The following is a 56,334-nucleotide window of genomic DNA, read 5'->3' as shown; positions in this document are numbered from 1 at the left end:
AAAGAGTGGCATGTCCGCCACCAAAGATCGCGTCTACGTCCTTCAAAACCCCGCCCATGTCGTTAGCCATTTGGCGACGCTGATCCCCAAGAAGGGGACTCACGTAGGCTATCTTCGCTTTGCCTTGAAGCACTTTCCGCCCTCATCGCTGATCAAAGATCATGCTTATCCAGCCATTGGTCTTGGAGATATCGAGGATTTCAAGATCCCCGTTCCTGATAGTTCTGACGACCAAATTCGCATTGCCCATTTGCTCGGCAAGGTGGAAGGACTGATCGCCAAACGCAAACAACACCTGCAACAACTCGACGATCTGCTCAAGAGCGTGTTTCTGGAGATATTTGGTGACCCAGTGCGGAATGAGAAGGGGTGGCCAATAAGTCCATTGGTCACCTATATGAGTGAGCAGCCGAATAACGGCCTGTACAAGCCTCAATCGTCCTATGGGTCTGGGACGAAAATCATCCGGATTGACTCCTTCTATGATGGAATTGTTCAGAATATAGAAGGGCTAAAACGAGTTGAAATTACAGATTCAGAATTTTTGAAATTCGAGATTCGGCCATTCGACGTCCTAGTAAATCGAGTCAATAGCATCGAATATCTGGGAAAGATTGGCGTGGTTCCAGCTATTTCGGAGCCCGTGGTTTATGAGTCGAACATGATGCGCTTTCGTCTAAATCATGAAGTAATGCTTCCTGTTTTTTTGATGTATTTTTGGCGGACTCCATATTTAAAATCTCAGATCAACAGCAAAGCGAAGAAGGCGGTGAATCAGGCTAGCGTCAATCAACAGGATGTTGCTGGTTTACTCGTATCGCAGCCACCCATCGATCTCCAAAACCAATTCGCCGTCGTCGTCGAAAAAGTCGAAGCCCTAAAAACTCGCTACCAGCAAAGCCTCTCTGACCTTGAGGCCCTCTATAGCGCACTGAGTCAGAAGGCTTTCCAAGGCGAGCTGGATCTATCGCGGGTGCCGATGCCAAAATCGCCCACTCAAGATGTCAGCGCTGTTTCCCAAGGAGATCAAGCTACCGTGCCTGAACCCGTTATGCAAACCGCGCCTGCCATTCATTTGCCTGATACCGGCAAGCTACTGGAAGCGTTGGAAAATGCCGAGGCCCGCACGGCATTGATCGCAGAATGGCTGGACGCCTATCGCGAACAACTTGCTGGCACAGCATTCTCGGCACAGCACTTCATGGTAGTGGCACAAACCCGGCTGGCGGAACTGCACCTGGACAACGACTTCGTGCTAGGTGCTAGCGACTACGAACACATCAGGGCATGGGTGTTCGAGGCGCTGGCCGCCGGCACGTTGACTCAGGTGTTTGATGATGCGGGCAATTGCATTGAACTCAAGGCCGCTATTGAGCAAAGTCAGGCATGAAACTACTGCGCCTGAAGATCACCGACCCGGAGGGCTTTCGCAGCCTGCCCTGTGGGTTTGAGCACTACTTTCGCACTGAATGGAGCTTGCAGGATGAACTGGCGCAAGCAGACCACTTTGCCCCCTTCGTCTGTGCCGGGCCTAATGGCAGCGGCAAGTCCAACTTGCTCGAAGCTCTGGCGGCGATCTTCTATCAGCTGGAAGTGCTGCGCGTACGCCGCAGCTTTCTACCTGAAGCTTTGCAAGACGAGGCGCTGGATTTTTCACCTGTTGCCTTTGAGCTGGATTACCTGATCCGCGTGCCCGCCGAGTACCGCGGCCCCGAAAGCCCGCCGTGGGCGAAAGTGGGTGTGTGGAAGAAGGCCGGCGAATCGGTGCGATTTCTTTGGGACAACCAGGGCGACTTCAGCACCGATGTGTATGAGGCGTTCAAGGGCGGACACGCCGACATCCTGCTGCCGCAGTACGTGCTGAGTTATTCCTCGGGCGAGAACGAGATCCTCAGTCTGCCCTTCTTCAAGATGCGTTTCGTGCAGTTCGACGAGTACTGGAATGCACTGACCTGCCAACTGAGCTACCCCGGCCACCCCGAGACGCGGCTGGCCTATCTGGACAGCGGATTCAGCCAGGCCATCCTGCTGTGCAACCTGTTGTTTCAGGACGAGAGCACACTCCAGCCCTTCCGCGAGGATGTGGGCATCGAGGCCTTGCGGGAATTCCGCATCATCCTGCGCCGCCGAATTCCTATCGACGCAATACAACTGGAAGCCTTCGACCTTGCTGATGAAGATCAGAAGCGCGAACGACGAAATCGAATACAGGCGGAAGCTCGAACACGCGGACTTTCAGAGTCTGAGATTAGCCAATCAGTTGATGATTGGGTTCGCAGCGAGATCATCAAAGGCAATCCCGCGCTCTCGGAAACTGATGAGCTGGGAAGTACGCGCTATCGCCTGAACTTGCTGCAGTTGCTGGAGGGTGACGAGAAGTCCTCGCTGGTGGTGAGCGCCCTCAAGCGTTGTGCCACGCTCAATTACGTCGACGACGTCACCGATACGCTGGTGCTCGACTACTGGGTCAATGAGGCGACCCGGCAGGCATTCCGCGAGAACTTCGATGGTTCGGCGCTGGCGCTATTCCAGGCGTTTCAGGTGCTGTTGACGCTCAACCTGTATGCCGTCAGCGATGTTCTGAAGGCCGATCTCTATACCTCGACCAGCCACTACGTCAGCGAGACGGTGCCAACCCTGGCATCTGACCAGCGCATCATGCGCTTCAAGTTCATGCGCTTCACCAAGCAGGGTGTGGCCGAGCCGATGATGCTCAAAGAATTGTCGGACGGCGAGCATCAGTTGCTGCACAGCCTCGGCCTGTGCCTGCTGTTTCGAGAGACCAACAGCCTGTTCCTGCTCGACGAGCCCGAGACGCACTTCAACCCTGACTGGCGCGCCAACTTCATCAGCCGCTTGCGCCAATGCCTGCCGGGTCATGGTGAATGCGCGCAGGAGATGCTGATCACCACCCACGCCCCTTTCCTGATTTCCGACAGCAAGCCGGACAAGGTGCTGGTGTTTGCTAAGGACAAAGCCAGCGGCAAGGTCAGCGTCAGCCACCCACCGTACAACACGCTGGGCGCTTCGATCAACAAAATCACACATGAAACGTTCGGTAAGCGCGAAACTATTGGAGGCGGGGCTCAACAAGTGCTGGAGCAATTACTGGCTGACCCTATATCGAAAGCCGACCCCCATGGCCTTGCTCGCAAGATCATGGATACCATGGGCGACTCTGTGGAACGCACGTTAGCCGTGCATGCCTTGCTACAGACGCCAGGAGCCGACAAGGAGCCGGGCTGATGTTATTTCCCTATAAACGGCCTCGTCACCCGATGCGGGCCATGCACGGTTTTGTCGCTTATATCTTTGCCAAGGTCTGGTGCCGTGCGCCAAATGAGGAATACAGCCTCGAACTGTTCAAGGGGTTGCCACCGCTATATGCCATCATGGATGAATTACATCGGGCGGATTTGGCTGGCTCAGAGAAGGGAGCAGGAGCGTTCTTTTATCGCTACGTCAACCAAATATTCCAAGATTTCAAACAGCTTGGTCCCGAGGACATCCAGTCTTATCGAAAAATGTTCAGGGACAACAATGATATCCAGGCGCTTTGCGAGGGAAAAAAGGAACCCGGCCGCTACATCGCAGGCACTCAGAATGCACTGATGAAAACGATAGAAGCCTTTTTCAGCAAGCTCTACAGCTGCGGCTTCTTTGAGCTGGCAATAGTCAAGGAACACATTGGTGCCGGCTTGAAAGAGCACTACAAGGAATTTTCCTCTCTGAACGACATGCCTTGTTGCCCGTTTTGTGGCCTTTTGCCGATGGATTCCGAATATGATCCGACTCGGGAGGCTTATGATCATTATTTGCCTGCTAGTAAATATCCATTCAATTCTGTGAATTTAAGAAATTTGGCGCCTGCGTGCTATAAATGCAACTCGCAAAACAAAGGTGCAAAAGATCCCCTGCAAGATGAAGCTGGGATCAAGAGAAAAGCCTTTTATCCATATGCCGCTGACAGCTATAAAATCCAAGTGTTCGTGCATTTTCAATCAGCTGCCCAGATCCCTGAAAAAGAGCAGGATATTCGCATTTCTCTAAGCTGTGCAGGGTATGATGAGGAAATCGAAACCTGGGATCAGCTTTACAAAATACGCGAGCGTTATACGGCCAAATGCCTTTCTTCTTCCGGCGCGAAATACTGGTTGCAGCGTGTGCTGGATGAAGATAAAAATTACCAGCAGTTATCTCATGATGCTTTAAATAAAGAGCTGGAGCAATGTGAGCGCTTTCCTTGGCATGAGAGCAATTTTCTTAAACGTGCCTTTTTCGACACCTGCCGACAGGTCGGTATGATTTGATGGCTTATTCGCACGCTGACACGCTGATGGCTGGATTTCAGAGCCGCGAGTTTGGATACAGTGGCAGGTTCGGCAAAGTAAACCTCAGCTTCCCAGATATATCGCTGTCACCTTGACTCGCTCGTGCCCAAGTTCACGACTGATTTGCTGCCGAACATGTTGGTCGGTAAGGCGTTGCGATAGGTCGAGTTGAGCCGTGCCAGGGCCGCCTGCTGCCGGTGACTTCCACCCCGTTAGTGTTTCATATCGCATCTGTGCATACCGATGTCGCAGGCCATGCATATTGCTCAGGCTTGCAGCCTTGCACTGTCCATCGTAGACGTGCCGCTGCTGGATGTAGGTTTTGTTTGCCGGGATCAATGACCCTATGCCTGCCAGGTGGTGTGCTGCCTGGAGCACGTCGCGTTGCTCTGTCGTGGTGATGGGCACCGTGCGCTCCCGGCCGCCCTTCGTCCATGATCCTTTGAGGGCAATGTGGTCACCTCGATCCGCATAACTGGGCTGGAATTTGATCGCTTCCTCCCGACGCAATCCGAAGGCGGCCTGTAGCTGAAGGCTCATGCGTACATGCGCGTCGGTGACCTGTTCAAGACCTGTGCCTAGTTCCTGGGCCTTGCTGATGTTGGTCACATAGCGGCGCTCGGCCACGCCGAGTTGCGTGTTGTCCGCCGGCAGGATGCCGGCCTTGCCGATCTTCTCGGCCCACCAGCGCAGGTGAGAGAGCCGATTCTTGATGGTGCCGGACGACAAGCCTTCTCCCAGCCAGCGATCCAGCAGCGCCTGGACATGCTTGCCCTTGAGCGACGATGCCTTCATCTGCCGGAAACCCGCCTCGCGCAGTTGCCGTGCAGCCAGCGCGAGGGAACTCATCCGGTCCGCCTGTGTGTTGTAGCTGCCGTCACGGTTGCGCTGGCAGAGCTGCCGCAGGGTATAGGTCAAGTCGTCCATCTTCCGGCCTCCAAGCAAAGCGCCGTACTGCGTTGTCCTGAAATTCATTGGTTAGTGTTGGTGCCAACTCGCCAAGGCGAGATCCCGTGAGGGCAAGGGCATGGTGTTCAGGAGACACCAGAGCCTCGAATGAGGCGTCCGTCTTGCCCCCTGCTGGAAGCCCGGACGGAGGTACTACAAGACGAAAGTGATGTGAACGTGGACGAGTCCTCCTATGAAGTGAGTGGGATAAGAAATGCAGCGGGAACCCTGTGCGTTGCGCACAGGCCATTGCCGCAAAGGACAGTGCGCCAGGCGGAGCGGTAGGGATGATTTAAAACAGACGAAGAAGGCTCCGCCCTAGGTAGGGCCGGTATGCGGTCGGAGCCTGGGCATACCTGGGGTGGCTCCACCCTGTCGGGCCAGCGCTTGCAGGAACCTGCGCTGTTGGGGTTGCCGATGTACGAAGCCCATCGGTCTTGGCAACTGCCCGGTCAGTTTAGGGCGGCCATCATCATGTCTGCCGCACGCAATAGGAACTGGCTTTCGCCCGCATTGTTTGCGGTGTTGCGTGGGGCGTCACTGCGGCGTGCAGTGACGCCCCGTTTCGCGGCAGCATCTACTGCTACGCAGGATGCGGCTGCCATCCCCTGGCCTGCATTGCCTGCGCTGCGATGTCCCCGGCGTTCGTCGAGGTGTTCATGATCTTGCGGATGTTGGCGATGTGCGCCAGGGCGGTTTCACGTGATGCCGGTTGCGCAGGCGATTCTGGGCGGTTTTCGGTACGCGGTGGAACTGCAGGCCGATTCTCGGCAGGCCGTGGGGTGGTAGACGCCTCCTTGCGACCTGCCCACAAGCGGAATTCGCCCGCAAAAACGCGCTTCACCAAGGCGAAGAAGTAGGCCACGACATTGCGCACGGTGCCGCTCTGGCTGCGCGCCTGCAGCTCGTCGAGTACTTCTTGGCGATGCTGCGGCGGCAGCCGCCGCAAGGCGGCCTGCACGTCCTTTTGCTGATCTGCCTGGGCATTGCTCAGGCAAGGCGGCAAGCTCACCGACTGCGATGCCGGATTGCCGTCGCCTTCGCGCGCGCGGTACGTACGTTCTTTTTTATACATATACGTCTTATACGTACTACCCTGCTCAGCCGTCATGTGGCGAGCGTGTTCGGTCTGTTGTGGAACAAGCGTGCTGCCAGCGGAATCGCCAGACAATGGCAGTGGGTCGGCTGTCTCGCTCGCCTGCGTCGGCGGAGTAGGGGGCAAATCATCGTCATCGCGGAACTGATCGTGGGTCGCAATGGAAGCGGCTTCCGGCGCTTGCGCCAGCGTTGCCTGAATGTGAATGGCCACCCGATCCACCTGGTTGTTTTCGTGGCCGATGGAAGATTGCAGAAGCGCGGGCAGGCTGGCATCGAGCGTGCAAGCCTCTTGGAAGTCGAGGGCGCTTTCGTGAACCTGATACAGCTCGCTGAGCACGTGCCCCGTCAGCGGATCGCGGTGCTGGCCTACCAGGCTGATCCAGCCCGTCAGCCGGAGTACGACGAGAACGCGCCGGGCCGTCTCGTACCCGGCCCGCTGCCCCAGCGGTGTAGTGGTGAGATAGCGGCGCAACTGCCCCATATTCGCCAGCGGGCTGATGCCTTCCGCAGAGCGCAGCATGCGCAGAACCTGCCAGCCATTGCGCTCCAGCGGCGTGAGGCGAGCATCGAGCATGAGCGAGGCGGGCGTGGTGAACAGGGCATCTTGCCCCAGCGGGTTGTGGCGGGTGTGATGGTCTGCCATGAGCGTTCTCCAAGGTCTGGGCCACAGTGGCCCGTTCCCCTGCATCTCATCGCGTACCGCTCCATGCGTCAGCCAACAATGCGGTCTGCGCCATAACCGTTTTATCCGGCTGGGCGTGGCGCTGGCATCGGCATCCAGACTGATCTATCATTCCGATACCCCCTTGGGGGTACAACTGGGGGTACTTCCAGCGATTCCCGCAAAGCCCGTGGCCCGATTTCCCCGCGAAACCTAGCATTCACGGCCCTTTGCCGACCGATCAACGTTTAAACGTCTGACCACCGGGGCCGGTCCCGCAGCCTCTGCGGGACAGACCGGAACGGCGCCGCAGGCCATGGCGGCGGCCGGGGTGCGCACCGGCGGCGAGCGCCGCGGGGTCTGGCGCTCTGGGCAGGGCGCGGAGCCTGCCGGCAATCGCATCGAACCGCAGAGAGGAGTCCAGGCATGGGTGCTGCAAAGCCGTCGCCGCACGCCGTGACGGAGGTGCGGCGCTTTCAGGCAGGGGACTTTGCCGCCTACCGGCGCTGGTACGCGGACCCGCTGCTGGACCGGCATCTGGGCCCCATGGATGACGAGTGGCTGGCGGATGTGCTGGCCGACACCAATGGCGAGGAATGGGCGGTACTGGCCGATGGCGTGCTGCTGGCCGTCGTCGGGCTCACGCCCGACCCGGAGGTGGGTTGCTGGGTGATCACCGATTTCGCCGTCGATCCCCGGCGTCGTGGCCAGGGCTGGGGGCGGCGCGCCTGGCAGGCGCTGTGCGCGCTGCCCGCCCTGAAAGCACGACCGCACTGGCGCGCCTACGTGGCCGACGACAACCCGCAGGCGCAGGCCTTTTTCGAGGCGCAGGGCTGGCGGCGGCTGGAGGCGCTGGGCATCGAGGATGGCCTCTGGACCTACTGCTGGCAACGCGCCGGGGCCTTGGCCGGGTGCGGTACGGCTCCGGCATAGGGCGCGCGAAAGCAGGAGCCGGCCTGGCGCAAGTGGGGTGCCGGCGACGGTACCCGCCGGGAGGCGCCTGGCGGCCGCACCACCAGCCTGCGGCTTGAGAATTCAAGCCAAAAGCGGCTCTGGCGCACTGTGTATAAGCGCTGGCAGCTATCAAATTTGAAGTGATTTCGCACGGCGTCATGGTGGACGCCGTGTGCCTATGGGCGCAGAAAGGGCAGCGGCACCTCGGCCGGGATCGGGCAGGTGTAGGGCTGGCCCTGCCGGCGCTCCAGCAGCTCCGCCTTGGCCTGGGCAATCAGTCCGGGTTGCTGTACCAGCTCGATGGCCGTCGCCGTGAGCACCCTGGCGGCGCGCACCATGCCGGCGTGCGCCAGGGAGGACTTGCCCTGCGACACCATCTGCCATGAGTGCAGCGGCGTTCCGAAGGCATAGCAGGCCACCCAGGCCTGCACGGTGGGGGTGATCCAGCTCACGTCGGCCACGTCGGTCGAGCCGAACATGGTCTCGTTGGCTGCAGGGTCGTAGGGCGCCACACCTTCGAACACGGCGGGCACCTGGCCGCGCAGCACGCTGGCCAGCGGGCGGCTGACGGCGTCGATGTCGCCCGGGCTGAGCGTGGCCTGGAAGTCCGCCGCCCGGCCCCGTTCGCGGGCATCCACGGCCAGCGCGCCCTCGGCCTGCAGCCTGGCGTAGAGCACCTGGTTCAGCGTGGTGTTTTGCAGCAGGTTGGAGCAGGCCTTGTCGAACACGATCTCCACGCGGCAGTCGGTCATCAGTGCCGCGCCGCGCGCCACGTTCTGCACGCGCTCGTAGAGCTCGGCGGCCTCGTGGTTGCGCGCCGCGCGGATCAGGTACAGCACCTCGGCGCGGGCCTGCACCACGTTGGGCGACAGGCCGCCCGAGTCCGTCACGGCGTAGTGCACACGGGCGTCCGAAGGCATGTGCTCGCGCAGGTAGTTCACGCCCACGTTCATGAGTTCCACCGCGTCGAGCGCACTGCGGCCCAGGTGGGGCGAGTGCGCGGCATGCGAGGCCTTGCCGTGGAAGATGAACCTGGCCTGGATGTTGGCCAGCGTGCTCTGGCTGAAGACGCCCGTGAAGCTGGCCGGGTGCCAGGTAAGCGCGGCGTCCACGTCGTCGAACGCGCCTTCGCGCGCCATGAAGGTCTTGCCCGAGCCGCCTTCCTCGGCCGGACAGCCGTAGAAGCGCACGCGCGCCTTCGCGCCCGTGGCCTGCAGGTGCGCCTGCAGCGCAATCGCGGCGAAGTGGGCCGAGGTGCCCAGCAGGTGGTGCCCGCAGCCGTGCCCGGCCAGGCCGGGGCTGTCCACGGACGGCGTGCACACCAGGGCGCCGCTTTGCTGGTTCATGCCCGAGAGGGCGTCGTACTCGCCCAGGAAGGCGATCACCGGCCCCTCGTCGCCCCACTCGGCCATGAAGGCGGTGGGGATGCCGGCCACGTTGCGCGTGACGCGAAAGCCCACACCGGCCAGGGCATCGATGTGCAGCTGGGCGGACGCCGTCTCGGCATAGCGCAGCTCGGCCAGCGACCAGATCTGGTCCGCCAGCGCATGCATGCGCGGTGTTTCGCGTGTGAAGAAGTCCTGCAGTGAGCGCATGGGAATCGGCCTGCTTACTCGGGCTTCACGCCGGCCTTGTCCAGCAGCACCTTGTGGCGTTGCGTCTGCGCGGTGATCTGGGCTGCGAACTGGCTCTGGTCCATGTCGGTGGGGGTGGTGCCCAGGGTCTTGAGGCGCTTTTGCACGTCGGGCAGGTGCGCCGCCTTGACAGCCGCCTCCTGCAGCCGCTTGACGATGGCGGCGGGCGTGTTCTTGGGCGCGACGATGCCGAACCAGCTGATGCCCAGCTGGTTCAGGTCGTTGTAGCCTAGTTCCTTGAAGGTGGGCACGTTCGGCAGTTCGGGCGAGCGGCTTTCGGAGGCCAGCGCCACCGCAATCAGCTTGCCGCTCTTGATGTGGGGCAGGGACGAGGGCAGCTGGTCGGGCATCACCTGCACCATGCCGGCCAGCGCATCGTTGAGCGCAGGGCCGTTGCCGCGGTAGGGCACGACCAGGATGTCGGTCTTCAGTGTCTCGTTGAACGACGCCAGCATCAGGTGGCCCAGCGTGCCCGGCCCCGGTACGGCGCCGCTGATCTGCTTGGGCTGTGCCTTGGCCTTGGCCACGAAGGCCTCGAAACTGTTTACGCCCAGGCTGGGGTGCACCATGTAGACGGAGGGCATGGTGACCAGGTTGGCCACGGGGGTGAGCTTGGCGCCCAGGTTGGCCGCGCGGGTGTACAGCAGCGGGTTGATGGTCATGGTGCTCACCGTGGCCATGCCGATGGTGTAGCCGTCGGCTGCCGCGTTGGCCAGGGCCTCCGTGCCGAGCAGGCCGCCCGCGCCGGCCTTGTTGTCCACCACGATGGACTGGCCCAGCGTCTGGCGCATGCCTTCGGCCAGCACGCGGGCCACGATGTCGGTCGAACCGCCGGCCGCGAACGGCACGATCAGCTTGACGGGCTTGCTGGGATAGGCGTCGGCGGCCCGTGCGGCAGGGGACAGTGCGAGGGCGGCGCCCGCGGCGAGGGTGGAGAGGGTGAGTGACTTGAGGCTCAGGCGTCGGGCGGGCACAGGGGTGTTGCGCATGGGAGGTGTCCTTCAGGTTCAAGCGTCGAAAAACCAGACGCCGGGGTATGCGTGAATCGTTGCTGCTCATGCACGCATTGCATGTGCCGCGAATATAGAAAAAACCGGTTGCCCGCGGGCACCGTTTTGACAGGAAGGTATAAGCAGGACCGATGGCTGCATACTGGAGCATCCGAGTCTCTAAGGACAACCTGGAGAACCTATGCGCGAATCCGATAGCTTCCCCGAAGGCCGCGTGCTGTTCTCACGCCTGGCCAAGCATGTACGCCTGCGCCAGTTGCAACTGCTGCTGGCCCTGCAGCAGTGCTGCTCAATCGCGAAGGCGGCCGCCCATCTGGACATGAGCCAGTCCGCCGCCACCCAGGCGCTGGCGGAGCTGGAACGGGTGCTGGATCTGCGGCTGTTCGAGCGGCACTCGCGCGGCATCCGCCCCACCCAGGCTGGGCAGGCGCTGATCGACGCCGTGCGCAGCGTGATGAACCAACTGGAGGACGTGTCGGAAACACTGGCCGCGATCCGCATGGGCGCGTCGGCCGCGCTGCGGCTGGGCTCCATCCCCGCAGCCGCGCACGCCATCCTCGCGCAGTTGCTGGCGCAGTTCTATGCGCTGCGGCCCCAGGTGCATGTGGATGTGCAGGAGAGCGAGGGGCCGCGCCTGCTGTCGCTTTTGATCAGTGGCGGGCTGGACGCCGTGTTCTGCCGACGTCCTGCGCTGTTGCCCGAGAGCTTTGTGTTCGAGCCGCTGCTGCGCGACGAGGCAGTGGTTGTCGCAGCCGGCACCCATCCGCTGGCGGTGCGTCAGGCCGTGCCGCTGGCGGCGCTCGGGGACGCGCGCTGGGTGCTGCCGACTTCCAACATCGCTGTGCGCGACATCTTCGAGCACACGGTGCTGGCGCAGCTGCCGCAGGCGCAGTGGTTTCCGGTGTCCACCGTGTCGCTGCCGGTGCTGGAAGGGCTGCTCGGCCACCCGCGCGCCGTGGCCCTGGTGCCGCGCAGCATCGTGCCCGGCCTGGCGCATGACCGCCCGGCGGGCGGAATCCGCATTCTGGACATGGCGGTGGACCGCGCGGCCTTGGCGCTGGCCGACCTGGGGGTGATGCATGCGCGGGAGCCGGCTCCCCCGTTGCTGCAGGACCTGCTGAAGCTGTGGCGTGCCGCGCATCCCCTGGGGTGAGGCGCTCAGCCGGGCGCGGGGGTCAGGCGTGCAGCCAGCGTACCCAGTCGCCCGGCACCAGGTACAGCAGGCCGGCCGTCATGCTGGCATAGCGGAAGAACTTGCCAATCGCCATGTAGAGCAGGCAGGGCCAGAACGGCATGCGCAGCCAGCCTGCCACGGCGCACAGCGGGTCGCCCACCACGGGCAGCCAGCTCAGCAGGCAGGTCTTGGGCCCCCAGCGGCGCAGCCACACGCGGGCGCGCCGTTCGGTGCGGCTCAGTTCGCGGGCGGGCTTGGCGGGGGGCTGCGCATGGCCCGCATGGCGGTGCCGGCGCGCGGCGTCCCAGGCGCGGTGCGCGCCCAGGCCCATCCACCAGCTGACCGCGCCGCCCAGCGTGTTGCCGGCCGTGGCCACCAGGATCGCGGGCCAGAGCAGTTCGGGGTTCAGCTTGACCAGGCCGAACACCGCCGGCTCCGAGCCCACGGGCAGCAGCGTGGCGGAGATGAAGGCCACGATGAACACCGTGCTCAGGCCGAATTGGGGCAGAGCCAGCAGGTCCAGCAGTTGGTGCATCCAGATTTCCATAGCAGGGCTGCGAGTGTAGGGGCAGCGGTGCGCTGGCTGTGTCGCCACCCGCGGGCGCAACATGCGCAATCGCAGTGCTGGCTTTTCGGTTGCTGAAATTTTGGGCAGGTAGAATCCGCCCCTTCGCCCCCACACCCCCAGCCCGCCCGTACCGTCCATGCAGATCGGCCCCATTCCCTTGGCCAACCGCCTGTTCGTCGCCCCCATGGCGGGCGTGACGGACCGGCCGTTTCGCCAGCTGTGCAAGCGGTTGGGCGCGGGCTATGCGGTGAGTGAGATGGTGACCTCGCGCAAGGATCTGTGGAACAGCCTCAAGACCAGCCGCCGCGCCAACCACGAGGGCGAGCCCGGCCCGATCGCGGTGCAGATCGCCGGCACCGACGCGGCCATGATGGCCGAGGCCGCGCTCTACAACATCGACCGCGGCGCACAGATCATCGACATCAACATGGGCTGCCCCGCCAAGAAGGTCTGCAACAAGTGGGCGGGCTCCGCCCTGATGCAGAACGAAGCCCTGGCCGTGGAGATCGCCGAGGCCGTGGTGGCCGCCTGCGCACCGCGCGGCGTGCCGGTCACGCTGAAGATGCGCACCGGCTGGTGCCAGCAGCACAAGAACGCCGTGGTGCTGGCGCGCCGCTTCGAGGACGTGGGCATCCAGATGCTGACCGTGCACGGCCGCACGCGCGAGCAGGGGTACAAGGGCCAGGCGGAGTACGACACCATCGCTGCCGTGAAGGCCGCGGTGCGCGTGCCCGTGGTGGCCAATGGCGACATCACGTCGCCCGAGAAAGCCCGGGCGGTGCTGGCCGCCACAGGCGCCGACGCGGTCATGATCGGGCGCGCGGCCCAGGGCCGGCCGTGGATCTTCCGCGAGATCGGCCACTACCTCGCCACTGGCGAGCACCTCGCGCCGCCGCTGGTGGCCGAGGTGCGCCGCCTGCTGCTGGAGCACCTGCAGGACCACTACGGCCTGTACGGCGAGGCCAGCGGCGTGCGCAGCGCGCGCAAGCACATCGCCTGGTATGTGCGCGCGCTGCCGGGCGGCGAGGCACTGCGACACCACATCAACACCATCGAGGACTGCGCGGCGCAGTGGCAGGCGGTGGCCGATTTCTTCAGCGCGCTGGGCGCGCAGATGGACCGGCTGCCGTCCGCACACGACGGCGCCGACGCGGTCCCGCCCGTGAGGGAAACAGAGCATGAGCCGGAACAACATTGAACAATGCGTGCGCGAGAGCCTGCAGGGCTACTTTCGCGACCTGGGCGGCGAGACGCCCGACGGCGTGTACGACATGGTCGTGCGCCTGGTGGAAAAGCCGCTGCTGGAGGTGGTGATGAGCCACGCCGACAACAACCAGTCCCGCGCCGCCGAATGGCTGGGGCTGAACCGCAACACGCTGCGCAAGAAGCTGGTGGAGCACAAGCTGCTCTGATGTTGCTTCTAAAAGAATAGCTGGTGGCGCTTGCCCATCAAGCGCTACAGCCCGATTTCATCAAAACCATCACGAGTCCCCCATGAACGCACTCCTCTCCGTCTCCGACAAGACCGGCATCGTCGAATTTGCCCAGGCACTGCATGCGCTGGGCATCCGCCTGCTGTCCACCGGCGGCACCGCCAAGCTGCTGGCCGAGAGCGGCCTGCCCGTCACCGAGGTGGCCGAGGTCACGCAGTTCCCCGAGATGCTGGACGGCCGCGTGAAGACGCTGCACCCCAAGGTGCATGGCGGCCTGCTGGCGCGCCGCGAGCTGCCTGCGCACATGGCGGCGCTGAAGGAGCACGGCATCGACACCATCGACCTGCTGGTGGTCAACCTCTACCCGTTCGAGGCCACGGTGGCCAAGGCCGGCTGCACGCTGGCCGACGCCATCGAGAACATCGACATCGGCGGCCCCGCCATGGTGCGCAGCGCTGCCAAGAACTGGAAGGACGTGGGCGTGGTCACCTCGGCCGACCAGTACGACGCGGTGCTGGGCGAGTTGAAGGCCGCGGGCAAGCTGTCCGACAAGCTGCGCTTCGCGCTGTCGGTGGCGGCGTTCAACCGCATCGCGCAGTACGACGGCGCCATCAGCGACTACCTGTCGTCCATCCAGTTCGACGAGGCCAAGCTGTCCGAGAGCTACGTGCCCGAACGCGCGCTGTTCCCCGGCCAGAGCAACGGCATCTTCACAAAGATCCAGGACCTGCGCTACGGCGAGAACAGCCACCAGCAGGCCGCGCTGTACCGCGACCTGCACCCCGCGCCCGGCTCCATCGTCACCGGCGTGCAGCTGCAGGGCAAGGAACTCTCATACAACAACATCGCCGACGCCGACGCCGCCTGGGAATGCGTCAAGAGCTTCAAGCTGCCGGCCTGCGTGATCGTCAAGCACGCCAACCCCTGCGGCGTGGCCGTGGGCACGAGCGCGCTGGAGGCCTACAGCAAGGCCTTCCAGACCGACCCCACCAGCGCCTTCGGCGGCATCATCGCGCTGAACCGCCCCGTGGACGGCGCGGCCGCGCAGCAGATCGCCAAGCAGTTCGTCGAAGTGCTGATGGCGCCCGACTTCACGCCCGAGGCGCTGGAGGTGTTCAAGGCCAAGGCCAACGTGCGCCTGATGAAGATCGCGTTGCCTGCCTCCGGCGGTGCCACGGCGTGGGAGCAGGGGCGCAACCTGATGGACGCCAAGCGTGTGGGTTCGGGCCTGCTGCTGCAGACGGCCGACAACCATGAGCTGCAACTGCCCGATGTGAAGGTGGTGACCCTCAAGCAGCCCACGCAGGAAGAGATGCAGGACCTGATGTTCGCCTGGAAGGTGGCCAAGTACGTCAAGAGCAACGCCATCGTGTTCGTGAAGGGCGGCATGACCATGGGCGTGGGTGCGGGCCAGATGAGCCGGCTGGATTCGGCGCGTATCGCCAGCATCAAGGCGCAGGCCGCGGGCCTGTCCCTGCAGAACACCGTGGTGGCCAGCGACGCCTTCTTCCCGTTCCGCGATGGGCTGGACGTGGTGGTCGACGCGGGCGCGACCTGCGTGGCTCAGCCCGGCGGTTCCATGCGCGACCAGGAGGTCATCGACGCGGCCAACGAGCGCGGCGTGGCCATGGTCTTCACGGGCGTGCGCCACTTCCGTCACTGAGACGCGCTGACCACGCCGCATGCCGGTGGACCCAGACCCGCTGCACGACGACACACCGCCGCCACGGCCCCGCTGGCTGGGTTGGGCGCTGGTGGTGTTCATGGTGCTGGTGGTGCTGGGCGTGCTCAACGTGGGCTGGCGCATCCTGCAGCCGGGGCCCGCAGCCCAGGCGCTGGACGCCGCCCAGCAGGCGCACCCGGAACGGGCCGCGGGCCGCGCGCTGGTCGAGGCATCGGATTGCCTGCGTTGCCATGGCCTGGAGCGGCACGCCGTAGGCCCGGGCTTTCGCCAGATCGCCGCGCGCTACGCCGGCCGCAGTGATGCGGCCACGTACCTGGCCGGCAGGATCCGCGAGGGCAGCGTAGGCGTATGGGGCCGCACGCTGATGCCGCGCCATCCCCAGATCACCGAGGCGCAGGCCCTGCAGATGGCGCAGTGGCTGTTGGCGCTGCCGCCCGCCGAGGGTGGTGTGCTATTGAATCAATAGCTGTTAGCGCTTATTGGACGGGTGTTAGAGTCAGAAAACGCTGTAAACCACTCGCGTGGACGGCGGCACCGCTTGCGCCGTCCCGCTCACACCTTCAGCAGGCGGCCCGGCGTGCCGGCCTGTACGGCCAGCGTGGTCTCGGCGCTGGTGGTGAACTGGCGGCTGGTAATGGTGTTCACGTACACCCACTGCGCGCGGCATTCGGTGGCCGTGGCGGTCACCACCATGTAGCCGCGGCGCGCGGTGTCGCAGTACTTGAGTGGCTCCACCAGCTGCAGCAGCGCCGCCGACAGCGTGGCCGGGTTTTCATTGGGCAGGTATTCCTCGAAGCCGGGCGAGCTCACCGACGAGGTGGCGAACTCCACGCCCACGGGGTTGCCGTTCATGTCGTTCAGCTCGCTGGCCCAGGCATTGTGCGTGTCGCCCGCCAGCACCACCAGGTTCTTGTTCATGGCGCGGGCCATGCCCAGCACCGTCTCGCGGGCGGCCTGGTAGCCGTCCCACGCGTCCAGGTTGTAGGGGATGGAGGGCTGCGCCAGGATGGCTTGCTCCTCCGGCGTGAGCGTGGCGGGCGCCGTGCGCGCCTTGGCGACGATGGCCGCGTAGCGCGACACCGTCACGCCGCTGCCTGGCTGCAGCGTTTCCATGAGGATGGGCGCGGGGATGTTCATGCGGCCCATCAGCACCTGCTGGCCCAGCATCTGCCAGGTGGCGCTGGAGGCGGCCATCTGCTGCTGCAGCCATTGCGTCTGCGCGGTGCCCAGCAACTGGCGCGCGGGATTGCCCACGGCCGCGGTGAAGCCCGCTGCGTCGAAGCCGCCGGGCTTGAAGAAGGCGGCGTAGTCGACCTGCGCATCCCGTCCCACCACGCGCGTGTCCAGCATGTGCAGCGCCAGCAGGTTGCCGAAGGCGAAGCTGCGGTAAATGACGTCCGGCTGCGCGTTGCGTGTGGGCATCCACTCGTGGTACGCCTGTAGCGCCACGGCCTTGCGCGCGGCGAAGCTGCCTTCCGCGGCTTGGTGGTTTTCCGCGCCGTTCATCCAGGTGTCGTTGGCGATCTCGTGGTCGTCCCACACGGCGATCATGGGCGCGGCGGCGTGCAGCGCCTGCAGGTCGGCATCGGTGCGGTACTGGGCATGGCGCGTGCGGTAGTCGGCCAGGCTCAGGATCTCGTTGGCCGGCTGGGACAGGCGGCTCAGCGCCGCCGCGTTGCCCGAGGCGTAGCCGCCCTGGCCGTATTCGTAGAGGTAGTCGCCCAGGTGCACGGTGGCGTCCAGGTCGCCGCGCCGGGCGGCATCGGCGTACACGTTGAAGTAGCCGGCCGGGTAGTTGGCGCACGAGAACACGGCCAGCTTCACCTGGGCCACGCTGCCCGTGGGCAGGGTGCGGGTGCGTCCCGTGGGCGAGGTGGCCTCGAAAGCCTTGAAGCGGTAGTGGTAGACGGTGGCGGGCTTCAGGCCCGTGGCGTCCACCTTGACCGTGTAGTCGCGCGCGGCGCTGGTGCGCACCTCGCCGCGCGCCACGATGCTGGCGAAGGCGGCGTCGCTGGCCACCTCCCACTGCACGGGGATCTCGGCGCTGAAGTCGGCGGGCGGCGTGACGCGCGTCCAGAGCATGACGCGGTCGGCCAGCGGGTCGCCGCTGGCCACGCCGTGCGCGAACTGTACGGCGGGTGCGTCATCGTCGCCGCCGCCACAGGCCGCCAGGGGCAGGGTGCCCAGCGCGGCGGCGCCCAGCGTGATCTGCCGCACGAAACGACGGCGCCCGCCGTCTGCGGCGGGCGGGGTGCTGGCGTGCGCAGCCTGCAGGAGGTTGGTGAGGGGTTTGGAATCGTCGTGTCGCTGCATGGCGGGCGGGAGAAAGGTGATGAACCCGCCAAGGCTCGCAGCAAGGGATGACGGTTTCATGAACCACCGTCGCGCACGCGTCAGTGCGCCCATCCGCCGGTCACCCGCAGGGATGGATGCGGGCGAGTAAGCACGTTTTATGCCTCCAGCGCTCTCCCATCAAACGCTGGAAGCTATGAAAACTATAGCTTTTGGAACACGTCGCGCGCCACGGCCACGGTGTCGGCGATGTCCTGCTCGGTGTGGGCGGCACTCACAAAGCCGGCTTCGTAGAGCGCTGGGGCAATGTAGACGCCGCCGTCCAGCAGGCCGTGGAACAGCGTGTTGAAGCGCATGCCGTCGGTGTTGAGCACCTCGGGGTAGTTCTGCGGCAGTTGCGGCAGCAGGAAGAAGCCGAACATGCCGCCCTGGGTGTCGCCGCAGAACGGCACACCCGCAGCGCTGGCCGCGCCCGCGAGGCCGTCGATCAGGGCGCGGGTTCGGGCGCCCAGGGCGTCGTAGAAACCGGGCTTGGCGATCTCGCGCAGCGTGGCCAGTCCGCAGGCCGTGGCCACCGGGTTGCCCGACAGCGTGCCCGCCTGGTAGACCGGACCCAGCGGCGCAAGCTGCTCCATCACGGCGCGCGAGCCGCCGAAGGCCGCCAGCGGCATGCCGCCACCGATGACCTTGCCGAGCACGGTGATGTCCGGCTTGAAGCCCGGGATGGCCTGGGCGTACAGGCTTTGCGCCCCGCCCAGCGCCACGCGAAAGCCGGTCATCACCTCGTCGATGACCAGCAACGCGCCGTGCTGCGTGCACAGCTCGCGCGCGCGGCGCATGAAGGGCACGCTGGCGCGCACGAAGTTCATGTTGCCGGCGATGGGCTCCATGATCACGCAGGCGACGTCGGGGCCGTGCAGCGTGAAGGCCTCCTCCAGTTGGGCCACGTCGTTGTATTCCAGCACCAGGGTGTGCTGCACCACCTCTTGCGGCACGCCGGCGCTGGTGGCGTGGCCGAAGGTGGCCAGGCCCGAGCCGGCCTTGACCAGCAGCGAGTCGGCATGGCCGTGGTAGCAGCCGTTGAACTTGATGATCTTGTTGCGCCGGGTGGCGCCGCGCGCGAGGCGGATGGCGCTCATGCCGGCCTCGGTGCCCGAGCTGACCAGGCGGACCATCTCCATGGAGGGCACGTGGCGGATGATCTCCTCGGCCAGCTCCACTTCACGCTCGGTCGGCGCGCCGAAGCTGAAGCCCTCCAGGGCCGCTTTCTGCACGGCCTCCAGCACGGCCGGGTGGCCATGGCCCAGGATCATGGGTCCCCAGGAGCCGATGTAGTCGATGAAGCGCTGGCCGTTGGCGTCCCACATGTAGGCGCCCTGGGCACGCGTGATGAAGCGGGGCGTGCCGCCCACGGCGCGGAAGGCGCGCACCGGCGAATTCACGCCGCCGGGGATGAGCGCCTTGGCGCGTTCGAAAAGGGGGAGATTGAGGTCAGTGCTGTGTGTCATGGGGTGGCAAATCGAAGCCCTCCACGACCGCGGAGGGAGATACGTCGTCGTCGGTGTCCTCGTCGTCGGGCTGGGCCCAGAACATGCGGTCGGGCAGCACATGGCCCATGCCGGGGCGGAATCCGTGCTGCAGGCAGCCGTCCAGGTAAGTGAGCGCTTCGCTCGTGGCCTCGCCCAGGTCGCTGCCGGTGGCAATGAGCGCCGCCAGGGTGGCCGACAGGGTGTCGCCCGCTCCGATGAAAGTCACTTCAAAGCGTTCGAAGCGCCCGCTGCCCAGCACCGTCTGCGGTGAGGCGAGCACATTGTCGATATGCCGCTCCGCCGCGGGAATGCCGGTCACCAATAGATAGGGCACGCCTATCTCCGCGACTGCCATGGCCAGGTCGCGTGCCGAGGGTGGGCGCTCACTGCCCCAGTCCGGCAGCAGCCAGCGCCACAGGGTGCTGTGGTTTCCAACCAACACCGATGTCTGCGGCAGCAACAGCTCGCGGAAGGCGTCGTGGTACTGGTCGATGAGGTCGTCCTGCCACCACGACAGGTCCGGCATGAAGGCGATGACGGGCACGTCCGCATAGTCGGCGGCGATCTCGGAGATGGCGCTCAGGTTCTCGGGGCTCCCCACGAAGCCGACCTTGATCGCGTGCAGCGGCATGTCTTCCAGCACGGCACGGGCCTGCTCGGCGACCGTCTCGTCTTCGAAGGCGTAATGGTCGAATATCTCGGCGCTGTCACGCACATAGGTCCCGGTCACCACCGGCGCGACATGCCCCCCGACCGAGGACACCGCCGAAATATCGGCCGCCAATCCTCCCGCGCCGCTGGGGTCGTTTGCATTGAAAACCATCACGCAGATGGTGGGGGCGGTGGATTCGCTGTCATCCGCCGTCAAGCTTTGGCTGTCGGGTGCTGAAGGGGTATTCGATTGCATGGGTGGGTGCCAGCGTAACCGGTGGCACGAAAGCTGCATCCGGCAGTGATGACTAGATACAATCGTTGCATTCTATGTGAAGGCCCCTTAAGCTGTGACGGACCCAAAAACTTGGATGTGTTTGATTTGCGGTTGGATATATGACGAAGCTGCGGGCTGCCCCGAGCACGGCATTGCCCCCAACACCCGCTGGGCAGACGTTCCCATGAACTGGACCTGTCCCGAATGCGGCGCCCGCAAGGAAGACTTCGAGATGGTCGAGATTTGAGGCGCGGCTCCTGCCAGCGTTGTTTTTTCGTTCCTCAGGAGCAGTGAGAAATTGGCTACGACGACGACCGGTCCCACCTTCCGTGTCCTGGTGGTGGACGACAGCAATACCATACGGCGCAGCGCCGAAATTTTCCTCAAGCAGGGAGGGCACGAGGTTTTATTGGCCGACGATGGTTTCGATGCCTTGGCCAAAGTCAATGATTACCAGCCTCAGCTGATTTTCTGCGACATCCTCATGCCTAAGCTGGATGGTTATCAGACCTGCGCCATCATCAAACGCAACGCGCGTTTTGCTGATACGCCCGTGGTAATGCTTTCATCCAAGGACGGGGTTTTCGATAAGGCGCGCGGCCGTATGGTCGGTTGCCAGGAATATCTGACCAAACCATTTACCAAAGACCAGTTGCTGCAGGCTGTGCAGCAATTTGGAAATGCCCAATAAGGAGTTTTGTAATGCCGATTCAGAAAGTTTTGGTCGTGGACGACTCGAAGACCGAGTTGATGTTTCTGACCGACTTGCTGCAGAAAAAGGGCATGCAAGTGCGTACCGCCGAGAATGCCGAAGAGGCATTTCGCCGTCTGGCCGAGGAAAAGCCGGACCTGATCCTGATGGACGTGGTCATGCCCGGCCAAAACGGTTTCCAGCTGACCCGTGCCATTACCCGCGATCCGCAGTATGCGGATGTGCCGATCATCATGTGCACGAGCAAGAACCAGGAAACCGATCGCGTGTGGGGCATGCGCCAGGGCGCGCGCGGCTACATCACCAAGCCAGTCGATCCTGCAGAACTGCAGGCCAAGATCGACGCGCTGAACTGAGGCCGGCTGCATACCCATGGCTAACCGCGAAGCCCTGAAAGAGCTACAGACACGACTTGCCGCCCGGCTGCAGGCTGCCAGAGGCGAGGGTGTGTCCGTGTCGTCCTGGTTGGCCGTGGAGTCTGCCGGACGCTATTTCCTTCTTCCCCTTGGACAATCGGGGGAGATCTTCCCCTGGGGCGGGGTGCAGCCCGTTCCGTATACCCAACCGTGGTTCCTGGGCGTGGCCAACCTGCGTGGCGCGCTCACCGGCGTGGTGGATCTGGCGGGCCTCCTTGGCGCCGCGCAGATGCGCACGGAGCAGGCCTTGGCAGAATCCAGCCTGCTGGCCTTCAATGGTGCGCTGGACGTGAATGCCGCCTTGCTCGTGGACCGGCTGTCCGGCCTGCGGGGAATGGAGGCCTTCGTCGCCTCCGAGCCGCCGGAGGCCGATGCGCCCCCCTATTTCGGCACCACCTATCTTGATGCACAGGGCACGCGTTGGCAGGAATTGAACCTGCACGCTCTTTCCCAGCATCCCGCTTTTCTCAGCATCAGCGCTTGATTATTTCTGTAAGGCAGCACCATGTCCGTCGTCAATCCATTTGGAAAATTGTTTAACCGCAAGCCCGCCGACCCGGATGCTGAGCTGAACCCCGCTGACTTGGCGCAGGACCCGGCGGGCGGCCTGCTTGCCGATGCGTACCAGACCGATGGCATGGCCAGCGTGCAGGGCGATCCCGGCGATGCGGCGCAGTACCCCGAAGGGGAGTTTGCGGATGAAGACTTGGTCTCGCTGCCTCTGCTGGGCCGCGCAACCACCGCCGTCCACCAGCGCCGCCTGCTGATGCTGCTGGGTGTTGGCTTGGTGGTGCTCGCCTTGATTGCCGGCTGGGTTCTGCAGCAAGCCAACCGCTCGGCGCAGCAGCTGACGGCGACCGGCCAGTCGCTGATGCAGTCGCAGCGGCTTGCAAAGTCCGTGTCGCAGGCCTTGGTGGGCAGCCCCCAGGCCTTCCCCGACGTGGTGGAGAGCTCGGGCGTGCTGGCGCGCAACGTGCGCGCACTCAACGGGGGCGACAACGAACTGGATGTGCAGGCACTGGGTGAGCCTTTCCGCCCCGAACTGGATGCCATCACGCCGTTGGTGGAGCGTGCCGAGCGCAACGCCGGCGTGGTGATGGGTCAGCAAAAGATCCTGACGCAGGTGGGCGACGCTCTGCGTACCATCAACCGCCAGTCCTCGGACCTGCTGGAGATCGCGGAGACGGTCTCGTCCCTGAAGCTTCAGCAAAATGCGCCGGCCTCCGAGATTTCTGCCGCAGGCCAGCTGGTGATGTTGACTCAGCGTATCGGCAAGTCGGCTAACGAGTTCCAAACGACGGAGGGCGTGAGCCCCGAGGCGGTGTTCCTGCTGGGCAAGGACTTGAACTCCTTCAAGGAAATCGCACAGGGCATGCTGGACGGTAGCGCCGACCTTCGCCTGGCTGCCACCCGCGACGCCCAAACCCGCGAGCAACTGGAGTCGCTCATCAAGCTGTATGAGCAGACGCGTACGCAAGCCGGCGCCATCCTGGGCAACCTCCAGGGTCTGGTGTCCGCACGTGAGGCGCAGTCGGCCATCCTGGCAGACAGCGAACCGCTGCGCCGTCAACTGGAAGGCCTGCAAAGCAAGCTGTCGGCACAATCGGGCATGGGTGCGGGCCAGTTCGCCGCGCTCGCCGTGGCCGGTATCTTCGTGCTGCTGTGCGGCGTGGGTATTTCGCGCGTGCAGCTGCTGGACAGCCGCAGCCGCCAAGCCACGGCCGAAGCACAGCAGCGTGATGCCAAGCGCCAGGAACAGGAAGCCAAGCGCATCAACGACGCCAACCAGGCGGCCATTCTGCGACTGATGAACGAACTGCAATCGGTCGCTGAGGGGGACCTGACGCAGGAAGCCACCGTGACGGAGGACATCACGGGCGCCATCGCCGACTCGGTGAACTACACGGTGGAAGAGCTCCGCCAGCTGGTGGGCAACGTGCAGAACACCGCGGCCCGGATGGCCCAGACCACCGCGCAGGTGGACAGCACCTCTACGGAACTGCTGGCGGCTTCGACCGAGCAGCTGCGTGAAATCCGTGAAACGGGCCGTTCGGTGCTCGAGATGGCAACGCGTATTAACGACGTGTCTTCGCAAGCGCAGGAATCCGCCTCGGTGGCCCGCCAGTCGCTGCAGGCCGCCGACCAGGGTCTGCAGGCCGTGCAAAACGCCATCGGTGGTATGAACGCCATCCGCGACCAGATCCAGGATACGTCCAAGCGCATCAAGCGCCTGGGCGAGTCATCCCAGGAGATTGGCGAAATCACCGAGCTGATCTCGGACATTACCGAGCAGACCAACGTGCTGGCTCTGAACGCGGCCATCCAGGCTGCCTCCGCCGGTGAAGCCGGTCGCGGCTTCTCGGTGGTGGCGGAAGAAGTGCAGCGTCTCGCGGAGCGCTCCGCAGACGCCACGCGCCAGATCTCGGCGCTCGTGAAGGCCATTCAGACCGACACCCAGGACGCGGTGGCCGCTATGGAGCGTTCCACCCAGGGCGTGGTGGAAGGAGCGCGTCTGTCGGACAGCGCAGGAACCGCGCTTTCGGAGATCGACCGCGTGTCGCGGCGGCTGGCCGAGCTGATTGAGCAGATCTCATCGTCAGCCTCCCGTGAAGCGGACCTCGCCAACGGCGTGGCAGACAACATCCAGCATATTTTTGCGGTGACGGAGCAGACCGGAGAAGGTACCCGTACGACTGCGCAGCAGGTGCGTGAACTGTCTCACGTGGCCGAGGAACTGCGCCAGTCGGTGGCGCGATTCAAGATTGCCTGACGTCTTCCATTAACGAACTTGCTCCGGATCAGCCGGGGACGAATCCATGTCATCTGTTGACGCCGCAAACGCACAGGGCGCCGATTGGGCCCAGGGCGAGCAGGATCTTGGGCCGCTCGCATGGGTGCTCGATGAACTGCGCAAATCCTTGGATGGTGCCGTCAAGGCCATGCGCCGTTTCGTGCGCGATGCCGAGATAGCGCGGGAGTCCGATCTCGCCTCACTGGACGCGGGGCCCTTGCGCATCGCACGCCAGCAACTCCACCAGGCCAGCGGCGCGCTGGAGATGGTGGGGATGGCGCCTCCGGCCCTGTTGTTGCGCGCCATGGAAACGGCGGTCCAGCGGTTCGTTCAGCGGCCTGAGACCTGCAGCGATGATGCAGCGGCCGTCATCGAGCGCGCCAGCTTTGCCTTGATCGAATACCTGGAGCATGTGCTCGCAGGCAAGTCCGTGTCGCCGGTGGCGCTGTTTCCTCAGTACCGCGAGGCGCAGACGCTGGCGGGGGGGGAGCGGGTGCATCCAGCGGACTTGTGGCCCGTGGAGCGGCGCTTCCATGATCCTGACGTGCCGGTTGCCGCTGCGCCGCTGCCCTATGGATCGGAAGCGCGTGCGCGGCTGGACAGCGCGGTGCTGCGGCTGGTGAAGAATGCGGACCCGGGCGCCGCTGCAGACATGCAGACAACCTGCCTGGGCTTCGCTGCGGCGCAGACCGACCGCCAGGCCCGCGCTTTCTGGAAGATCTGTGCAGGCTTTTTCGAGGCGCTGGCGCAGCAGGCACTCAATCCGGATCTGTATGCCAAACGCGTCGCTTCGCGCGTGCTGATGCAATACGCCACCCTGGCCAAGGGGGACACGGCGATCAGCGACCGTCTGGTGCAGGATCTTCTGTTCTTCTGCGCCCAGGCCGTGGTGCCTGCGACGGCGGAAGCAGCTTCCCGCATGCCGGTACTGACGGCCGTACGGCGCGCGTTTGATTTGAATCGCTACCAGCCGGTGGACTATGACCAGCCGCGCTTCGGTCTTTTCGACCCTGCCATTCTTGCGCAGGCGCGCAAGCGCATTGCCGCGGCCACGGAAACCTGGTCCGCACTTGCGGGTGGAGACCGCAACAAGCTCAAACCGGCAGCGGACCAGTTCAGCCTGGTGTGCGATTCATTGCGCAAACTGCACCCGGACAGCGAAAGCCTGGCACTGGCCCTGACGCGTGCCCTGGAGGCCACCACACGGTCGGGCGAGCCTCCTTCGGCAGCGCTGGCCATGGAAGTGGCCACCTCTGTACTGTATCTGCAGGCGTCCTTCGAGGAATTGGATGCCGCCCAGCAGTACATGGCGGAGCGAGCTGCGCGGCTGTCCGAGCGACTGGACAGCGTGGTTGCCGGCGGGGAATCGCAGCCTCTTGAACCCTGGATGGAAGAGCTGTATCGCCGCGTCAGTGACCACCAGACCATGGGTAGCGTGGTCGGTGAACTGCGTGCGACTCTGGCAGAGGCAGAGAAGTCCATGGACCAGTTCTTCCGCAGCCCGGAAGACATGACCCTGCTTGCCTCCGTGCCTGGCAGCCTGCAGCAGATGCGCGGCGTGCTGTCCGTGCTGGGACTGGATCAGGCCTCCTTGGCCGTGGTGCGCATGCGCGACACGGTCGAGCGCATGCTGACCAACGACCTGCCCGAGGAAGAGCGCCCGCAGGTTTTCGAGAAACTGGGCAACAGCCTGGGAGCGCTGGGCTTTCTCATCGACATGCTGAGCTACCAGCGTGCGATGGCGCGCAAGCTCTTCGTTTACGACGAAGAGCTGGGCGAGTTGCGTGTCCTCATGGGGCGGGCGCGTGCGCAACTGCCTCATCCGGGCGCGCATGATCAGGAAGCGCCTGCCGTACCCGCGTTGGAGCTCCCATTCCCCGACGCACCCGAACCCGCGGCTGCGGCTGTGGTCGAGAGCGCCACGCCGTCTGCACTGGCGGACATTGATTTTTCGCTGCTTGACGTGGACGCGACGACGTCGGAAGACGCCGTTTCTGCGGTGGCCGCTCCGGAAGAGCCCGCGCTTCCAGTGGTTCCGTCGAGCAACGTCGCTGCCGCAGCCCTGCCGGAGGACGATAGCGAGGATGAACTGCTCGACATCTTCCTGGAAGAGGCACGCGAAGTCGTCGCCACCGGCTTGTCGGCGATTGACGCGCTGCGTGCTGCGCCGGGTGACCTGAGCGAGCAGACCACGCTACGGCGTGCCTTCCATACCCTCAAGGGTAGCTCGCGCATGGTGGGGCTGAACGAATTTGGTGAAGCCGCGTGGTCCATGGAGCAGACGCTCAATGCCTGGCTGGCCGAGCAAAAACCCATCAAGGAAGCGCTGCTGCAACTCTCCTCCGAGGCGTTGGGCGCCTTCGGTCGATGGGCCGATGACATCGCAGCAGGAGCTGCGGACCCGTGGAAGGCCGAAGCCTTCCGGGTTGCGGCGGATGCGATGCGCACGGATGGCACGCTGCTGCCACTGGGCGTGCCCTCCTCCGATTCCGCGGACACCACTGCGGCCGTGGCGCCGCAAGTGCCCGCAGAACCGCTGCTGTCTGACGAGCCCGTGTTGTCGGTGCCAGACCTTCCGGAGCCCGCGGCCGAACCACAAGCATTTGCCATTGAACCGCCTGCACCGCTCGAAGCGGTTGACGCCCACGCCAACGCTGCCGCGCTGGAGTTTGATCTGGTGCTGCCGGATGTCGACGTGCCGTCTCAGGACGCGACGGCGGGCCATGAGGAAGTGGGCGGCGACTTTGTCGACACCTTCATCGATGTGGATGAGGCCGACCAGGCCGTGTTGCCGGTGGAGGAGGTGCCCGCAGCTCCCGAGACGGTGACGGAGGAGGTGGATTTCTCGCTGTTCGAGGCTGCGCTGCAAGCTACCGATGCGCCAGCACAGGAGGTCGGCGAACCCGCTTCAACAGTAGCGGCTGACACGGTGGCGGAGCCGGCGGATAACGCATCCGCGGTGCGGCAGGACGAGACATTCTTTATCGGCACGGATGGCGTCCAACCCGAGTTCATCCTGGACGAGGAGCCAGCGGCGGACGTACCGTCTGCGCAAGCCGCCGAAACCGTGGCTGGGACGGACGGTCCGGTGGAGGAAGCGGTCGACGAAGCGGTCAAGGTCATCGAGCACCTGCGCATCGGCATACCGTTATACAACGTGTACCTCAACGAGGCCGATGAATGGTCGCGCCGCCTCGTGACTGCGTTGCAGGAATGGTCGCTGGAATTGCACCAGCCGCTGCCGGACAGCGCGGTGGCGTTGGCGCACTCGCTGGCAGGCAGCTCTGCCACTGTCGGGTTCTCGGCACTGTCCAATCTTGCGCGTACCCTGGAACATACGCTGCAGCATGTTCAACTGCTGCAGCAGGGTCTCCCCGAGCATGCGCAGGCATTCAACGCCGCTGCCGAGGACATCCGGAGGCTGCTGCACCAATTCGCCGCAGGCTTCCTGAAGGAGCCCAGCGCCTCGGTGCTGGAACAGCTCAACGAGATCCTGCAGACCGAAGTGATCAGCGGCATGGTGTCGCTGGAAGACCGTGCTTTCGCCGAGGCAGAGGCACAAGCATTTGAGACGCAGGAGCCGGCTCCGGCAACGCCTCAGGGCACCGTGCATGCGACGGCCGTCGACGAGCCGGCTGCCCCATCGCCCGTGGTGGCGCCTACGCTCCCCGTAAGCCGCGACCGCGTGATTGGCGATACTGTCGCGCCTGCCGTGCCGACCACCGTCGATATCGATGACGACATCGATGCGCTGGACAACATCGACCCCGATCTGTTTCCCATTTTCGAGGAAGAAGCGGTTGAACTGCTGCCCACGCTGGGTGGGGCGTTGCGCCAGTGGTCGTCGCGGCCGGAGAACCTGGGCGCACGCAGCGAACTGCTGCGCGCCCTGCACACCCTCAAGGGCAGTGCGCGCCTGGCAGGCGCGATGCGGCTTGGCGAAATGGCGCACCGCATGGAAACGGCCGTGGAGCAGATCGACACGGAAACCGTGGCGGCCGCAGACATTGAGCCCTTGCTGGTCAGCTTCGACGCATTGCAGGCGAGTTTCGACGCGCTGCGCGCAACTGGAGCGGAGCCGGCGGTACCGGCCGCTGAGCATGGACAGGACGCACAGGTGGTCCAATCCGCTCCCGCGCCAGGGCTTTCCCAGCCGCTCGCTCCGCCCGTTGCGTTGCGTGCGCCGTTGGGTGCAGCCCCTGCGCCGGCCCCCCTGCGTGCGGCAGGTGGGCATTCCGTGCGCGTGCGTTCGCAGTTGCTCGACCGGCTGGTGAACCAGGCGGGCGAAGTGATGATCGCGCGTTCGCGGCTGGACGTGCGCATGTCGCAACTGCGCAGTTCGCTGACCGATTTGTCGGGCAACCTGGAGCGCCTGCGCCAGCAGTTGCGTGACATCGAGGTACAGGCGGAATCGCAGATGCAGTCCCGCTTGGCCCTGTCCAAGGACATGGCGGCGGGCTTCGATCCGCTGGAATTCGACCGCTTCACCCGCGTTCAGGAACTGACGCGCATGATGGCGGAGTCGGTCAACGACGTGGCCACCGTGCAGCGCAACATGCAGCGTGCGATGGAAGACGCCGAAGACGATCTGATCGCCCAGGGCCGCCAGGCACGTGAGTTGCAGCGCGACCTGCTGCGCACGCGCATGGTGGAGTTCGAGGGCATCTCGGAACGCCTCTATGCGGTGGTGCGCCAGGCATCCAAGGAAACCGGCAAGCAGATCAAGCTGGACATTTCGGGTGGTTCCATCGAGATGGACCGCGGCGTGCTGGACCGCATGACCCCTGCGTTCGAACACCTGCTGCGCAACTGCGTGGGGCACGGCATCGAGGAACCCGAGACGCGCGCTGCTGCCGGCAAGGCTCCTGTGGGCTCGATCTCCATCGACTTGCGGCACGAGGGCAACGACGTGTCGGTGGCGTTCCGCGACGACGGGGCAGGCCTGAACATCGCCCGCATCCGGGACAAGGCCGTGGCGCAAGGGTTGATTGCCCCCGATGCGCAGCTGAGCGATGGCGAGGCGGCCAACCTGATCTTCATGCCGGGCTTCTCCACAGCGTCGGAGATCACGGGCCTTTCTGGCCGTGGTATCGGCATGGACGTGGTGCGCTCGGAGGTGAATGCCCTGGGTGGCCGCATCGAGACCTCCACCGAGGCGGGCAAGGGAACGTCCTTCCGCATGGTGCTGCCGCTCACGACAGCGGTGACCCAGGTGGTGATGCTGCGCGCGGGCAACCTGACCATCGGCGTGCCAGCCAACCTGGTGGAGATCGTGCGCCGTAGTTCCGGCACCGAGCTCGACGCTGCCTACGCCAGCCATACCTTCTCGGATGGCCTGGAGGATCTGCCCTTCTACTGGGCGGGTGCATTGCTCCAGTCGTCCTCGCGCAGCACGGAGGTCACGGGCAAGAGCCGCCCCGTGGTGATCCTGCGCAGCGCGTCGCAGCGCATCGCGATGCACGTGGACGAAGTGCTGGGCAACCAGGAAGTCGTGGTGAAGAACTTGGGGCCGCAGCTGTCGCGTCTGCCAGGCCTCGCGGGCATGTCCGTGCTGGCTTCGGGCACCGTGGTGCTGATCTACAACCCGGTGGCGCTGGCCACGGTGTACGGCGACCAGGTGCGCGCGGCCACGCACGCACCGGCGGTGGACCAAGCCGGCGCGGTGGTGGCTGCCGAGGGCGGCACGCCCGCCGCTTCGCTGCTGGTGCCGGTGCAGCAGGTGCCGTTGATCCTGGTGGTGGACGACTCGATCACCGTGCGCCGCGTCACGCAGCGCCTGCTGCAGCGCGAAGGTTACCGTGTGGCCCTGGCGGCCGACGGCCTGCAGGCGCTGGAGCGCCTGCAGGAAGAGCGCCCCGCGGTCGTGTTGTCCGACATCGAGATGCCGCGCATGGACGGTTTTGATCTCGCGCGCAACATCCGCTCCGACGCTGCGCTGCAGGACCTGCCGATCATCATGATCACTTCGCGCATTGCGCAGAAGCACCGCGACCATGCGATGGAACTCGGCGTGAACCACTACCTGGGCAAGCCCTACTCCGACGAGGAGCTGATGAGCCTGGTGCGCCACTACGCCAGCCTGAACACGGAGGCAGTGACCGCCTGACGGCGACGCAGTCCAGCGTCACCCAGGCCCGGCAGGCTGCACGCCTGCCGGGCCTTGTCTTTTGTGCACCGGGGCGATGCCCTCGGATAACGGGCCGATGCGGTGGTTGGCCGTAAAATTGCCGCATGCCTGCCGATACCGCGCCCATGAATCTGACGCACCACTTCCTGATCGCCATGCCGGGCGTGGAAGATGCCTCTTTTTCGCGCAGTGTGGTGTATTTGTGCGAGCACAGCGAGCGCGGCGCGCTGGGGTTGATCATCAACAAACCCACGCCTATCAGCCTGGAAGGGCTGTTCGAGAAGGTGGACCTGTCCCTCGGGCGAGAGGATCTCACGCTGCAGCCGGTATTCCAGGGCGGCCCGGTACAGACCGAGCGCGGCTTCGTGCTGCACGAGGCCATGCGCGGCCCGCAGGAGAGCGAGGACGAGTCGCCCTACGCCTCCACGATGACCATCCCCGGCGGGCTGGAAATGACCACTTCCAAGGATGTGCTGGAGGCGTTGGCCCATGGTGCGGGCCCACGGCGCGTCCTCGTGACGCTGGGCTACTCGGCCTGGGGCGAAGGCCAACTGGAGTCCGAATTGGCCGAAAACAGCTGGCTCACCGTGGGTGCGGACGTGTCGGTCATCTTTGAAACGCCTGTGCAAGAGCGCTATGACCGTGCTCTGGGGTTGCTGGGCCTGCAGTCGTGGATGCTGTCGCCCGAAGCGGGGCATGCATGAGCGGCCAGCCTGCTCCAGCCGTCGTCCCCGCGCATTTCCAATCCTTTCTGGCTTTCGATTACGGGCTCAAGCGCACCGGCGTCGCCGTGGGTACGCGCATGCTGCGCAGCGCCACGCCCCAGGGCACGATCCGCGCGGAGGGCGATGCCCGCTTCGCCCAGGTGGCCGACCGCATCCGCGAGTGGCAGCCCGATGCCCTGGTGGTGGGCGTGCCGCTGCATCCCGACGGGGCTGCCCATGAGAACACCGCCCGTGCGCTCAAGTTCGCGCGCCAGCTGCGCGGGCGCTTCGGCCTGCCGGTCTTCGAGGTGGACGAGCGCTACAGCACCACCGAGGCCCTTTCTGCGGGCGCGGCTGATGCCGACGCCGCGTCGGCCTGCATCATCCTGGAACAGTTTTTGAGGAACCTGCCATGAGTTCTGCTACGACCCCGCCGGGTGCCACGCGCCCGGGCCATCTCACGCTGGATGCCGAGGCGCTGTACGCCGAGCTGCTGCGCGGCGTGCGCATGCTGCGCGAATCTGACACTTACTTGGCGGGCATCGCCTCGGGCGGTGCTTGGCTGGCCGAGCGTCTGCAAAAGGACCTGGGCTTGCCGGGCCAGGCCGGGGTGCTGTCGTCCGCCATGCACCGCGACGATTTCTCCCAGCGGGGCCTGGCTTCCAGCGCGCAGACCACGCTGCCGTTCGACGTGAATGGTGCGGACATCCTGGTGCTGGACGATGTGCTCTACACCGGCCGCACCATCCGCGCCGTACTCAATGAGCTGTTCGACTACGGCCGCCCGGCGCGCGTGCGCCTGGCGGTGCTGGTGGACCGCGGCGGCCGCGAGCTGCCGGTGGCCGCCGAGTTCGCTGCGGCGCGCGTGGCGCTGCCGCCCACGCAATCGCTGGCACTGGCCCGCAGCGAGGCCGGCGCTTTCCATTTCGACGTCAAAGAGGTCTGACGGTGCTGTACAAGCGCAACCCCCAACTCAACAAGAACGGCGAGCTGATCCACCTGCTGTCGATCGAGGGCCTGCCCAAGGACATCGTCACGCACATCCTGGACACGGCCACCAACTTCGTCAGCGTCCAGGAGCGCGAGGTCAAGAAGGTGCCGCTGCTGCGCGGCAAGAGCGTGTTCAACCTGTTCTTCGAGAACAGCACGCGCACGCGCACCACGTTCGAGATCGCGGCCAAGCGCCTGTCGGCCGACGTGTTCAATCTGGATATCGCGCGCAGCTCCACCGCCAAGGGCGAGACGCTGCTGGACACCATCGACAACCTGAGCGCCATGGCGGCGGACATCTTCGTCGTGCGCCACAGCGAATCGGGCGCGCCCTACCTGATCGCACAGCATGTGGCACCGCACGTGCACGTGGTGAACGCCGGGGACGGCCGGCACTCGCACCCCACGCAGGGGCTGCTGGACATGTACACCATCCGCCATTACAAGAAGGACTTCTCCAACCTCACGGTGGCCATCGTGGGCGACGTGCTGCATTCGCGCGTGGCGCGATCGGACATCCATGCCCTGACCACCCTGGGCGCAGCCGAGGTGCGCGTGGTGGGCCCACGCACGCTGGTGCCTTCCGACATGGCGCAGATGGGCGTGCGGGTGTTCCACAACCTGGAGGAAGGCATCAAAGGCTGCGACGTGGTCATCACACTGCGCCTGCAGAACGAGCGCATGAGCGGTGCGCTGCTGCCTTCCAGCCAAGAGTACTTCAAGAGCTTCGGACTCACGCCCGAGAAGCTGCGGCTGGCCAAACCCGATGCCATCGTCATGCACCCGGGCCCCATCAACCGCGGCGTGGAGATCGACTCCGCCGTGGTGGACGGTCCGCAGGCCGTGATCCTGCCGCAGGTCACCTTCGGCATCGCGGTGCGCATGGCGGTCATGTCCATCGTGGCAGGGAATGAAGCATGACCTCGCTGAGCCGCTTCGCGCCTTCCCCCCAGGGGGATGCCGCGCGCACGGCGGGGCGGCCCTTGCACGGCGGCCCCGACCTGGGTTGCCCCAGTTTCATGGGGTGTGGGTGGCGCACGGCGCCATGGATCACCCGGATGACTCATTTGCTATTGTTTTGATAGCTGCTAGCGCTTGTGGGACGGGCGCTAACGGCCAATTTGGCTTAGAACCATGAAAATCCTCATCCAGAACGGCCGCGTCATCGACCCCGCCAGCGGCCTCGACAAGGTGTGCAACGTGGCGCTGGCGGCGGGCCGCATCATCGCGGTGGACCGCGAGCCCCAGGGTTTCACGCCCACCCGCGTGATCGATGCCAGCGGCTGCCTGGTGCTGCCGGGTCTGGTGGACCTGGCGGCGCGCCTGCGCGAGCCGGGGCATGAGCATGAGGGCATGCTGGAGTCCGAGATGGCGGCGGCCGTCGCGGGTGGCGTGACCAGCCTGGTCTGCCCGCCCGACACCGACCCGGTGCTCGACGAGCCTGGCCTGGTGCAGATGCTCAAGTTCCGCGCCGAGAAGCTGCACCAGGCGCGGCTGTTCCCGTTGGGCGCAGTCACGCGTGGGCTGGCCGGCGAGGTGCTGACCGAGATGGCCGAGCTGACGGAGTCCGGCTGCGTGGGCTTCAGCCAGGCCGAGGTGCCGCTGACCAGCACCCAGGTGCTGCAGCGCGCGCTGCAGTACGCCGCGACCTACGGCTACACCGTCTGGCTGCGCCCGCAGGAACTGCACCTGGGCAAGGGCGTGGCCGCCAGCGGCCCCCTGGCCACACGGTTGGGCCTGTCGGGCGTGCCCGTGGCAGCGGAGACGATCGCACTGCACACCATCTTCGAGTTGCTCAAAACCACGGGCGCGCGCGTGCACCTGTGCCGCCTGTCCAGCAGCGCGGGGGTGGATCTGGTGCGGCAGGCCAAGGCGGCCGGCCTGCCGGTGAGCTGCGACGTGAGCATCAACTCGCTCATGCTCACCGATGCGGACATCGGCTACTTCGACAGCCGCGCACGCCTCACGCCGCCGCTGCGCCAGCAGCGCGACCGCGATGCGCTGGCCGCGGCGCTGCTGGATGGCACCATCGACGCGTTGGTGTCCGACCACACGCCGGTGGACGAGGATGCCAAAGCTCTGCCATTTGCCGAGGCCGAGCCCGGCGCGACGGGGCTGGAGTTGCTTCTGTCCGTGGCGCTCAAGTGGTCGCAGGAAGGCGGCGCGCCGCTGCAGCGTGCGCTGGCCGTGATCACGGCAGAGCCCGCGCGGGTGCTGGGCACGTCGCTGGGCACGCTGCAGGCCAGCGTGGGCCGCATTATCGAAGGCGGGGTGGGCGACCTGTGCGTGCTGGACCCTGCGGCGCATTGGACCGTGCAGGCCGACGCACTGGCCAGCCAGGGCAAGCACACGCCGTTCTCGACCTATGAACTGCCGGGCCGGGTGCGCTGCACGCTGGTGGGCGGCCAGGTCGCGTTCGAGCGCGGCTGAGCGACGCCGGCACACGCACATGCTGCGGGGATTACGGGCCTGCTGGCGGGTGTTGCGGCTGGTGCTGCACGCTGCACAGGGGTTGCTCGTGGTGGCGTTGCGCTTTCCCCGCCTATCGGTGGAGCAGCAGCAGGCGCGGGTGCAGGCGTGGGCGCTGGGCCTGCTGGCCTGCGCGGGGGTCACGCTGGAGGTGCGCGGCACCCCGCCGAGCCAGGGGCCGGTGCTGCTGGTGGCCAACCATCTGTCCTGGCTCGACATCCCGGTGATGCATGCGGCGCGCTACTGCCGCTTCATCTCCAAGTCCGACGTGCAGGCTTGGCCCATCGTCGGCACGCTCGCCACGGCAGCGGGCACGCTGTACATCGAGCGCGCGTCGCGGCGCGATGCCCTGCGCATGGTGGGCAGCATGCGGGATGCCCTGTTGCGGGGCGAAATACTCGCGGTGTTTCCCGAAGGCACGACCGGCGACGGTCGCACGCTGCTGCCCTTTCACCCCAACCTGTTGCAGGCTGCGCTGCAGGCGGACGTGCCTGTGCAGCCCATCGGCCTGCGCTTCGTGGACCGCGCAAGCGGCCAGACCACCCACGCCCCGAGCTACATCGGCGACGAAACGCTGGTGGGCTCCATCTGGCGCACGCTCACCGCGCCGCCCATCACGGCGGTGGCGCATTTCGGCATTCCCGAGCGTGCGCAGGGGCGCGACCGCCGGGTGTGGGGCCAGGCATTGCATGCCGCAGTGGACGATCTGCGCCAACGCTGAATAGCCTCCTGCTGTCGCCAAAAGTGCACATGTGTGTGCAACGGGGCTGTAACGGTCTGTTTACATCCATCGCATCGACATGCGCCTGCAGTATGGTGCGCCTCTTTGCCAATAACCGAGGGAGGGATGTATGCAACTGATGGAGCGCGTGAAGGGGATTTTGCTCAAGCCCCGCGAGACCTGGGCCGCCATTGATGGGGAGCCTGCCGATACGGCACGCCTGTTCACGGGTTACCTGATGATCCTCGCGGCCATTCCGGCCGTCTGCGGATTCATCGGCATGTCGCTGATCGGCATGGGAGGCTTTGGCTTCAGCATGCGCGTGCCGGTGCTCGCCGGGCTGGCCAACATGGCCGTGTCCTATGTGTTGAGCCTGGTCGGCGTGTATGTGCTGGCCCTGGTCATCAATGCGTTGGCACCCACGTTCGGCGGCACCCAGAACCAGGGACAGGCGCTCAAGGTCGCGGTCTACGCCAGCACGGCCGCCATGCTGGGCGGCGTGTTCAGCCTGTTGCCGGCGCTGGCCATCCTGGGCCTGGTGGCGGCGCTGTATTCGCTGTACCTGCTGTACCTGGGCCTGCCGCTGCTGATGCGCAGCCCGGCTGCGCGCGCCGTGCCCTACACGGCGGTGGTCGTGGTGGTGGCCATCGTGCTGGGCATCGTCATTGCGGCCATCGGTTCGCTGTTCATGCCGCATGGCCCCGCCATGTGGGGCAGTGCGGGCGGCCCGGCCGTGGTCATCGACACGCCGCGTGGGCAGGTCACGCTGGATACCGCCAAGCTGGAAGAGGCCGGCAAGAAGATGGAAGAGGCTGCCCGCCGTATGGAGCAGGCGCACAAGAGCGGCGATACCCAACAGGTGACCGAAGCCGCAGGCCAGGCGATGGCGGCGGCCATGGGAGGTGCCAAGCACCAGACGGTGGGGGTTGATGCGCTCAAGGCCGCGCTGCCCGCCAAGCTGGGTTCGCTGGAACGCACCAGCTATGAGGTTCACGACGGCGCTGCCACAGGCCTGCCGACCAGCCAGGCGGAGGCCGAGTACGGCAACGGTGACAAGGTTGTGCGCATTTCGGTCGTGGATGCGGGTGCATTCGGCCAGTTGGCCCAACTGGCAGGCATGGTGCAGGGCGAGCGCGAGAGCGACGGCATCGTGGAAAAGACCTGGCAGGAGAATGGCCGCACGTTGCACCACAGCTACGCCAAGGACGGCAGCCAGGCGGAACTGCGCGCGGTGCTCAAGAACGGCGTGGTGGTCACGGTGGAGGCCGAGAACCTGCCGTTGAAGGACGTGCAGGGCTTCATGGGCCAGATCGACCTGGCCGCGCTGGAGAACCTGCCGCGCAAGGACAAGTCCTGAGCCTGGCGCCCCCCCGACGGCAGGGGCGCTTGAGGGAGCCGCGGTCAGCGTGCGGCGCTCTCCCGTGCGAACGCCACCACGTGGTCGACCTGCGTGCGAATGCCGATCCATTCGCCCATGGCATGGTCATGGTGGCTGGGCACGTGGGCCATCACGGTGAGGCCGTTGGCCAGTTCCAGCGTGTACAGAAATTCCGAACCGCGAAAGGCCTTGCGCACGATGCGCGCCCGCACGGGTGAGCTGTCGTCATGCACCACGTCGTCGGCACGCAGCAGCACGTCGCATTCGCCGCCGGGGTAGCTTGCCGGCAGCAGGCAGCCGTCGATGTCGGTCAGGTCGCCCAGCGGGGTGCGCGCCACCACATGGCTGCCCTGCTGCACCAGCGTGGCGGGGGCGAACACGCCATGGCCGATGAAGTCGGCCACGAAGCGCGTGGCGGGGCGGTGGTAGAGGGAGTAGGCATCGTCCCACTGGTGCAGGTGGCCGCCCTCCAGCACGCCGATGCGGTCGCCGATGGCGAAGGCCTCCAACTGGTCGTGCGTGACGAACAGTGCCGTAGCGCCGGCGGTCTTGAGGATGCTGCGCACCTCGTGGGCCAGCCGCTCGCGCAAGTCCACATCCAGGTTGGAAAACGGCTCGTCCAGCAGCATCAGCCGCGGGCGCGGTGCCAGCGCGCGCGCCAATGCCACGCGCTGCTGCTGGCCGCCCGAGAGCTCGTGCGGAAAGCGCGCCTCGCTGCCCTCCAGACCCACCAGGGCCAGGGACTCGCGCACGCGTTCGGCCTGCTCCGCGCGGGGGAGTGCGTGGATGCCGAAAGCCACGTTGCGCCCGACGCTGAGGTGCGGAAACAGCGCATAGTCCTGGAACACCATGCCCATGCGCCGCTGCTCGGGGGGCATGCTGCGCCCCGGTGCGCCCACCACCTCGCCCCCCAGGCGGATGGCTCCTTCGGCGACGGGTTCCAGCCCCGCTACCGCGCGCAGCAGGGTGGTCTTGCCGCAGCCCGAGGGGCCGATGAGCACACCGATCTCGCCGGCGGCCAAGCCCAGGGTCACGCCGCGCACGGCGGCTTGCGGGCGGTTGGCGTACCGCACGTCCAATTGAGACACTTCCAGAAACATGGCGTGAGTTTAGGGCGTGTCCTGCCCTGAATGACCCCACGCCACAGCGCCGTACTGCGCAGGCGTAGCCCCGCGCTGCGCCGCCGCCCCGGGGCCCGCATGCCGGCGGGGGCGCGGCCGACCAGCGGCCCGCGGTTGCGTAGAATTGTTCCCATTTGCATCACAGCCGCCAGGGGTTCACCGGCAGGCGGTGGATGCGCTCTCTTCGCCTTGCACTTCGCTACCGGCCGTCCCTTGCTGCCACGAATCCGCCGCGCCCTGCGCTCCACTTCACTGATCCTGTTGGCCTTGCTGCTCACGCTGCCCCTGCTGGCCGTGCTGGGGGCGTGGCTGCCCTGGGGCGAGGGCGGCGCGCAGTCCGGTGCCATCCTGCGCGCCATGGCCACCACGGTGCTGCCGGGCTACCTGTGGACCACGCTGTGGCTGGGTCTCGCCGTGGCCGTGGGCGCGGCCGTGGTGGGCACGGCCTGCGCCGCGGCGGTCACGCTGTTCGACTTCCGTGGCCGGCGCTCGCTGGAGTGGCTGCTGCTGCTGCCCCTGGCCATGCCGGCCTATGTGACGGCCTACGCCTATACCGACTTCCTGCAGTTCAGCGGCCCGCTGCAGGTCGGGCTGCGCGCCACGTTCGGCCTGGAGGGCCGCCTGCTGCCCGAGGTGCGCAGCCTGGGCGGTGCGGTGTGGGTGTTCATCTTTTCGCTTTACCCCTACGTGTACCTGCTGGCGCGCACGGCGCTGGGCGAGCGTGCGGCGCACCTCATGGAGGCGGCGCGCCTGCTGGGCGCATCGCCCGCGCGGCGCATCCGCAGCGTGGCGCTGCCGCTGGCACGCCCGGCGGTGGCCGCGGGCGTGGCGCTGGTGCTCATGGAGACGCTGGCCGACTTCGGCGTCGCGGCGTACTTCGGCATCCAGACCTTCACCACGGGCATCTACAAGGCCTGGCTGTCCATGGACGACCGGCTTGCCGCGGCGCAGTTGGCCACCGTGCTGCTGGTGCTGGTGGTGCTGCTGCTGCAGCTGGAGCTGCGCGCGCAGCGGCGCATGCGCTTTGCCACGGGCGGCGTGGGCCACGCCGGCTCGACCGAGGCGCAGCCCACGCGGCTGCACGGTGCAAGCGCCGTGGCGGCGTGGCTGGTGTGCGCCCTGCCAGTACTGATGGGCTTCGTGGCGCCGGTGCTGTTCATGTTGCGGCCGCTGGCGGCCGACTGGTCGGTGCTGCCCTGGTCGCGTTTCATCGAATGGGCGGGCAACAGTGTGCGGCTGGGGGGCATTACGGCCGTGCTAGCCGTGGGCATTGCCCTGGTGCTGGCGTTTGCCGTGCGCCGCCGGCGCGATGCGCTCACGCGTGGCGTGGTGCAGCTGGTCAGCCTGGGCTACGCCGTGCCCGGTGCGGTGATCGTCGTGGGTCTGCTGCTGCCCGTGGGCTGGATGCAGGCCGCGGCGCCCGGCTGGGGGCTGCCCGCGATCATCACCGCCACGGCCGTGGGCATCGTCTGGGCCTACCTGGTGCGTTTTTGCGCGGTAGCGCTGCAGTCGGTGCAAAGCGGCTACGCGCGCGTCTCGCCCAGCCTGGACGACTCGGCGCGCATGCTGGGCGTGGGCAGCCTGGGCGTGCTGACGCGCGTGCACTGGCCGCTGCTCAAGCGCTCCACCGCGGCGGCGGCGCTGCTGGTGTTTGTGGACGTGATGAAGGAGCTGCCGGCCACCATGGTGCTGCGCCCCTTCAACAGCGACACCCTGGCCGTGGTGGCCTACCAGCTGGCCCGCGACGAGCGCCTGGGCGAGGCCGCGCTGCCCTCGCTGGCGCTGGTGGCCGTGGGGCTGGTGCCGGTGATCCTGCTGAGCCGCACGCTGCGCGCTTCGTCGCGCTGACCCGGCGCTGCCTCATTGGGCACCGAGGTGGCCCCGGTACGGCCTAGTGTGGCGGCCTACACTGCGCGCATGACCCCTGCCGACATCACCATCTACCACAACGCCCGCTGCAGCAATTCGCGCGGCGCCTTGGCGCTGCTGCGCGAGCGCGGCATCGAGCCCACCGTTGTGGACTATCTCGCCCAGCCGCTGGATGCCGTCCAGCTCACCGCCTTGGTGGCGCGCCTGGGCGTGCCCGTGCGCGAAGTCATGCGCACCAAGGAGGCCGCCTACACCGCGCTGGATCTGGCCGACCCGGGCCGCACCGATGCCGAGCTCATCGCCGCCATCGCCGCGCACCCGGTGCTGCTCAACCGCCCCATCGTCGTGACGCCGCGCGGTGCCCTGCTGTGCCGCCCGCCCGAGCGGGTGCTGGAGTTGCTCTGATACCGGGCCATCGGAATTTCGGGTATTTCGGTTAAATTGGCCTGTAACGCTTATTTTTCAAGCGCTAATAGCTATTAAATAAATAGCAAAAAGACCCATTCCCTGGCGCCGCGCCGCTTTCCTACAGTCGCGCGCGGCGCCGGGCCGATATGCTGGGCGGCATGCTGCCTGTTCCGGGCCGTGGGAGAGCGCCATGACACCACCCGTACCGCCAGAAGAATGCGCCCCGCATGCGGGGCCCATACATGCGGTCGCTGGCCGTGCGGCCGCGGCGCGCGCTGTGCAGCAACGGTCGTCGGCGGGCCCTCGCCGCGTGCTCCACCCCCGCGCATGATCCGCGTGGCCGTGCTCTCGGGCCTGGGCCACGCGATCTTCGTGGCCGTGGGGCTGCTGGTGTACGTGATGGGCACGCGCATCGGCCACCAGCGCCGCCATCCCTCGGCCGCGATGGGCTGGGTGCTGGGCATCGTCACGTTTCCCTATCTGGTCGTACCGCTGTTCCTCTTGTTCGGCACGCGCAAGTTCGCGCGGCCCGCGCGTCGCCCGCACGGCCCGCCGCTGGAGGCAACGGAAGGCGGGCCGCCCTGGGCCACGCGGCTGCTGGCCAGCCTGGAGCTGGCGCCCGCCGTGCGCAATGCGCAGGTGGTGCTGCATGCCGACGGCACGCAGGCGCTGCAGGGGCTGCTGGCCACCATTGCGTCGGCCCGCCACCGGCTGGACCTGTGCACCTACGTGTTTGCCTACGACGAGGTGGGGCGCGAGGTGGCGCGCGCGCTGCTGGACTGCGTGCACCGCGGCGTGCGCGTGCGCCTGCTGGTGGACGCCTTGGGCAGCATGCGCACGCCGCCCGGCATGCTGCGCGCGCTGCGGCGCCAGGGCCTGCAGGTGCGCCGCTTCATGCCGCTGCTGCACAACCCGCTGCACGGGCGCACCAACCTGCGCAACCACCGCAAGCTGGTCGTGGCCGACGGCGAGCGGCTGTGGAGCGGCGGACGCAACCTGGCCTGCGAGTACTTCATCGACCGGCCGGGCCACCCCGCCTGGGCGGACTTGAGCTACGAGGTCCATGGCCCGCTGGCCGCGCAGGCGCAGGCCCAGTTCGCCACCGACTGGCGTGTGGCGCGCGGCCTGGTGCTGCGCCGCCGCCGCAAGGCACGGAGCACCGCCGCGCCGGCGCTGCCCGCTCCGCCCGCACACGGCCCGTTGGCGCAGTGGCTGCCCAGCGGTCCCGACCATGCCGACGACACCGTGCATGCGCTGCTGCTGGCGGCTGCCTACCATGCCCAGCGGCGCATCGTGGCCGTCACGCCGTACTTCGTGCCCGACGACGCGCTGCTGGACGCCTGGTGCCTGGCCTGCCGGCGCGGCGTGCAGGTCAGCGTGGTGGTGCCGGCGCGCTCCAACCACCGCCTGGCAGACCTGGCCCGCGAACGCGCGCTGCGCCAGCTGGCCGCCGCGGGTGCGCGGGTATGGCTGTCCCCGGCCATGGTGCATGCCAAGGCGGTGCTCATCGACGACGAACTGGCTCTCGTAGGCTCGCTCAACCTGGACGCGCGCAGCCTGTTCCTGAACTACGAGGCCATGACCGTGTTCTACGGCCCGCAGGAACTGCACTGGCTGGCGCAGTGGAGCGACCAGCTGCTGGCCAGCGCGCGCCCCTACCACGCGCGTGCGCCCTCCTGGCTGCGCGACGTCATCGAAGGCGTGGTGCGCTCGGTGGGCTTTCAGCTCTAGGCGGCTGTCGCGCCCGTGCAGGGCGAAGGGTAGGCCGGTGCGTTCGCTGTTGGGCGGCGCGGCTGCGATGGGTAGTCGTGGTGCCCGGGTTGCCCGGCACAGGTGCGCCGCACGTCCCTTCGGACCCATGGGGCGTGGGATGCGCGATCGGGGCCGTGCAGTGATGAGATGGCGCCCTCGTCCGACACGCCTGCGGCCGGCTGGCGGGCACGCCCGCAGCCACCGCCACACTACAACGGGGGTATCGGGCGCACGCAGCGTGCGTCCACCACTGTTTTAAGGAGTGCGCCATGAACGCCACCGATCCGCGATTTCCCCAAAACCCACCCATCGACCCCGACCTGGCCGAACAGGCACGACCTGGCTACGGCGTGCCGTCGCAAGACCCGGAGCCGCAGGCACAGCAGCCCCTGCCGCCCGAAGACCAGGAGCGTGAATCCAAATCGGTGCTGATGGGCGGCGGCGCGATGGCGGGCGCAGCTGCCGGCGCGGCCGTAGGCGCTGCCACGGCGGGGCCGGTGGGCGTCTTTGTGGGCACCCTGGCGGGCAGCGTGGCGGGCAGCGTGGCGGGGGCGCTGGGCGGCGCTGCGGCGGGCCGGCTGGTGGACACCGACCCCACGGCACCGGAAACCGACCCCAAGGCCGGGCCGGACGGCGAGCGCTAGATGATCCTGCGCCGGCATCTGCCCGGAAAGTGGTCCCTCCGACAGGAATCGAACCTGTATCTAGCGCTTAGGAGGCGCTCGTTCTATCCATTGAACTACGGAGAGGGAGGCAAGATTGTAAGGGCGGTGCCATGCCGCCCTTTTGCTATTGAGTTAATAGCTGCTTGCGCTTGAAGGGAAAGCGTTACGGCCAATTTTGGGCATAGAACTTCAGTCGTAGCGCACCGTGTAGATCAGGTCCACCGCGCTTTGCATGCCCGTCTGGCCGCGCAGCGTGAGGTGCTGCGACAGGTCGTAGAAGATGTACAGCGTGCCCAGCACGCCCGAGAGGCTGCGCTCGTAGGTCACGTACAGGTCCTTGGACAGGCGTTTGCCGAAGGTGAGGGCGGCGGCGCTCGCGTCCTCGCCCGTGCCGGGGCCCTTGAAGCCGATCTCGTCCAGTCCCACGCGCTTAGCGATACCGCCGGTGCCGCTGCCGGAGCCCCCGCCCAGCAGAGCCAGCGCGGCCTGCTGCAGCAGCGCGGCCTCGGCGCCGCCGCTGGCGGCACTGCGGCCCAGCACCACCCACGAGAGCTTCTCGGCGTCCGGCAGGTCGGGGTCGGCATACAGGCGCACGCGCGGCGACTGGGCCGTGCCGGTGACCTGCACGCCGGCGCGCACGCTGATGTTGGGCCGGATGGCCAGCACGTCCAGCGACGGGTTGTCGTAGGGGCCGTTGAAGCGTAGCAAGCCCGTCTCCACGTCCAGCGCCTGGCCCCAGGCGCGGTAGCGGCCCTGCACGGTGCGCACCTCGCCGGTCACGCGCGGCGGGGCGCCGGCCGTGCCGCTGCTGCGGATGTCCAGCTGCCCCGTCAGGCGTGTGGTGATGCCGTGGCCCTGCAGGGCGAAGTCGTTGCCCAGGTCCAGCGTGACGGCGATGTCGGGCGGGCGCGCGGCCTGCACCTGCCCGCCGGCCTCGGCCTTCTGGGCCTGCTGCGCGTCGCGCGCGGCCTTGGCGGCGGCTTGCTTGTCCAATGCGGCGGAGCGCACCACCACGTCGCTGCCCAGCGTGGGCGCGCCCGCCTCGGGCAGGATGATGGTGGCGCGGTCGGTGGTGAGCTGGCCGCGCAGCGTGAATTGCCCGCCCTGCAGCCGCGCCGTGAGGTCGCCCGAGACGCTGACCTGCCGGTCGGCGCGCACCAGCAGCTGCAACGCCCGTGCCTGTGCGCGCAGGTCCATGCGGATACCGGCGCCGCCTGCGCCTGCCGCGCCCCACGATACGGTGCCGCCGCCGGTGAGCGTGCCGCCGTCCTGCGGCGCCGCGGTGCGGTTGCCGCTGTAGCCCGCGATGCGTGCGCGGCTGCCCTGGCCACCGTGCAGGCTCAGCTCGGTGATGGTGAGCCGGTCGCCCTGCAGCGCGGCGCGCAGGCGCCCGTCTTGCAGGTCCACGCCGTCCAGCAGCGAGCGGATGGCGAACTGGTCCGCCGCCAGTTGTCCGCTCCACTGCGGCGCGGTGCGCGTGCCGGACAGGCGCGCGTCGGCGCTCAGTGTGCCGCGCACGCGCCAGCCCGGCGGCGCCAGGGCGGACCACACGCCCACGTCGGGCAGTTCGGCACGCACGGTGGCGGCCAGTGGGGCCTCGGCGGGCCAGGTCCAGCCGTCGGGCGTGCGCGCCAGTTGGGTGCTGCCTTCGGCGTGCAATTGGCCGGCGCGCTCACTGTCCCAGTCCAGTCGGGCGCGCAACGCCGGGCCTTCGGCGCTGACCGTGAGTTCGGCCTGGCGCACGCCGGCGGGTGTGCCGCGCGTGGGCGTGGCTTGGGCCGCCTGGGCACCCTTGCCCTGGCCGCTGCTGTGCACCACGGTGGTCGGCGTGGCATCCAGCGTGAGGATGCGCAGGTCGCCGCCGCTGCGTCGCAGGCTGGCGCTGGCGCGCAGCGTGTCGCCGGCGTCGATGTCCCAGGTGCCGTCCAGCAGCAGGTCGCCCGCCAGGCCCGCCCGCTCCAGCATGCCGTCGCCGTCCATGCGCCAGGCGTTGACCCAGTCCAGCGGCAGGCCCTTCAGTTCGCCCTGGCTGCGCAGCTGCAGGGCACCCTGCGCGCCCTGGGCATAGCGCAGGGGTTGCCAGCGCAGTTGCAGATGACCGGGCCGCGGCCCTTCGACGAAGGCCTGGCCGGCGCCGGCCTCCACCACCAGCTGGGGGGACTGGCGCAGCTGGATGGCCACCGGCTCGGCCAGGCGCAGCTTCCACGGGCCGGGCTGGCCGGCCGCGTCGGCCTGCATCTGCAGGGATTCCAACTGGGCCTGCCATTGGCCCGCGCCGCGGCTGGCCGCCGTAGCGCGCAGGCGCAACTGGGCACGCTGGCCCGTGAGGGTGGCGCTGCGGGCGGAAGGGCCCTCGTCAGGCTGCGGGCCGTGGCGCAGCTCGCCATCCCAGTCGAGCGCGGCGCGCGCCAACGAGCCCTGCAGCGTGGCGGTGGTGCGCCGCAGCTCCAGCGTGAGCGGGCCCGCGTCCGTGCCGGGCTGGGGTGCGCGCGCGATCTGCAGGCGCGGCGCGGACAGCTGGGCCTGCAGGTCAAAGCGCTGCGGCGCGGCCCCGGCGGCCACGGCCGTGCCTGCCGGCAGGCCCGCGGCCTGCAGTTGGCGCTGCAGGTCGTGCCAGCCGCCGCGCCAGGTGGCGGCCAGCGTGGCGTTGCCGTCCAGGCTCCAGCCCGCCAATGCAGCGGGCAGGCCCGGCAGGCCCTGCAGCCAGCGCTGCGCGCGTTGCGCGTCCGTCATGCGCAGGTCCAGCGTGCCGTTGCCGCGCTGGGGTGCGAGTTGCCCGTCGAACTGCGCGCTGGCGCCGGGCAGCGTGGCCTGTAGCGCGCCTTGCACGGCCGGTCCCGCCAGGTCGATGCGCAGCGCCTGGGCGCGCACTTGCGCCCGCAGGGCGTCCAACTGCAGGCGGGCGATGTCGATCCGATCGCCCTGCCACTCGCCCTGCACGGTCAACTGGTCCAGGCGCAGCGGCGCGGGGGCGCCCGCCTTCGCCGCGGCCGTGGGGGCGGGGCGGCCGACGGCGCGCAGATCGGCGCTGAAGCGCACGGCGCCGCCCTCGGCAGCATCGCGGCTTTCGGCGCTGGCGGTGCCGTTCACGGGCGCGGCGTCCAGCAGGGTGTGCAGCGCCGCAGGGTTGAGGGCGCGCACCTCGGCTTGGCCCTGCAGCGCGCGCGTGGCGGGCGTGTAGGCGCCCTGCAGCGTGACGCTGCCGCTGCCCACCCGCGCCAGCGATTCGGACACGGTCCAGGTGGTGCCGTCGAACGCGGCGCGGGCCTGCAGTGTGTCGACAGGCAGGCGCTGCTGGTCCCACGGGCCGGGCAGGGCGTTGCGCAGCGCGGCCTGAATCTGCCAGCCGGGCGCGTCGGCCTCGGCGGGCTCCAGCGCGGCGGTGCCGCTGAGCTGGGTGGCGGGCGCCTGCGGCCACAGCGCGGCGAGGTCCAGGGCCTGCACCTCGGCCGCGGCCTGCAGCAGCGGTTGACCGGCCCAGGGGGCGATGCGCGCTTGCAGGTCGGCGCGCAGCGGTGGATGGGTGGGGCCTGCGCCATCGGTGCCGCGCAGCTGGGCCGTGAGCTGGATCTGTGCGCCCGCGCCGGCCAGCGTGCCCTGCGCGCTGGCCTGGGCTAGGGCCTGCAAGGGTTGCGCGCTGCCGGGCACCGGCGTGCGCAGCGTGCCGTTGAGCGTGGCGGTGAGCGCCATGGGCGCCTGGGCCTGCAACGTGGCCAGCAGCGCGTAGCGGCCCTGGGCCAGCGTGACCTGGTCCACCGCCAGGCGGTGTTGCTCGCCGTCGTAGCGGTAGGTGCCCTCCAGTTGCTGGGCGACGGTGCTGCCGGCCCAGTCGATGCGGTCCGCGTGGAAGGGCAGCTCGATCCGCAGTGGCAGCACCAGCTGCTGCAGCGGCGGGGTGGGCGGCTCCTGCGGGCCGGGCGCGTCTTGCGGCGTGATGAGCACCTGCGCGGCCCGCACCTCGCCCAGGCGCAGTTGGCGGCGCAGCAGCGGCGCGACGCTCCAGGCGATGCGCGCGTCGTGCACCTCCACGGCCAGCGTGGGGCTGCTCCAGCGCAGCCAGCCAATCGTGCCGCCCGAGCGCAGCGAGCCGCTCACGTCGCGCGCCTGCAGGCTCTGCCCCTCGGGCAGGTATTGCGCCGCGCGCGCCAGTGCGCTGGCCAGCGAGGTGTTGCTGCCGGCCCACCACCACAGCCCGCCCAGCAGCACCAGCGCCGCCATGAGCAGGCCCCCCAGCGTAGCCAGCACCCAGCGCCCGACGCGGCGGCGCGGCGGCGGCCGCGGCGTGGGCGTCGCGCCTGCGGCGTAGGGCTGGTGGCTGGAGGGGTGGGTCATGGAGGTTTAAAAACAATAGCTGCTAGCGCTTGCCAGCAAAGGAATTCGAAACGAAAAATATCAAAATCCCTTGTGTATCAAGCGCTGGCAGCTCACTTTTTTGTATGTCAGAACGTGTAGCCCAGCCGCAGGTGCAGCCGTACCTGGTGCGTGTGCAGGCCATAGGCCAGGTCGGCCTGCAGCGGGCCCACCGGGCTTTGCCAGCGCAGGCCTGCACCCACGCCCACGCGCGCCGTGAGATCGCCAGGTGTGTCGGCCACGGCGCCGGCGTCGATGAACAGGGCGCTCTCAAAGTCGGTGCGGTTGCCGCGCACGGTGATGGGTCGCTGCCATTCGGCGCTGCCCACGGCCATGTAGCGCCCGCCGAAGAGCTTGTCCGCGTCGGTGCGCGCGCCGATGCTGCGGTAGCCGTAGCCGCGCACGGTGGTGTCGCCGCCGGTCAGGAACAGCTGGGTAACGGGGATGTCGGCGCCGTCGCGCGCCAGCACCGCGCCGCCTTCCAGGCGCAGCGACAGGCGGCTGCCGCGGCGCACGTTGTTCCCCAGGTCCACGCGGCCCAGCCCGACGAAGGACTGCCAGCGCAGCAGGGTGCGCACGAAGGGGTCGCGCTCCGGGCGCAGCGTGGTGCCCACGCCCAGCTCGGCCGCCAGGCCCCAGCCGCGCGTGGGGTTGGTATTGCTGTTGAAGTAGCGCCCCGTCCAGCCGTAGTTGGCGGAGATCGCGCTGCTGGACGGCGGCGCGTCCTCGCCGCGGTTCTTGGCCGTGTCGTGCTGCAGGAAGTAGCTGCGGTCGATGCGGTCCGTGCTCTTGGTGCGCCCGGCGCGCAGCCGCGAGCTGTCCACGTCGTAGCTGCCCGTGGCCTCGCGCTGCAGCTGCAGGCCCGTGAACCAGCGCCAGCCGTTCGCATGCGGCAGCCCGGTCCAGTCGGTGGACAGCAGCTTGCGCTTGTTGTCCACCGCCACCTTGCTCACCGCGCGCCAGCCCAAGCCCGGCAGGCGGTTGTGCGTGTGGTCCATGGACAGGCGCGGCCCGCTGTCGGTGGAGATACCGACGCCGAAGACCATTTTTTGCAGCGGTGCGTCGCGCACCTGGGCAATCACGGGCGCGGACTGCGGATCGCCGTGCTCGGTGTCCAGCGTGAGGAACACCGCGTCGTAATAACCGCTGCTGGCCAGGCGCTGCTGGGTGTCCAGCAGGCGCGCCTCGCTGTAGTCCTCGCCCGTGGGCAGGCGCGCAATGCGGCGCATGCCCTCGTTGTCGTAACGCTCGCCACCCTGGATCTGCAGGGTGCCAAAACGGTAGGCCGGGCCAGGCGCGTAGGCCACCTGCAGCTTGGCCTCGGCGCGGTCGGCGTCCACCTCGGCGCGGCTGTTGGCGATGCGCGCCGTGGGGTAGCGGCGCGCCTGCAGATCGCGCAGGCCCTGGTTCTTGGCACTGTCCCAGCCCTCCTGCGTGAACGGCTCGCCGGGCGGCAGCGACCAGCCGCGCTGCAACCGGGCCTGGCGGCGCGCGAGCTCGGTCGCGTCGGCACTGTGGCCGTCCTCGCCCATCAGCGTGATGTCGGCGCTGGCGATGTGGGTGCGCGGGCCGGGCGACACGCTGACCAGTACGGTGCGCGGTGGCGCGTCGGCGTGGGTGGCCTGCTCGCGCAGCTCGATGGTGATCTCGGGACTGAAGTAGCCCTGCGTGGCCAGCAGGTCGCGGGCGTTCGCGTCGGCCGAACCCAGCAGCCGCGTGAGTTCATGCGCCTGCAGGTCGGGTAGTTGGCGAAAGCGCTGCAGCTCCAGATGGCGCGTGAGGTACTCGCGCAGGGTGTCGTCCTCCACCTGCACATCCAGCGCGAACGCATCGGGGCCGGAGTCCGGGCCCGCCTCGGAGGTGATGGAAGAGGGTGCGTCGTGCGGCGCGGAGGAGGGGCGCTGCAGCAGGCTGCAGCCCTGCAAGAGGGCCAGGCCGATCAGCAGAAACAGCAACGCCGGCCACCGGGCCGGCGCTGAGCTTGGCTTGGTCATGCGGGCTATTTTGACAAAAGCCGCATCGTTTCTTCGAGGCCTTTGAGTGACAAAGGGTACATGCGATCGCCCATGAGCTGCTGGATGATGCTGATGCTCTGGCGGTACTGCCACACGCCCTGGGGTTCGGGGTTGATCCACGCGAACCGGGGGAAGGCGTGCGTGAGGCGCTGCAACCACTCGGCGCCGGGCTCCTCGTTGTTGTATTCCACGCTGCCGCCGGGCTGCAGGATCTCGTACGGGCTCATGGTGGCGTCGCCCACGAAGATGAGTTTGTAGTCCTTGTTGTACTTGCGGATGATGTCCCAGGTCGGGAACTTCTCCGCGAAGCGGCGGCGGTTGTTCTTCCACATGAAGTCGTAAACGCAGTTGTGGAAGTAGTAGAACTCCAGGTGCTTGAACTCGCTCTTCACGGCAGAAAAGAGTTCCTCCACGCGCTGGATGTGCTCGTCCATGGTGCCGCCCACGTCCATCAGCAGCAGCACCTTCACGTTGTTGTGGCGCTCGGGCACCATCTTGATGTCCAGCCAGCCCGCGTTGGCCGCCGTGGCGCGGATGGTGTCCGGCAGGTCCAGCTCCAGCTCATGCCCCTCGCGTGCGAACTTGCGCAGGCGGCGCAGCGCCACCTTGATGTTGCGCGTGCCCAGCTCCTGCGTGTCGTCGTAGTCGCGGTAGGCGCGCTGCTCCCACACCTTCACGGCGCTCTTGTTCTTGCCCGCGCCGCCGATGCGGATGCCCTGCGGGTTGTAGCCGCCGTGGCCGAAGGGGCTGGTGCCGCCCGTGCCGATCCACTTGTTGCCGCCTTCGTGGCGCTCCTTCTGCTCCTCCAGGCGCTTCTTGAGCGTCTCCATCAGCTCGTCCCAGCCCATCTTCTCGATGGCGGCCTTCTGCTCGGGCGTCAGCTCGCGCTCCAGCATCTTGCGCAGCCAGTCGGCGGGGATCTCCTTGCGGAAGTCGGCCAGCATCTCCACGCCCTTGAAGTAGGCAGCGAACGCGCGGTCGAACTTGTCGAAGTGCTTTTCGTCCTTCACCAGCGCGGTGCGCGCGAGGTAGTAGAAGTCGTCCAGGCTCCAGGCGTCGTCGGACTTGGGGCCGACCATGCCGGCCTGCAGCGCCTCCAGCAGCGTGAGGAATTCCTTCACGGACACCGGCAGCTTGCCGGCGCGCAGGGTGTAGAAGAAGTCGATCAACATGAAACAGGCCTCCAGCGCTTATTCAGCGGGCGCATGGCGCTGCAGAAGGTATAGCAACTGCGCGCGCGCTTCCGGCCATTCGCCGCTGCGCATGCTGTACATCACCGTGTCGCGGATGGTGCCGTCGCGGCGCAGCGCATGGCCGCGGATCACGCCGTCCTTCTTCGCGCCCAGGCGTTCGATGGCGCGCTGCGATGCAAAGTTGAAGTTGTCCGTGCGCCAGCCCACCACGTGGCAGCCCAGCGTGTCGAAGGCATGGCCCATCATCATCAGCTTGGCAGTGGTGTTCACATGCGTGCGCTGCACGCTCTGGCGGTACCAGGTGTAGCCGATCTCCACTCGCTTCACGGCGGGCAGGATGTCGTGGTAGCTCGTCGTGCCCAGCACGCGGCCCGTGGCATCGTCGAGCACGGCAAACGCGAAACGGTTGCCCTCGTCGCGCATGCGCAGCGCCGTCTCGATGTAGGCGCGCGTGTCCTGCGGCTCGGGCACGCTGGTGACGCGCAGTCTCCACAGCTCGCCGTCGGCCGCGGCGGCGGCGAGGCCGGCTTCATGCGCCAGGGCCAGGGGCTCCAGCCGCAGGCCGCTCTGGCGCAGGGTGACGGGCTCGACGAAGGCCATGGACGGTCGCTCCTTGCTCATTCTTTCCGCGCGCTGCGGGCCGCGCGCCAGCGCCGTGCCAGGTGCAGGCCCAGCCCGCCCCCGATGCCCACCAGGGCGATGCCTGCAATGCTGGCCGCCCCGTAGCCCTCGCTGAAGATGTCCATCCCCAGCAGCAGGCCCACGCCATAGCCCGCGAGCGCGCCGCCCACGAACCCTACCGCGTCGGACGCACCTTCCATCAGAAGCCGCTGTGCAGTGCTCATGACGGGCTCCGGCTCAGCGGTTGCGCTGGTTCATGAAGACCAGCTTCTCGAACAGGCTCACGTCCTGCTCGTTCTTGAGCAGCGCGCCCACCAGCGGCGGCACGGCCACCTTGTTGTCGGCGCTTTGCAGGGCTTCGAGAGGGATCTCCTCGGCCACCAGCAGCTTGAGCCAGTCGATGAGCTCACTGGTCGAGGGCTTCTTCTTCAGGCCGGGCAGGTTGCGCACGTCGTAGAAGGTCTTCATCGCCACGGTGAGCAGTTCGCTCTTGAGCGTGGGGAAGTGCACGTCGACGATCTTCTTCATCGTCTCGGCCTCGGGGAACTTGATGTAGTGGAAGAAGCAGCGGCGCAGGAAAGCGTCGGGCAGCTCCTTCTCGTTGTTGGAGGTGATGAACACCAGCGGGCGGTGCTTGGCCCGGATCATCTCGCGCGTTTCGTAGCAGTAGAACTCCATGCGGTCGAGTTCGCGCAGCAGGTCATTGGGGAATTCGATGTCGGCCTTGTCGATCTCGTCGATCAGCAGGGCCACCGGCTTGTCGGCCGTGAAGGCCTGCCACAGCACGCCCTTGACGATGTAGTTGTGGATGTCCTTGACGCGCTCGTCGCCCAGTTGCGAGTCGCGCAGGCGGCTCACCGCGTCATATTCGTACAGGCCCTGCTGCGCCTTGGTGGTGGACTTGATGTGCCACTGCAGGAGCGGCATGTCCAGCGCCTGGGCCACTTCCTCGGCCAGCATGGTCTTGCCCGTGCCGGGCTCGCCCTTGACCAGCAGCGGGCGCTGCAGTGTGATGGCTGCATTCACCGCGAGCATCAGGTCCTGGGTGGCAACGTAATTCTGGGATCCTTGGAATTTCATGGGCCTGGGAATAGGGAAATCGTTGATGAAAGGGCTTGACAAGCGCTGGCTATAATCGTCCACGAACTAGATAGAACGCGGAGACAACCAATCGCCTGATTGTGCGCGCAAAATGAAGAAGACACTGACCACGATATTCGGCCTGTCTGTCGCTTGTGCGACCGGTTTTCTCCATGCCGAGGAGATCAAGGGAGATGCCAAGGCTGGGGCGCAAAAGATCGCCATGTGCATCGGGTGCCACGGCATCCCGGGCTACCAGGCCAGCTTCCCCGAAGTGCACAAGGTGCCGATGATTTCCGGCCAGGGTGCCAAGTACATCGCCTCCGCACTCGACGCCTACAAGAAGGGCGATCGCAAGCATCCCACCATGCGCGGCATCGCCGATTCGCTGTCCGAGCAGGACATCGCCGATGTGTCGGCCTACTATGCCGAGCACGGCACGAGCGCCGGGGCACCCGCCAAGCCCTCGCGCGAACCCAATGCCCAGGTGGCGCAGCTGCTGCAAAAGGGCGCTTGCGTGTCCTGCCACGGCGAGAACTTCGCCAAGCCCATCGACCCGTCCTATCCCAAGATCGCGGGCCAGCATGCGGACTACCTGTTCGTGGCGCTCAAGTCATACAAGACCGACAAGGGCGCGTACGTGGGCCGCAGCAACGGCGTGATGGCCGGCATCGCCAAGCAGTTCTCCAACGCCGAGCTGAAGGCGCTGGCGGGTTACCTGGGTTCGCTTGATGGAGACCTGCAGGTCGTTCCGCAGCCGCGCTTTCGCTGACCCTGGCACGCACCCGAAGAAGCCCGCCAACGCGGGTTTTTTTACGCCCGGTTGAGGCAAGCGGGCCGGGTTCCCTTATCTGGCACGCCCAGGTGCGGAATGGTTGCCCCGGAGGGAGGGACTTCCTACAATCGGCACTATGCGTTTCCTGGTTTCCACCCCGTGCGTCCGTATCGCGCGGCTTGCATCTGCAGCCGTCGTGATGGCGCGCGCCATGCGCAGGATGGGTGTTCTGAAACCAGCTTCGCCGGCCGCAGATCACTAGGCCCGGCGGTTCTCCACTCCTTTCATCCAAGCGTCACGCGTACCGCCGGGCAGCCAGCTCCGGTGCGCTGGGGCCTGCTTGCCGCGCGCGCCGCCGTGCGGCACCCCGGATGCGCACCTTCTTCCCGCCGATGACGCGCCGCTGACGGTCGCTTTGTGCGCCGTTGTTCCCGCTTGTTGACCAGGAGTTTTGACCATGCGCCTTCAGACCATTGTGGCCCTCACCGATTTCTCGACCGCGGCGGAGCATGCGCTTGACCGTGCCGCGCTGTTGGCTGCCGAGCACAAGGCGCGCCTGCATCTTCTGTTCGGTGCGGAGCAGCCGGACCCGAAGTTCGTCGACCCGCAGGCGCGGCTGGAGCAGCGCGCGCGCCAACTGGCGCGCCGCCACGACCTGCCGGTCAAGGCCCTGGCGTACCGCGGCGCCGGCGTGGTGGATGAGGTCTTGCGCGCGGCCGTGGGCGCCGACCTGCTGGTGCTGGACAAGCGCGCGCACCAGGGCGTGGAGCAGTTGTGGCGCGGTGGCACGTTGAGCCAGATCCTGCGGCGCAGTCCGTGCCCCGTGCTGGTGGTGCAGCGTGCGGCGCGCGAGGCTTATGCGCATGTGCTGCTGGCTGTGGATTTTTCGCCGGCGGCCGATGCCATGGTGCGCTACGCGAGCGGGCTGGACACTGCCGCTGCGGTGGAGCTGTTCCATGCCGTGGACCTGCGCGATGAGGCCAAGCTGCGCAGTGCCGAGGCATCGGCCCAGGCCGTGCGCGCGTGGCGCGCGCAAATGCAGCGGCATGCGCACGACCGGCTGGTGCGGCTGTCCGATGCCTTCGAGGCGCGGCGCAATCGTGTGGGAATGACCGTCGGCATGGGCGATGTGGCGCGGCAGGTGGCCGTGCAGCAGGAGCGCTCGGGCGCGGAGCTGGTGGCGCTGATGCACCGGCGCCGGGGATGGATGCTGGATCTGCTGCTGGGCAGCGTAGCCCAGCGGCTGCTGGGGGGCGTGGGCTGCGACGTGCTGGTGTACCCGCACGACTACGCGGGCGCCGCACCGCGCGGCACCACGGCTCAGCCCCGCGTGGCGCGTCGCTGGACGCAGGCGATATAGGCGTCGCCGTCGGGTGCCCGGCCCGCGCGCTGGGCCTCCCACAGCATGGTGCCCAGGCATTCCATGGCGGCGTGGTGCGCGTCGTGCAACGATCCCAGGCGCGCGGCTAGCAGTTCCACGGCCTGGCGGATGCCGCGCGGCTGGTCGATGCTGCACTGCTCGCTGATCGAGAGGTGCATCGACAGGTGCAGGAAGGGGTTGGTGCGGTCCGGCGTCTCGTCGTAGTTGCGCGCCAGGGCGGTGTCCACATCGGCCAGCTCGGGCTGGTACTCAGGATGCTCCGCGATCCACAGTCCGGCCAGCGTCTCGATGGCCTCCATGGGCTGGCCGGCCTGCTGCTTGGCATGCGTGGCGCAGAAGAAGCGGCGTACGTCGGCTTGGGTGGGATTGAACATGGATTCCAGAGTAGCATGCAACGCGGCGGCTCTGCCGCGGGATGTCGCGGTGGCCTCCTACGCCGGCGGGGTTACGCCCAACTCTACAGTAGCGGCGGGCACCGCTGGCGGCTGCCGACCCTACGACCAACATAAAAAAGAGGTGGACACCATGACGGGCATGCGCATTCTGGGCGTGATCTTGCTGATCCTGGGCCTGGCCGGGTTCTTCACCGGGGGCTTCAGCTTCACCAAGGAAACCACGCAGGCCCGCATTGGGCCGCTGGAGCTGTCGGTGAAGGAAAAGGAATCCGTCAATGTGCCGCAATGGCTCAGCATTGGCGCGATCGCCGTGGGCGCCCTGGTGCTGGTGCTCAGCATGCGCAAGCCCTGACGCAGGTTCCATGGCCGGCACGGTTTGCGCCGTGCGCGCGGGCGTAGGCCCAGGTTCTACGTGCGTCAGGGCCGGCGCGTGCCCAGCATGCGCGAGATGGTTCGGGCCGTGGCCAGCAACTCGGGCAGCAACTGCTCGCGCAGCATTTCGGTGCTGGTGCGGTTGGCCTGGCCGCTGATGTTCAGGGCCGCCACCACCTGGCCCGCCCGATTCTTGAGCGGCGCTGCCACCGAAATCAAACCCTCTTCCAGTTCCTGATCCACCAGGCACCAGCCCTGGGCGCGTGCCTGGGCGATGCGCGCGAGCAGCGTTGCGTCGTCCAGCACCGTGTGGCGCGTGAACTGCTGGCGCGGCAGCGCGGCCAGCCGGGCGCGCAGGTCCTGCTCGGACAGCTCGGCCAGCAGCACGCGGCCCAGCGACGTCCAGAACGCCGGCAGGCGCGAGCCCACGGCCAGGTTGGTGCTCATGATCTTGTGGGTGTGCACGCGCAGCACATAGACGATGTCCAGCCCGTCCAGCACGGCGGCGGAGCAGGACTCGTGCACGCGGTCGGTGAGGGCCTCCATCAGCGGCTCGGCCAGGTCCCAGATGGGCATGGAACTGAGGTAGGCAAAGCCCAGGTCCAGGATGCGCGGCGTGAGGCGGAACAGCCGGCCATCGCTCTCCAGATACCCGAGCGTCTGCAGCGTCAGCAAGATGCGGCGCGCGCCTGCGCGCGTCAGGCCGGTGCGTGCCGCCACTTCGCTCAGGGTCTGCTGCGGCGCCGCCGCGCTGAAGGAACGGATCACCTCCAGCCCGCGTGCAAACGACTGCACGTAGCTATCCCCCGGCTTGTGGGTATTACTTACGGAAAGGGGGGTGTCATCCATGGCTGTTCGTCCTAAAATTCATTATACGAACATTTGTTCTATATGCGAACAAAGTGACACGATCACGACAGCCGGCCCGGGCCGGCTCCTTTTCCCTCACTGGACCAGCAACACATGATCAACAAGATTGCGGATTCCGTTGCCGAGGCGCTCGCGGGCGTGCAGGACGGCGCCACCGTACTGATTGGCGGCTTTGGCACTTCGGGCAACCCCATTGAACTGATCAACGGCCTGATCGCCCAAGGCGCGCGCGACCTCACCGTGGTCAACAACAACGCCGGCAACGGCGATGCCGGCCTGGCCGCACTGCTCAAGAGCGGGCAGGTGCGCAAGATCATCTGCAGCTTCCCGCGCCAGGTGGACAGCTATGTGTTCGACGAGCTGTACCGCAGCGGCAAGATCGAACTGGAACTGGTGCCCCAGGGCAACCTGGCCGAGCGCATGCGCGCCGCGGGCGCCGGCATCGGCGCCTTCTTCTGCCCCACGGCCTATGGCACGCAGCTGGCCGAAGGCAAAGAAACCCGCGAGATCAACGGCAAGCACTACGTGCTGGAGTACCCCATCTACGGCGATGTGGCCTTGGTCAAGGCCGAGAAGGGCGACCGCTGGGGCAACCTGACCTACCGCATGTCGGCGCGCAACTTCGGCCCCGTGTGCGCCATGGCGGCCAAGTACACCGTGGCGACCGTACACGAACTGGTGGAGCTGGGCGACATGGACCCCGAGGCCGTGGTCACCCCCGGCATCTACGTGAGCAAGGTCGTCCAGGTGCCGCGCGTGGCCACCCAGGCCGGTGGATTCAAGAAGTAAAGCCCGTTCAGCCCAAGGAGATACAGCGTGAGCAGCTATCAAAAACGAACCAAGGACGAACTGGCCGCACGAGTGGCCCAGGACATCTTCGACGGTGCCTATGTGAACCTGGGCATCGGCCAGCCG

At 66.8% G+C, this 56,334-nt stretch carries 48 protein-coding genes and 1 tRNA gene (2 of these 49 only partly in view); 31 read left to right on the top strand and 18 right to left on the bottom strand.

The window, feature by feature from the left end; all coding sequences use genetic code 11:
- The 3 genes in view from QY917_RS11125 to QY917_RS11115 are tightly spaced (each overlapping or abutting the next) and all read left to right on the top strand, a layout consistent with a single transcriptional unit that may run on beyond the window.
- Window positions 1–1,390, top strand: the 3' portion of a protein-coding gene (locus QY917_RS11125; RefSeq protein WP_302076868.1) for a restriction endonuclease subunit S. The gene continues 218 nt to the left of window position 1, outside the view; the window shows 1,390 of its 1,608 coding nt (coding positions 219–1,608); the start codon falls outside the window, past its left edge; the stop codon is at window positions 1,388–1,390.
- Window positions 1,387–3,246, top strand: coding sequence for a restriction system-associated AAA family ATPase (locus QY917_RS11120; protein WP_123676162.1), 1,860 nt, complete (start codon window positions 1,387–1,389; stop codon window positions 3,244–3,246). The genes QY917_RS11125 and QY917_RS11120 overlap by 4 nt, the downstream gene beginning before the upstream one ends.
- A complete protein-coding gene (locus QY917_RS11115; RefSeq protein WP_148061006.1) occupies window positions 3,246–4,310 on the top strand; it encodes a hypothetical protein in 1,065 nt (354 codons plus the stop codon). Before QY917_RS11120 ends, QY917_RS11115 begins: the two co-directional genes overlap by 1 nt.
- A gap of 84 nt (window positions 4,311–4,394) precedes the next feature.
- Here QY917_RS11115 and QY917_RS11110 read toward each other — a convergent pair whose 3' ends face one another.
- Together QY917_RS11110 and QY917_RS11105 are read right to left on the bottom strand one after the other, a co-directional pair.
- A complete protein-coding gene (locus QY917_RS11110) occupies window positions 4,395–5,258 on the bottom strand; it encodes a phage integrase N-terminal domain-containing protein (protein WP_123676164.1) in 864 nt (287 codons plus the stop codon).
- A 604-nt stretch (window positions 5,259–5,862) separates the two neighbouring features.
- Window positions 5,863–7,020 carry an STY4528 family pathogenicity island replication protein gene (locus QY917_RS11105; RefSeq protein WP_162844552.1) on the bottom strand — a complete coding sequence of 386 codons (1,158 nt, stop codon included), beginning with the start codon at window positions 7,018–7,020 and terminating at the stop codon, window positions 5,863–5,865.
- Between the two features lie 444 nt (window positions 7,021–7,464).
- Between QY917_RS11105 and QY917_RS11100 the strand changes: the two genes are divergently transcribed.
- Window positions 7,465–7,971 carry a GNAT family N-acetyltransferase gene (locus QY917_RS11100; protein ID WP_123676166.1) on the top strand — a complete coding sequence of 169 codons (507 nt, stop codon included), beginning with the start codon at window positions 7,465–7,467 and terminating at the stop codon, window positions 7,969–7,971.
- A gap of 197 nt (window positions 7,972–8,168) precedes the next feature.
- On the opposite strand, the gene QY917_RS11095 is transcribed toward QY917_RS11100, so the two are convergent.
- Window positions 8,169–9,587, bottom strand: a complete 1,419-nt coding sequence (locus tag QY917_RS11095; RefSeq protein WP_088888378.1) for a M20 family metallopeptidase — start codon at window positions 9,585–9,587, stop codon at window positions 8,169–8,171.
- Between the two features lie 14 nt (window positions 9,588–9,601).
- Complete coding sequence (locus QY917_RS11090; RefSeq protein WP_123676167.1) at window positions 9,602–10,615, bottom strand: tripartite tricarboxylate transporter substrate binding protein BugE; 1,014 nt, start codon at window positions 10,613–10,615, stop codon at window positions 9,602–9,604.
- Window positions 10,616–10,817: 202 nt separating this feature from the next.
- On the opposite strand from QY917_RS11090, the gene QY917_RS11085 reads away from it, so the two are divergent.
- Window positions 10,818–11,789: a LysR family transcriptional regulator gene (locus QY917_RS11085; RefSeq protein ID WP_015914204.1), complete on the top strand. Its 972-nt coding sequence runs from the start codon at window positions 10,818–10,820 to the stop codon at window positions 11,787–11,789.
- A gap of 22 nt (window positions 11,790–11,811) precedes the next feature.
- Here the strand turns inward: QY917_RS11085 and QY917_RS11080 are convergent, their stop codons facing one another.
- Window positions 11,812–12,345 (bottom strand): YqaA family protein, encoded by a 534-nt coding sequence (locus tag QY917_RS11080; RefSeq protein WP_123676272.1) that lies wholly within the window; start codon window positions 12,343–12,345, stop codon window positions 11,812–11,814.
- A gap of 169 nt (window positions 12,346–12,514) precedes the next feature.
- On the opposite strand from QY917_RS11080, the gene dusB reads away from it, so the two are divergent.
- The 4 genes from dusB to QY917_RS11060 all read left to right on the top strand — a co-directional run bounded on the left by dusB (window position 12,515) and on the right by QY917_RS11060 (window position 15,961).
- Window positions 12,515–13,576 (top strand): tRNA dihydrouridine synthase DusB, encoded by a 1,062-nt coding sequence (gene dusB / locus QY917_RS11075; RefSeq protein WP_123676168.1) that lies wholly within the window; start codon window positions 12,515–12,517, stop codon window positions 13,574–13,576.
- Complete coding sequence (locus QY917_RS11070) at window positions 13,557–13,790, top strand: Fis family transcriptional regulator (RefSeq protein ID WP_011806682.1); 234 nt, start codon at window positions 13,557–13,559, stop codon at window positions 13,788–13,790. Before dusB ends, QY917_RS11070 begins: the two co-directional genes overlap by 20 nt.
- Before the next feature lie 82 nt (window positions 13,791–13,872).
- Window positions 13,873–15,474, top strand: a complete 1,602-nt coding sequence (gene purH / locus QY917_RS11065; RefSeq protein WP_123676169.1) for a bifunctional phosphoribosylaminoimidazolecarboxamide formyltransferase/IMP cyclohydrolase — start codon at window positions 13,873–13,875, stop codon at window positions 15,472–15,474.
- A 19-nt stretch (window positions 15,475–15,493) separates the two neighbouring features.
- Window positions 15,494–15,961, top strand: a complete 468-nt coding sequence (locus QY917_RS11060) for a c-type cytochrome (protein ID WP_123676170.1) — start codon at window positions 15,494–15,496, stop codon at window positions 15,959–15,961.
- 86 nt (window positions 15,962–16,047) lie between these two features.
- On the opposite strand, the gene QY917_RS11055 is transcribed toward QY917_RS11060, so the two are convergent.
- The 3 genes from QY917_RS11055 to QY917_RS11045 form a co-directional block, all read right to left on the bottom strand.
- Window positions 16,048–17,808, bottom strand: coding sequence for an alkaline phosphatase (locus QY917_RS11055; RefSeq protein ID WP_123676171.1), 1,761 nt, complete (start codon window positions 17,806–17,808; stop codon window positions 16,048–16,050).
- Between the two features lie 182 nt (window positions 17,809–17,990).
- Complete coding sequence (hemL, locus tag QY917_RS11050) at window positions 17,991–19,295, bottom strand: glutamate-1-semialdehyde 2,1-aminomutase (RefSeq protein ID WP_123676172.1); 1,305 nt, start codon at window positions 19,293–19,295, stop codon at window positions 17,991–17,993.
- On the bottom strand, window positions 19,279–20,223 hold the full coding sequence (locus QY917_RS11045; protein ID WP_011806677.1) for a bifunctional hydroxymethylpyrimidine kinase/phosphomethylpyrimidine kinase: 945 nt from the start codon (window positions 20,221–20,223) through the stop codon (window positions 19,279–19,281). Before QY917_RS11045 ends, hemL begins: the two co-directional genes overlap by 17 nt.
- A 115-nt stretch (window positions 20,224–20,338) precedes the next feature.
- Between QY917_RS11045 and QY917_RS11040 the strand changes: the two genes are divergently transcribed.
- The 13 genes from QY917_RS11040 to QY917_RS10980 all read left to right on the top strand — a co-directional run bounded on the left by QY917_RS11040 (window position 20,339) and on the right by QY917_RS10980 (window position 36,531).
- Window positions 20,339–20,491, top strand: coding sequence for a rubredoxin (locus tag QY917_RS11040; protein ID WP_011806676.1), 153 nt, complete (start codon window positions 20,339–20,341; stop codon window positions 20,489–20,491).
- 51 nt (window positions 20,492–20,542) lie between these two features.
- Window positions 20,543–20,935, top strand: coding sequence for a PleD family two-component system response regulator (locus tag QY917_RS11035; protein WP_015914196.1), 393 nt, complete (start codon window positions 20,543–20,545; stop codon window positions 20,933–20,935).
- Between the two features lie 11 nt (window positions 20,936–20,946).
- On the top strand, window positions 20,947–21,312 hold the full coding sequence (locus QY917_RS11030; RefSeq protein WP_011806674.1) for a PleD family two-component system response regulator: 366 nt from the start codon (window positions 20,947–20,949) through the stop codon (window positions 21,310–21,312).
- Between the two features lie 16 nt (window positions 21,313–21,328).
- Window positions 21,329–21,856, top strand: coding sequence for a chemotaxis protein CheW (locus tag QY917_RS11025; RefSeq protein ID WP_011806673.1), 528 nt, complete (start codon window positions 21,329–21,331; stop codon window positions 21,854–21,856).
- 21 nt (window positions 21,857–21,877) lie between these two features.
- Window positions 21,878–24,142, top strand: a complete 2,265-nt coding sequence (locus tag QY917_RS11020) for a methyl-accepting chemotaxis protein (RefSeq protein WP_123676173.1) — start codon at window positions 21,878–21,880, stop codon at window positions 24,140–24,142.
- Window positions 24,143–24,188: 46 nt separating this feature from the next.
- The gene (locus QY917_RS11015; RefSeq protein ID WP_123676174.1) at window positions 24,189–30,269 is read left to right on the top strand and encodes an Hpt domain-containing protein; all 6,081 of its coding nucleotides are present in this window, start codon (window positions 24,189–24,191) and stop codon (window positions 30,267–30,269) included.
- A gap of 125 nt (window positions 30,270–30,394) precedes the next feature.
- Window positions 30,395–30,994 (top strand): YqgE/AlgH family protein, encoded by a 600-nt coding sequence (locus QY917_RS11010; protein WP_011806670.1) that lies wholly within the window; start codon window positions 30,395–30,397, stop codon window positions 30,992–30,994.
- Entirely contained in the window at window positions 30,991–31,410 is a 420-nt protein-coding gene (ruvX, locus tag QY917_RS11005; RefSeq protein WP_123676175.1) for a Holliday junction resolvase RuvX, read from the top strand. Before QY917_RS11010 ends, ruvX begins: the two co-directional genes overlap by 4 nt.
- On the top strand, window positions 31,407–31,940 hold the full coding sequence (gene pyrR / locus QY917_RS11000) for a bifunctional pyr operon transcriptional regulator/uracil phosphoribosyltransferase PyrR (RefSeq protein WP_011806668.1): 534 nt from the start codon (window positions 31,407–31,409) through the stop codon (window positions 31,938–31,940). The genes ruvX and pyrR overlap by 4 nt, the downstream gene beginning before the upstream one ends.
- A gap of 2 nt (window positions 31,941–31,942) precedes the next feature.
- Window positions 31,943–32,905 carry an aspartate carbamoyltransferase catalytic subunit gene (locus QY917_RS10995; RefSeq protein ID WP_011806667.1) on the top strand — a complete coding sequence of 321 codons (963 nt, stop codon included), beginning with the start codon at window positions 31,943–31,945 and terminating at the stop codon, window positions 32,903–32,905.
- 213 nt (window positions 32,906–33,118) lie between these two features.
- Window positions 33,119–34,414 (top strand): dihydroorotase, encoded by a 1,296-nt coding sequence (locus tag QY917_RS10990; protein ID WP_123676176.1) that lies wholly within the window; start codon window positions 33,119–33,121, stop codon window positions 34,412–34,414.
- Window positions 34,415–34,433: 19 nt separating this feature from the next.
- Window positions 34,434–35,174 carry a 1-acyl-sn-glycerol-3-phosphate acyltransferase gene (locus tag QY917_RS10985; protein WP_047349735.1) on the top strand — a complete coding sequence of 247 codons (741 nt, stop codon included), beginning with the start codon at window positions 34,434–34,436 and terminating at the stop codon, window positions 35,172–35,174.
- A 130-nt stretch (window positions 35,175–35,304) separates the two neighbouring features.
- Entirely contained in the window at window positions 35,305–36,531 is a 1,227-nt protein-coding gene (locus QY917_RS10980) for a Yip1 family protein (protein WP_123676177.1), read from the top strand.
- Between the two features lie 44 nt (window positions 36,532–36,575).
- On the opposite strand, the gene QY917_RS10975 is transcribed toward QY917_RS10980, so the two are convergent.
- Window positions 36,576–37,652 (bottom strand): ABC transporter ATP-binding protein, encoded by a 1,077-nt coding sequence (locus QY917_RS10975; RefSeq protein ID WP_011806663.1) that lies wholly within the window; start codon window positions 37,650–37,652, stop codon window positions 36,576–36,578.
- 234 nt (window positions 37,653–37,886) lie between these two features.
- Between QY917_RS10975 and QY917_RS10970 the strand changes: the two genes are divergently transcribed.
- From QY917_RS10970 to QY917_RS10955, 4 genes are all read left to right on the top strand, one after another.
- Window positions 37,887–39,521 carry an iron ABC transporter permease gene (locus tag QY917_RS10970; protein WP_083766778.1) on the top strand — a complete coding sequence of 545 codons (1,635 nt, stop codon included), beginning with the start codon at window positions 37,887–37,889 and terminating at the stop codon, window positions 39,519–39,521.
- A 69-nt stretch (window positions 39,522–39,590) separates the two neighbouring features.
- Window positions 39,591–39,947, top strand: coding sequence for an arsenate reductase (glutaredoxin) (gene arsC / locus QY917_RS10965; RefSeq protein ID WP_103737212.1), 357 nt, complete (start codon window positions 39,591–39,593; stop codon window positions 39,945–39,947).
- 330 nt (window positions 39,948–40,277) lie between these two features.
- On the top strand, window positions 40,278–41,681 hold the full coding sequence (locus QY917_RS10960) for a phosphatidylserine/phosphatidylglycerophosphate/cardiolipin synthase family protein (protein WP_047349738.1): 1,404 nt from the start codon (window positions 40,278–40,280) through the stop codon (window positions 41,679–41,681).
- 290 nt (window positions 41,682–41,971) lie between these two features.
- Window positions 41,972–42,346, top strand: a complete 375-nt coding sequence (locus QY917_RS10955; RefSeq protein ID WP_123676178.1) for a hypothetical protein — start codon at window positions 41,972–41,974, stop codon at window positions 42,344–42,346.
- A 30-nt stretch (window positions 42,347–42,376) separates the two neighbouring features.
- Here QY917_RS10955 and QY917_RS10950 read toward each other — a convergent pair.
- From QY917_RS10950 to QY917_RS10920, 7 genes are all read right to left on the bottom strand, one after another.
- A tRNA-Arg gene (locus QY917_RS10950) sits at window positions 42,377–42,451 on the bottom strand.
- 105 nt (window positions 42,452–42,556) lie between these two features.
- Window positions 42,557–46,699: a translocation/assembly module TamB domain-containing protein gene (locus QY917_RS10945; protein WP_123676179.1), complete on the bottom strand. Its 4,143-nt coding sequence runs from the start codon at window positions 46,697–46,699 to the stop codon at window positions 42,557–42,559.
- 107 nt (window positions 46,700–46,806) lie between these two features.
- Window positions 46,807–48,711 (bottom strand): autotransporter assembly complex family protein, encoded by a 1,905-nt coding sequence (locus QY917_RS10940; RefSeq protein ID WP_123676180.1) that lies wholly within the window; start codon window positions 48,709–48,711, stop codon window positions 46,807–46,809.
- Between the two features lie 5 nt (window positions 48,712–48,716).
- Window positions 48,717–49,904, bottom strand: a complete 1,188-nt coding sequence (locus tag QY917_RS10935) for a VWA domain-containing protein (RefSeq protein ID WP_123676181.1) — start codon at window positions 49,902–49,904, stop codon at window positions 48,717–48,719.
- Window positions 49,905–49,922: 18 nt separating this feature from the next.
- The gene (locus tag QY917_RS10930; RefSeq protein ID WP_123676182.1) at window positions 49,923–50,525 is read right to left on the bottom strand and encodes a GNAT family N-acetyltransferase; all 603 of its coding nucleotides are present in this window, start codon (window positions 50,523–50,525) and stop codon (window positions 49,923–49,925) included.
- Window positions 50,526–50,542: 17 nt separating this feature from the next.
- On the bottom strand, window positions 50,543–50,770 hold the full coding sequence (locus tag QY917_RS10925) for a hypothetical protein (protein ID WP_047349743.1): 228 nt from the start codon (window positions 50,768–50,770) through the stop codon (window positions 50,543–50,545).
- A 13-nt stretch (window positions 50,771–50,783) separates the two neighbouring features.
- Window positions 50,784–51,626 carry a MoxR family ATPase gene (locus QY917_RS10920; protein WP_011806653.1) on the bottom strand — a complete coding sequence of 281 codons (843 nt, stop codon included), beginning with the start codon at window positions 51,624–51,626 and terminating at the stop codon, window positions 50,784–50,786.
- A 112-nt stretch (window positions 51,627–51,738) separates the two neighbouring features.
- Here QY917_RS10920 and QY917_RS10915 point away from each other — a divergent pair, with 112 nt between their 5' ends.
- Both QY917_RS10915 and QY917_RS10910 read left to right on the top strand, forming a co-directional pair.
- Window positions 51,739–52,398, top strand: a complete 660-nt coding sequence (locus QY917_RS10915) for a cytochrome c (RefSeq protein WP_011806652.1) — start codon at window positions 51,739–51,741, stop codon at window positions 52,396–52,398.
- A 460-nt stretch (window positions 52,399–52,858) separates the two neighbouring features.
- Complete coding sequence (locus QY917_RS10910; protein ID WP_088888399.1) at window positions 52,859–53,761, top strand: universal stress protein; 903 nt, start codon at window positions 52,859–52,861, stop codon at window positions 53,759–53,761.
- On the opposite strand, the gene QY917_RS10905 is transcribed toward QY917_RS10910, so the two are convergent.
- A complete protein-coding gene (locus QY917_RS10905) occupies window positions 53,722–54,156 on the bottom strand; it encodes a DUF1841 family protein (RefSeq protein ID WP_041836092.1) in 435 nt (144 codons plus the stop codon). The genes QY917_RS10910 and QY917_RS10905 overlap by 40 nt on opposite strands.
- Window positions 54,157–54,307: 151 nt before the next feature.
- Here QY917_RS10905 and QY917_RS10900 point away from each other — a divergent pair, with 151 nt between their 5' ends.
- The gene (locus QY917_RS10900; protein ID WP_015914177.1) at window positions 54,308–54,529 is read left to right on the top strand and encodes a hypothetical protein; all 222 of its coding nucleotides are present in this window, start codon (window positions 54,308–54,310) and stop codon (window positions 54,527–54,529) included.
- 65 nt (window positions 54,530–54,594) lie between these two features.
- On the opposite strand, the gene QY917_RS10895 is transcribed toward QY917_RS10900, so the two are convergent.
- Window positions 54,595–55,398, bottom strand: a complete 804-nt coding sequence (locus QY917_RS10895; RefSeq protein ID WP_123676183.1) for an IclR family transcriptional regulator C-terminal domain-containing protein — start codon at window positions 55,396–55,398, stop codon at window positions 54,595–54,597.
- Window positions 55,399–55,512: 114 nt separating this feature from the next.
- Here QY917_RS10895 and QY917_RS10890 point away from each other — a divergent pair, with 114 nt between their 5' ends.
- The gene (locus QY917_RS10890) at window positions 55,513–56,208 is read left to right on the top strand and encodes a 3-oxoacid CoA-transferase subunit A (protein ID WP_123676184.1); all 696 of its coding nucleotides are present in this window, start codon (window positions 55,513–55,515) and stop codon (window positions 56,206–56,208) included.
- A gap of 27 nt (window positions 56,209–56,235) precedes the next feature.
- Window positions 56,236–56,334, top strand: partial view of a 3-oxoacid CoA-transferase subunit B gene (locus QY917_RS10885; protein WP_088888401.1) — the beginning only. Its footprint extends 555 nt past the window's final position; only the first 99 of its 654 coding nucleotides appear in the window; the start codon lies at window positions 56,236–56,238; the stop codon falls past the right edge of the window.

This window comes from Diaphorobacter sp. C33 (assembly GCF_030503915.1).
In the GTDB taxonomy this organism is placed as follows: domain Bacteria; phylum Pseudomonadota; class Gammaproteobacteria; order Burkholderiales; family Burkholderiaceae_C; genus Diaphorobacter; species Diaphorobacter nitroreducens.
The sequence above is the reverse complement of the archived record's forward strand: the minus strand, read 5'-3'. Positions and strand labels throughout refer to the sequence as shown.

What these genes read in the sequence shown, in the direction of transcription:
- QY917_RS11120 (WP_123676162.1), top strand. Translation starts at nt 1,387, where the DNA reads ATGAAACTACTGCGCCTGAAGATCACCGACCCGGAGGGCTTTCGCAGC.
- QY917_RS11115 (WP_148061006.1), top strand. Translation starts at nt 3,246, where the DNA reads ATGTTATTTCCCTATAAACGGCCTCGTCACCCGATGCGGGCCATGCAC.
- QY917_RS11110 (WP_123676164.1), bottom strand. Translation starts at nt 5,258, where the DNA reads ATGGACGACTTGACCTATACCCTGCGGCAGCTCTGCCAGCGCAACCGT.
- QY917_RS11105 (WP_162844552.1), bottom strand. Translation starts at nt 7,020, where the DNA reads ATGGCAGACCATCACACCCGCCACAACCCGCTGGGGCAAGATGCCCTG.
- QY917_RS11100 (WP_123676166.1), top strand. Translation starts at nt 7,465, where the DNA reads ATGGGTGCTGCAAAGCCGTCGCCGCACGCCGTGACGGAGGTGCGGCGC.
- QY917_RS11095 (WP_088888378.1), bottom strand. Translation starts at nt 9,587, where the DNA reads ATGCGCTCACTGCAGGACTTCTTCACACGCGAAACACCGCGCATGCAT.
- QY917_RS11090 (WP_123676167.1), bottom strand. Translation starts at nt 10,615, where the DNA reads ATGCGCAACACCCCTGTGCCCGCCCGACGCCTGAGCCTCAAGTCACTC.
- QY917_RS11085 (WP_015914204.1), top strand. Translation starts at nt 10,818, where the DNA reads ATGCGCGAATCCGATAGCTTCCCCGAAGGCCGCGTGCTGTTCTCACGC.
- QY917_RS11080 (WP_123676272.1), bottom strand. Translation starts at nt 12,345, where the DNA reads ATGCACCAACTGCTGGACCTGCTGGCTCTGCCCCAATTCGGCCTGAGC.
- dusB (WP_123676168.1), top strand. Translation starts at nt 12,515, where the DNA reads ATGCAGATCGGCCCCATTCCCTTGGCCAACCGCCTGTTCGTCGCCCCC.
- QY917_RS11070 (WP_011806682.1), top strand. Translation starts at nt 13,557, where the DNA reads ATGAGCCGGAACAACATTGAACAATGCGTGCGCGAGAGCCTGCAGGGC.
- purH (WP_123676169.1), top strand. Translation starts at nt 13,873, where the DNA reads ATGAACGCACTCCTCTCCGTCTCCGACAAGACCGGCATCGTCGAATTT.
- QY917_RS11060 (WP_123676170.1), top strand. Translation starts at nt 15,494, where the DNA reads ATGCCGGTGGACCCAGACCCGCTGCACGACGACACACCGCCGCCACGG.
- QY917_RS11055 (WP_123676171.1), bottom strand. Translation starts at nt 17,808, where the DNA reads ATGCAGCGACACGACGATTCCAAACCCCTCACCAACCTCCTGCAGGCT.
- hemL (WP_123676172.1), bottom strand. Translation starts at nt 19,295, where the DNA reads ATGACACACAGCACTGACCTCAATCTCCCCCTTTTCGAACGCGCCAAG.
- QY917_RS11045 (WP_011806677.1), bottom strand. Translation starts at nt 20,223, where the DNA reads ATGCAATCGAATACCCCTTCAGCACCCGACAGCCAAAGCTTGACGGCG.
- QY917_RS11040 (WP_011806676.1), top strand. Translation starts at nt 20,339, where the DNA reads ATGTGTTTGATTTGCGGTTGGATATATGACGAAGCTGCGGGCTGCCCC.
- QY917_RS11030 (WP_011806674.1), top strand. Translation starts at nt 20,947, where the DNA reads ATGCCGATTCAGAAAGTTTTGGTCGTGGACGACTCGAAGACCGAGTTG.
- QY917_RS11025 (WP_011806673.1), top strand. Translation starts at nt 21,329, where the DNA reads ATGGCTAACCGCGAAGCCCTGAAAGAGCTACAGACACGACTTGCCGCC.
- QY917_RS11020 (WP_123676173.1), top strand. Translation starts at nt 21,878, where the DNA reads ATGTCCGTCGTCAATCCATTTGGAAAATTGTTTAACCGCAAGCCCGCC.
- QY917_RS11015 (WP_123676174.1), top strand. Translation starts at nt 24,189, where the DNA reads ATGTCATCTGTTGACGCCGCAAACGCACAGGGCGCCGATTGGGCCCAG.
- QY917_RS11010 (WP_011806670.1), top strand. Translation starts at nt 30,395, where the DNA reads ATGCCTGCCGATACCGCGCCCATGAATCTGACGCACCACTTCCTGATC.
- ruvX (WP_123676175.1), top strand. Translation starts at nt 30,991, where the DNA reads ATGAGCGGCCAGCCTGCTCCAGCCGTCGTCCCCGCGCATTTCCAATCC.
- pyrR (WP_011806668.1), top strand. Translation starts at nt 31,407, where the DNA reads ATGAGTTCTGCTACGACCCCGCCGGGTGCCACGCGCCCGGGCCATCTC.
- QY917_RS10990 (WP_123676176.1), top strand. Translation starts at nt 33,119, where the DNA reads ATGAAAATCCTCATCCAGAACGGCCGCGTCATCGACCCCGCCAGCGGC.
- QY917_RS10985 (WP_047349735.1), top strand. Translation starts at nt 34,434, where the DNA reads ATGCTGCGGGGATTACGGGCCTGCTGGCGGGTGTTGCGGCTGGTGCTG.
- QY917_RS10980 (WP_123676177.1), top strand. Translation starts at nt 35,305, where the DNA reads ATGCAACTGATGGAGCGCGTGAAGGGGATTTTGCTCAAGCCCCGCGAG.
- QY917_RS10975 (WP_011806663.1), bottom strand. Translation starts at nt 37,652, where the DNA reads ATGTTTCTGGAAGTGTCTCAATTGGACGTGCGGTACGCCAACCGCCCG.
- arsC (WP_103737212.1), top strand. Translation starts at nt 39,591, where the DNA reads ATGACCCCTGCCGACATCACCATCTACCACAACGCCCGCTGCAGCAAT.
- QY917_RS10960 (WP_047349738.1), top strand. Translation starts at nt 40,278, where the DNA reads ATGATCCGCGTGGCCGTGCTCTCGGGCCTGGGCCACGCGATCTTCGTG.
- QY917_RS10955 (WP_123676178.1), top strand. Translation starts at nt 41,972, where the DNA reads ATGAACGCCACCGATCCGCGATTTCCCCAAAACCCACCCATCGACCCC.
- QY917_RS10945 (WP_123676179.1), bottom strand. Translation starts at nt 46,699, where the DNA reads ATGACCCACCCCTCCAGCCACCAGCCCTACGCCGCAGGCGCGACGCCC.
- QY917_RS10940 (WP_123676180.1), bottom strand. Translation starts at nt 48,711, where the DNA reads ATGACCAAGCCAAGCTCAGCGCCGGCCCGGTGGCCGGCGTTGCTGTTT.
- QY917_RS10935 (WP_123676181.1), bottom strand. Translation starts at nt 49,904, where the DNA reads ATGTTGATCGACTTCTTCTACACCCTGCGCGCCGGCAAGCTGCCGGTG.
- QY917_RS10930 (WP_123676182.1), bottom strand. Translation starts at nt 50,525, where the DNA reads ATGGCCTTCGTCGAGCCCGTCACCCTGCGCCAGAGCGGCCTGCGGCTG.
- QY917_RS10925 (WP_047349743.1), bottom strand. Translation starts at nt 50,770, where the DNA reads ATGAGCACTGCACAGCGGCTTCTGATGGAAGGTGCGTCCGACGCGGTA.
- QY917_RS10920 (WP_011806653.1), bottom strand. Translation starts at nt 51,626, where the DNA reads ATGAAATTCCAAGGATCCCAGAATTACGTTGCCACCCAGGACCTGATG.
- QY917_RS10915 (WP_011806652.1), top strand. Translation starts at nt 51,739, where the DNA reads ATGAAGAAGACACTGACCACGATATTCGGCCTGTCTGTCGCTTGTGCG.
- QY917_RS10910 (WP_088888399.1), top strand. Translation starts at nt 52,859, where the DNA reads ATGCGCCTTCAGACCATTGTGGCCCTCACCGATTTCTCGACCGCGGCG.
- QY917_RS10905 (WP_041836092.1), bottom strand. Translation starts at nt 54,156, where the DNA reads ATGTTCAATCCCACCCAAGCCGACGTACGCCGCTTCTTCTGCGCCACG.
- QY917_RS10900 (WP_015914177.1), top strand. Translation starts at nt 54,308, where the DNA reads ATGACGGGCATGCGCATTCTGGGCGTGATCTTGCTGATCCTGGGCCTG.
- QY917_RS10895 (WP_123676183.1), bottom strand. Translation starts at nt 55,398, where the DNA reads ATGGATGACACCCCCCTTTCCGTAAGTAATACCCACAAGCCGGGGGAT.
- QY917_RS10890 (WP_123676184.1), top strand. Translation starts at nt 55,513, where the DNA reads ATGATCAACAAGATTGCGGATTCCGTTGCCGAGGCGCTCGCGGGCGTG.